This is a genomic window from Haemophilus sp. THUN1692 (genome assembly GCF_059704395.1).
In genome coordinates this window covers 1,546,047-1,603,717 of record NZ_AP046579.1, presented here as the reverse complement: position 1 = coordinate 1,603,717, position 57,671 = coordinate 1,546,047, and the positions used below count along the sequence as shown (strand labels likewise).

The window sequence follows — 57,671 nt, the reverse complement described above, 5'->3', positions numbered from 1 at the left end:
CATGCACTCTGTCGTTATAAAAAAGTATATGGAGTAAACACAAAGCGATAATTTACCCGCCCTCTTTTTAGTTGTTTACGCCTGTTTCTGCGGGTTGCTGTGTGTTTATTATTTTACCTGCTATTTTGTACAGTTCAAGTATAAAAAATCTTCGCTTTCCTTACCTGCCACCAGCATTTGAAATTTCATCTCTATTCTTCACTCTCCAATTAGCCTTATTTCTCTGTTTTTTGGTTAAAAAATAACTTTACTCATTTCATGTATCACTTTATCACTTGTTAATCACTTCTCTTTTTACTCTATTTTCTTCTTTAAAATCAAAAAGATATAAATAGTAGAAGTGAATAAGTGAATAAGTGATTAAGATTTATAAAAAAAATCACAAGGGGTATATAAAAAAATAGACAAAAAAATAACCGATAACGTTACTTGTTATCGGCTATCGGTGGTGGCTTAATCTACTATTTTTGCAGGTGCTTGGCTCTCTACAAAATCTGCCCAATCTTGCAACATCTGCGCCCTTTGCTGTAAATACTTCGCCTTATTGTAAGTCTGCCTAATTACATTTTTACCGCTATGCGATAAAGCCTTTTCTATCCAGTCTGCGTTATATTCTCGCTCATTCAATGCAGTGCTAAGTAAATGCCTTACTCCGTGCGTGGTTAGATTGCCCACTCCGTAAGATTTAACGATAGCTTGCCTTATTGCCTCTATTGTGAGGTGTCCGTCCTTAGCTTGTGCGCTAGGAAAAACAAAAGGCGTATTAAACCCTAACGCATCATTAATCATCTTCATTTTGTTAAGGATTGCGATAGCTTGACGAGAGAGTGTAACCGTATGTAATCGCCCCTCTGGTCGGTTCTTATTGCCTTTCTGTACTAAATAACTCCAAATACCTGTATCAAAATCAATATCGCTCCATTTGGCTTTTGCTATTTCGCTTGGTCGGCTGCCTGTGAGCAATGTCAGCATCACGGCATAAAAGGATATTGGCGAAAATCGCTTATTATCCCTTGCCTCATAAAACTTAACGAGAAAGCTCCGTAATTCTTCAGGTGGTATAGTGCTCATTCCTTTAGTGATAGGCTTATCAAATTCATTGCCAATATTTGCAAGGTTGTTAGTTTCAATCAGTCCACGATGCAAAGCGTAGCGCATTACAAAATTCACGTTATTGATGATTTTTCTAACCGTCTCTAACTTTCCCTCTCTCTCTAATGGCTTAAATGCGTTGATAGCTATTAAAGGCGTGATTCTGTCGATTGGATAAGCCCCTAACGCTTTCAAAATGTGGCGTTCAAATAAAGCCCACGTATCTTTCGCTGTGCGCTCGGTAAAGTTAGCTTTTAGTTTTCTATCCTCGAACCATAAATGAGCCATCTTTTCAAAAGTGCGGTTTAATTTGTCGTTAGCCTCTTGTTGTTGCTTGTCTGCATATTCCTTAGGGTCAATATCTTTAAGCAATAAGGCGCGATATTCCTCACGCTTAATGCGTGCCTCTGCAAGCCCCATTTCTTTTAAGTTGCCAATGCTAATGTTGGTGCGTTTTTTAGTGAAAGGTTTTTGATAGTTAAACCGCCATATCTTAGAGCCAGCATTTGTAAGTTCTAATGATAAGCCGTTACCATCTCTTAAGGGGAAATCGTCCGCTTTAGCAGTGCGAATCTTCGTATCGGTTAAGGGTTGAATTATGCGTGCCATAAATTTTAGTACCATCAAAAAACAGTGAATAGCTGTTATTTACCGATTTCTAAAACATTGATTTACTTAGGCGAATTTCTGTTTTTGTACTATCGTTTTTTGAAGATTTAAGCCAGATTTGGGAGTAAATCCAAAAAAAATAGTACTATCGCCAAAATATAGTACAAAAAATGTTACTAAAAATCGTTGCTGGTAGTTTACGTTCGATTACGCCAAATTACAATAAAGCCTTATTCTAACTGGGTTTTGCTGGTGGATTATTTACGTGGGTTTATGCAGGTTTATATGGATTGGCGGAGGGGAATGGGAGTTGAACCCACCCAAGAACGCTGGCGTCCTCAACAGGATTTGAAATCCTGCCACCTCACCGGAGATGACGCCCCTCCGTGGTTGAAATTGCAGTTACTTTAGCGTAAATTAATCGGCAATTCAACGTTATTTTAAACGGATTCAAAAATGACCGCACTTTTTCAACAACTACCTTCCGTTGACAAAATTCTTAAAGCACCCCAAGGCCTACAACTCATTACCGAATTTGGTCACTCTGCAGTCGTGGCAATGTGTCGAGAATTATTAACCCAAGCTCGTCAATTTATTCAAAAAAATAATCAACTTCCTGAATATTTTTCTAATTTTGACCGCACTTTTGTAGAAATTCATTCTCGCCTACAAAAACAAAACCAAGTACAAATCAAAGCGGTGCATAATCTAACTGGTACGGTGTTGCACACAAATCTTGGGCGGGCACTTTGGTCTGAAGCAGCACAACAGGCAGCCCTTTCTACGATGCAAAAAAATGTTTCGCTTGAATATGATTTAGATGAAGGTAAGCGTAGTCATCGCGATAATTACATCAGTGAATTATTATGCAAACTCACAGGTGCTGAAGCAGCCTGTATAGTGAATAACAACACCGCTGCGGTATTGTTAATGCTGGCGACCTTTGCTCAAGGTAAAGAAGTAATTATTTCTCGTGGCGAATTAATTGAAATCGGCGGCGCATTTCGTATTCCAGATATAATGGAACAAGCTGGATGCCATTTAGTGGAAGTGGGCACCACTAATCGTACCCATCTGAAAGATTATCGTAATGTTATCACTGAAAATACGGCTTTTTTAATGAAAGTGCATAGTAGCAATTATCAAATTTGTGGTTTCACCTCTTCAGTTTCAGAAGAAGAGCTTGCGGAACTAGGCCGAGAAATGAATGTGCCTGTAGTAACTGACTTAGGTAGCGGCGCATTAGTTGATTTAAGCCAATATGGCCTACCAAAAGAACCAACCGTACAAGAAAAAGTAGCACAATGTGTGGATTTGGTCTCTTTCTCTGGCGATAAATTACTTGGTGGTGTGCAAGCAGGCATTATTGTGGGTAAAAAAGAATGGATCGAACAATTACAATCCCATCCACTCAAGCGTGTATTACGTTGCGATAAAGTCATTTTAGCAGGCTTAGAAGCCACATTACGTTTATATTTAAATCCTGAAAAATTAACTGAAAAATTACCAACTCTGCGCTTACTCACGCAACCGTTAGAACAACTCAAAATAAATGCTATGCGTCTCAAAGAGCGGTTAGAATCTCGCTTAAATTCACAATTTGAAATTCAAATTGAAGATAGCCAAGCACAAATCGGTAGCGGCTCACAACCAATGGAAAGAATCCCTTCTGTGGCTGTCACTATTGCAGAAAAAACAAACATAAAACTTTCCGCACTTTCAGCTCGCTTTAAACAACTTTCTCAACCTATTATTGGCCGAATGGAAAACGGAAAAATTTGGCTAGATTTACGTAGCCTTGCAGATATTGAAACATTATTAAATACATTGGATGAACTATGATTATTGTTACTTCAGGTCACGTTGATCACGGCAAAACAGCATTATTAAAAGCATTAACTGGCACAAGCACTGCGCATTTACCAGAAGAAAAAAAACGCGGCATGACCATTGATTTGGGGTATGCCTATCTGCCTTTAGAAAACAAAGTACTTGGCTTTATTGATGTACCTGGGCATGAGAAATTCTTGTCAAATATGCTGGTGGGCTTAGGTGGCGTGCATTATGCAATGTTAATTGTCGCTGCGGATGAAGGTATTGCGGCGCAAACGAAAGAACATTTAGCAATCTTACGCCAACTGCAATTCCACGAAATTATTGTTGTCATCACAAAAGCAGATCGTACAAATTCAGAGCAAATAGAATCGTTAATCCAAACAATTAAACAAGATTACAATTTTTTACGCGATGCTAACTACTTCGTTACCTCTGCAGAAACGGGACAAGGAATTAATGAATTACGTCATTACTTAGCTAATCTACCTGAATTATCTGATACCCAGAAACCTTTCCGCTACGCAATAGACCGAGTATTCAGCGTAAAAGGGGCGGGTACCGTCGTAACAGGCACAGCCTTTTCAGGAACAGTGAAAGTAAACGATGAAATTTACCTTCCCACTGGACAGAAAGTTCGTGTAAAAGCGATTCACGCACAAAATACATCAAGCGAACAAGGTATTGCGGGGCAACGTTTAGCGTTAAATTTAAATGCTGACTTAGACCGCACACCAATGAAACGAGGCGATTGGTTATTGCAGGATGAACCTCTCTCACCAACAGATCGCATCAGTATACAAATTTTGGCTGAAGTACCATTAAATGAAAGCCAACCTGTGCATATTTATCACGGTGCGAGTCACACTACGGGTAAGCTCACCTTATTACAGGGAAAAAATGCCGCTAAAAATGACCGCACTTTGGCTGAAATCATATTAGATTCACCATTATTCTTGGCTTTCGGAGACAAACTTATTTTACGCAGTGGCGATACAAAAACCTTAATTGCTGGCGCACGAGTATTGGAAATTAACTCGCCAAAACGTCATAAACGTACTGAAGTGCGGTTAAATTTCCTAGCGAATTTAGCATTGGCAGAGAATGCTTCGCAACGCATTGCACTTACCCTTCTACATAATGCGACAACAGCACGTCAATTAATGTGGACGGAACAACTGACTTCCTTGCAATTAGATAAAGCACTCGCTGAGCGGGACGCCGTACGTTATCAAGATTGGTGTTTTAATACTAATTACGTACAAGAAAAAACGCAGCAAATTTTAACCGCGCTTAATACCTATCACGAGCAACATAATGATCAACTTGGTGTAAGCAAAGCCAGATTATATCGAATGGCGACATTGAATCAGCCAGAAAATCTAATTCATCATTTTATCGATGAAATGCTTGATGATGGACGATTACAACAAACGCGTGGCTGGATTCATCTACCAGAGCATAAAATTCAGTTTAATACTGAAGAAAAATCACGTTGGACAGATGTATTAAACGAGTTTGAAAAAGCAAGCGGTCAAGCAATTTGGGTACGAGATATGGCAAATGCGCTCGCTATTGAGGAATCTATTATGCGTAATTTTATGTATAAAGCGGGGAAACTTGGTTACCTCACGCCAATCGTGAAAGATAGATTTTTCTTAACTGAAACCATTTATGCTTATGCAAGACTCATCAAACAAATCGCAGAAGAAAAAGGAAAAGTATCCGTAAATGAAGTACGTGATAAATTGAATTTCGGGCGCAAACTTACCGTTCAACTGATGGAATATTTCGACCGAATGGGATTTTTGCGCCGCAAAGGCAATGACCATATTCTACGCGATAAGAATGTTTTTGATTTATGATTTAAAAAGGAAAAGAGTATGAAAAAAACACTCATTGCTGCATTAATTAGTTCTGTCATATTACTCACAGGCTGCCAAGATAAAGATACTGAAGCAAAAATAAAACAACTAAATCAAACAGTAGCACAACTCAGCGCTGAAAATACCAAATTAAAAGAACAAATAGAAAAAACAGTCCAGCAATTTTTGTGGAAAATGATGAAATATTTAATCAATCTGAAATTATTAAATATCCTAAATCGAAAGAATATTACCAGTCTGAAGAAACTAAAATTGAGTATTCAATTTCAACAATAAAAACCAATATTGATTGCTTAATGATCTATTGTGGAAAAAATTGACTGAAAACGAAGAAACAAAAAATATTTCTCGTGAACAATTTGTAGCACGTTATCAAACAGCTTTTGAGGAAGACAAAAAAGAAGTAAAAGAAACACCATCTTTTGGTATTTCTCATTCTATGTGGACAGATTTTGTTGGGCAAAAAGAAAAACTTGCAACCTTTGCTATTAGTTTTTATGACTATGAAGGTGGTGCTCATGGGATAAAAGGTAATCGCTATTTCACGATTGATCTAACTACACGCCATATTTTGACATTAAACGATTTATTTAATGAAAAAGATTTACCGAAAGTAAAAACGCTTTTATGGGAACAATATAATAATAGCAATAAGGAATATGAACCTGTTATTGGAGCCGATAGTTTTAATTTATCGAACAATATTTACTTAGATTCAAGAGGTGTACATTTTATTTATGATGTCTATGAAATTGCTCCTTACGCAGCAGGAGAGCAGGATTTGTTGCTCTATTTTGGGCAACTAGAAGAATTATTTAGACCTGAATTTAAGCGAAATAACTATGTAAAATTTCTTTAAGGAAACAAACAAAAAGTGCGGTGAAAATTCACCGCACTTTTTTTATTACCGTCTTGTTTTTAATAGTTTTTCAGTCAATTCATAAGCTCGAAGTTTTGCTAACTCTTTAGAAAGTTTCGCAACAAGTAAATCATGATCTACATCTGATGCATGAGATACAATGTTCTCTTCAGCTTTACGTTTTGCTTCGCGAATACGATCAGCATCTAATTCACTACCACGGATAGCAACATCTGCTAGTACCGTAACAATATTTGGTTGAACCTCTAAAAAACCACCGGAAACATAGATAACTTCTTCATTTCCATCTTGAAGGGTAAATTTAACAATACCTGGCTTAATTGCCGTTAGCAATGGTGTGTGTCCAGGGAGAATTCCTAATTCCCCCTCAACACCTGTTGCTTGAATTTGTTTTACTTCACCTTCAAAGATTTTTCGCTCTGCGCTTACTATTGTTAAATTAAATGTCGCCATTTTTGTTCTCCTTCAAATGACTTGAAGTGATTACATATTTTTGGCTTTTTCTAGCACTTCGTCGATTGAACCTACCATATAGAACGCTTGTTCTGGGATATGGTCGTAATCACCGCTTAAAATACCTTTAAAGCCGCGAATAGTTTCTTTTAATGGAACATATTTACCCGGAGTACCGTTAAATACTTCAGCAACGAAGAACGGTTGTGATAAGAAACGTTCAATTTTACGTGCACGTGCTACCACTAATTTATCTTCTTCAGATAATTCGTCCATACCAAGAATTGCGATAATATCTTTCAATTCTTTATAACGTTGTAAAATACCTTGTACACCACGAGCAATATCATAATGTTCTTGACCAACAACAAGTGGGTCTAACTGACGTGAAGTTGAATCTAATGGGTCAACCGCAGGGTAGATACCTAAAGATGCAATTTGACGACTTAATACAACGGTTGAGTCTAAGTGCGCAAAGGTTGTTGCCGGAGATGGGTCAGTTAAGTCATCTGCAGGTACGTATACCGCTTGTACAGAGGTAATAGAACCTGTTTTGGTTGAAGTGATACGTTCTTGTAACACACCCATTTCTTCTGCTAAGGTTGGTTGGTAACCTACCGCAGATGGCATACGACCTAATAACGCCGATACTTCAGTACCAGCAAGGGTATAACGATAGATATTATCCACGAAGAATAATACATCACGACCTTCATCACGGAATTTTTCTGCCATGGTTAAACCAGTTAACGCAACACGTAAACGGTTACCTGGTGGCTCATTCATCTGACCATAAACCAAAGATACTTTATCTAATACGTTAGAATCTTTCATTTCATGATAGAAGTCGTTACCTTCACGAGTACGTTCACCTACACCCGCAAATACAGAGTAACCAGAGTGCTCGATCGCGATGTTACGGATTAATTCCATCATGTTAACGGTTTTACCTACACCCGCACCACCGAATAGACCAACTTTACCACCTTTTGCGAATGGACAAATTAAGTCTATAACCTTGATACCAGTTTCTAATAATTCCGTACTGTTTGATTGTTCTTCATAGCTTGGTGCAGAACGGTGGATAGCCCAACGCTCTTCTTCACCGATTGGACCTTGTTCGTCAATTGGTTCGCCCAATACATTCATAATACGACCAAGGGTTTTTGTGCCTACCGGTACTTGAATCGGATCATTCGTGTTTTCTACTTTTAAACCACGTTTTAAACCGTCAGAAGCACCTAATGCGATACAACGTACCACACCGCCACCTAATTGTTGTTGCACCTCAAGTGTTAAACCTGATTCAACTTTTAATGCATCGTAAACTTTTGGCACTGCATCTTGTGGAAATTCAACGTCAATCACCGCACCGATGATTTGTACAATTTTTCCTGCTGACATTACCGTTCCTCTTTTCTTAAATCGCTGCCGCACCGGCTACGATTTCATTCAATTCATTTGTGATACTTGCTTGACGAGCTTTGTTATACACCAACCGCAGATCATTAATTAAATTACCTGCATTATCAGTTGCTGCTTTCATTGCTACCATTCGAGCCGCTTGTTCTGAAGCTAAATTATCTACAACCGCTTGATAAATTTGGGATTCTAAATAACGAACTAAAAGACTATCTAATAGTATTTTTGGTTCTGGCTCATAAAGATAATCCCAAGTCTGTTGTCTTTCATTTAAATGATCGTCTTTAGATTCTGGTAAAGGAACTAATTGTTGTACAACAGGTTTTTGCGACATCGTATTAACAAATTTATTGTATGCAATATAAACTGCATCAATTTCACCATTACGATAAGCATCAAACATTGTATTTGCAACACCAATTAATTCTTCTAGAGCAGGCGTATCGCCTAAACCAGAAAGTTGACCTTTGATATTAAATCCAAAGGAACGGAAAAAACTAATCCCTTTTGAACCTATTAAGCCCAAATCTGTAGAGATATTTTGTTCTTTCCAATTTTTGATTTGGTTAAGTGTGGTTTTGAATAAATTAACATTTAATCCACCACACATACCACGATCTGTTGAAATAACCAAGATACCGATTTTCTTCACTTCACGCTCAACTAAGAACGGATGTTTATAACCGATACTTGCTTTAGACACATGACTAATAACGTTACGGATAGTTTCAGAATACGGACGAGATGCAGCCATACGATCCTGCGTTTTACGCATTTTCGAGGTCGCCACCATTTCCATTGCCTTAGTAATTTTTTGTGTACTTTGTACACTGGCAATTTTGGTTTTTATCTCTTTTGCACCTGCCATCTTATCTCTCCGTTACTACCAAGCACTATTCGCTTTAAAACTATCTAAAATACCTTTTAATGTATCTTTGATTTCGTCATTATAGTTACCGGTTTTAGTAAGCTCTTGCATAAACTCAGCGTGATTACGGTTAGAATAATCTAAAAGTGCGGTCTCAAAACTTGCAATTTTTGATAATTCCACGTCATCCAAATAACCAAATTCAACAGCAAACAATACAACCGCTTGTTCTGCAACAGATAATGGAGCAAATTGTTTTTGTTTTAATAATTCAGTTACTTTTTCACCGTGAGAAAGTTGCTTACGAGTCGCATCATCTAGATCTGATGCAAACTGTGCAAACGCTGCTAATTCACGATATTGAGCTAGCGCGGTACGAATACCACCCGCTAATTTCTTAATAACTTTAGTTTGCGCTGAACCACCAACACGAGATACCGAAATACCTGGGTTTACCGCAGGACGAATACCTGAGTTAAACAAGTTAGATTCTAAGAAGATCTGACCATCAGTAATAGAAATTACGTTGGTTGGAACAAATGCAGATACGTCACCAGCTTGGGTTTCAATAATCGGAAGTGCGGTTAAAGAACCTGTTTTTCCTTTCACTTCACCTTTAGTGAATTTTTCTACGTAATCTTCGTTTACGCGAGAAGCACGTTCTAGTAAACGAGAATGTAAATAGAACACATCACCTGGGTAAGCTTCACGACCTGGTGGACGACGTAATAATAATGAAATTTGACGATAAGCTACGGCTTGTTTTGATAAATCATCATAAACAATCAATGCATCTTCACCGCGATCACGGAAATATTCACCCATCGCACAACCAGCATAAGGTGCTAAATATTGTAACGCTGCTGATTCAGACGCAGATGCGGCTACCACGATAGTATTTGCAAGCGCACCATGTTCTTCTAATTTACGCACAACATTTGCGATAGTAGAGGCTTTTTGACCAATCGCAACATAGATACATTTAATACCAGAATTACGTTGGTTAATAATAGCGTCAATTGCTAACGCAGTTTTACCCGTTTGGCGGTCACCGATGATTAATTCACGTTGACCACGGCCGATTGGCACCATTGAATCAACGGCTTTATAACCGGTTTGAACAGGTTGATCAACAGAACGACGATCAATAACGCCTGGCGCAATCACTTCTACTGGTGAGAAACCATCATTTTCAATTTCGCCTTTACCATCGATTGGTTGACCAAGCGTATTAACTACACGACCTAATAAACCACGACCAACTGGTACTTCAAGAATACGACCTGTACATTGAACTTCCATACCTTCCGCTAAATCTGCGTAAGGTCCCATAACTACAGCACCAACAGAATCGCGTTCAAGGTTAAGTGCCATCGCATAACGATTACCTGGTAAGGCGATCATTTCACCTTGCATCACATCGCTTAAACCGTGGATGCGAATAATACCATCGCTTACAGAAACAATTGTCCCTGTATTACGCGCTTCACTGACCACGTCGAATTGAGCGATGCGTTTTTTAATCAATTCACTAATTTCAGTTGAATTTAGTTGCATCTTGTATTCCTCTTATAATTGCAACTCGTTTGCGAGACGAGTAAGTTGCCCACGGCTACTTCCGTCAATCACAAAATCTTCAGTACGAACAATCACACCAGCAATAAGTGCGTTATCCACGTTGCAATTTAATTTCACTTTGCGAGCTAATCTTTTTTCCATTGCAGCTGCAATTTTTTCGATTTGTGTTGCATTCAATGGTTGCGCAGACGTTACTTCAACTTCTGCAATAGCTTGATGCTCCTCTACGTGATGTTTAAATTCTTCAAACACCGCAGGAATAGCACTCAAACGCTTATTTTCAGCCATTAACCGAATAAGATTTTGCCCATATTGATCCAATTGTTCGCCACAAATAGAAATAACTGTATCAGCTAATTTCTGTGCAGAAAGAGAACTACTTAAGTAAGCTTTTACCGTTTCATCTTCAGCTACGGCTGCAGCAAAACCTAACATTTCAGTCCATTTTTCGACCGCACTTTGTTCAATGGCAAAGTCGAATGCAGCTTTTGCATAAGGGCGAGCTATTGTAGTTAATTCTGACATAAGCTAAGCCTCTTATAACTCTGCAACTAATTTATCAATAATGTCATTGTTTGCCGCTTCATCAATAGAACGACCCACAATTTTCTCAGCACCAGCCACTGCTAATGAAGCCACTTTAAGACGTAATTCTTCTTGAACACGTTTACGTTCTGCTTCTACTTCTGCATAACCTTGAGCAATAATTTTTGCTTTTAGTTCTTCGGCTTCAGCTTTCACTTCGTCTAATACTTCATTGCGACGTTTATTCGCTGCATCTAAAATGTCTTGAGCTTGTACTTTTGCAGCTGAAAGTTCTTGTTCAACAAGATTTTTCGTATCTGCTTGCTCTTTTTTAGCTGCTTCAGCTGACGCTAAAGCGTTCGCAATTTGGCTTTGACGTGTTTCAATCGCATTAATAATTGGTGGCCAAACTAACTTCATGCAAAACCACACGAAAAGTGCGAATGCGATAAGTTGACCAATCAATGTTGCATTTAAATTCACAACGTCCTCCTTACTATGCTTGTTTTACGTTGATAAGCAAATAAGGTTATTAGTGTAATAAACCGATGAATGGGTTTGCGAAAATGAAAAGTAATGAAATACCAACAGCAATCATTGCAATCGCATCTAAAAGACCAGCTACGATAAACATTTTAGTTTGTAAGCTAGATGCTAATTCTGGTTGGCGAGCTGATGATTCTAAGAATTTACCACCTAGAATAGCAAAGCCAATTGCAGTACCTAATGCAGCAAATGCAAGAAGAATTGATGCACCGATGATTGTAGCTGTAATTACAGTTTCCATAATTTTCTCCAATAGAAGTTAAGTTTTAGCCCTAGAGCCAGTTAATAAAAAATGATTAATGATCTGCTTTGTTATAAGCAATACTTAAATAAACAACCGTCAACATCATAAAGATGAAAGCCTGCAAGGTAATAACCAAAATATGGAAAATAGCCCAAGCAAGATGTAACGGAATCCCTAATGCTGCAATGGCCATATTAGCGGAATACATTACAGCGATAAGAATAAAGATCAATTCCCCTGCATACATGTTACCAAACAAACGGAATGCGAGTGAAATTGGTTTAGCCAATAAAGTCACCGTTTCAAGAATAAAGTTAACAGGAATAAACGCCCAATGGTTGAATGGATGAAGCGTATATTCTTTAACTAACCCTTTGAATCCTTTAGATTTTACTGTGTAGAAAAGAATTAAAAAGAAAACGCAAATGGACATACCCAAAGTTGCACTAATATCTGCTGTCGGCACTGCACGAAGATAATGAATACCGAATAAACCTGCAAATTGAGGTAAGAAATCAACAGGAATTAAGTCGATAGCATTCATGATGAATACCCAACAGAAAATTGTTAATGCAAGTGGCGCAACTACGTTACGTGGACCATGAAAATTTTCTTTCACGATACCATTAACCCATTCCACAACAATTTCAACTAAGCATTGCATTTTTCCTGGAACGCCAGTTGTTGCTTTTTTCCCTACTCGAGAAAAAATAAATAGGAAAATAACCGCAGCAAGAATAGAAAAGAACAACGTATCTATATGAACATTCCAAAATCCATCCCCTGTTTTGAGAAAGGATAAATGGTGGCTAATGTATTCCGATGTTGTTTGTCCAGACATAATAAACCCTTAGTACAAGTATAAAAATCAAATTCGGCGAAGCAAAAATAGAACTAAATTATTCAACATTAATGCAATAAAGAAACCACTAAAAAAAATAATAAAATTTGTAACCGAAAAGTATTTAAATAAAATACTAATAAAAACAATGGTTAAAACAAACTTTATTGCTTCTCCTTTATAAAGTGCGGTTAATTTTGTGGCTAAATGTTGTTTTCTATAAAAAACCACATACACAAAAACACCGAAAGGAATTAATGCAGAAAGAAATCCGAATAAAAAATCAAGCGCACTTTTCATTTGCCATAAAGCAAAAAAACAAGCCAATAGCAGCATAATGACTATTTCAATAAAAATAGCTTTTTGATACTGAACTTTCGCTTGTTGTACAATTCTCGACATTTTTAAAACCTTAAAATGTTTTAATTATACATTTGATCAAATTAGATTCAACTTAAAAAGCACTGAAAAACGTTAACTAAATCACACTTTTAGAAAATTTTTTACAAAATTGTAACTATTTAACGCAAAACGATTAAATGTCGTTCACCTATAAGTTCTGGAACATGTAATTCAATCACTTCTTGAATAGTATATTTTTTATTCAATTCATTAATTTCATCTTCCTGATAAATACCTTTTAATGCATAAAAATATCCATTTTCTTTTGGTAAATGATGACACCAATCTGTCATATCTTTTAACGAAGCAAAAGCACGACTTAATACACCATCAAATTTATCTTCAGGTTGGTATTCTTCTACTCGACTTAAAATAGGGGTTACATTAGTTAGTCCAAGCTCACGTATAGCATTTCGAATAAAACTAATGCGCTTACCTAAACTATCAAGGAGGACAAATTGTTTGGAAGGATTAATAATTGCCAAAGGTAAACCAGGTAAGCCAGGGCCAGTACCGACATCAATAAAACGATCACTTTGTAAATAAGGACTTACTACAAGACTATCTAAAATATGTTTAACTAACATTTCTTGTGGATCACGAACTGACGTCAAATTATAAGCTTTATTCCATTTATTGAGTAAATTGACTAGATCAATAAGCTGCTGAATTTGTTGATCACTTATTTTTATATTTGTTTGCGCAAGTAAACTGACTAATTTGGCTTTCATATTTATTATCTCTTTGGAAAATTGCGCTATTTTACTTAAAAGTGCGGTAGATTTCCTTAATGTTTTTTTGTTGCAGCCAAAATTCCGTCAAGATTTGTTTCCAACCAATCCACCAACTCAAACATTTTATTGGACGCCTGCGAGCCGAATTCTGTTAAGGTGTAATCCACTTGTGGCGGCACTGTGTTATAGGATTTGCGAATTAACATGCCGTCCGCTTCCAGCTCCTGCAAGGTTTTTGTCAACATACGTTCACTCACGCCATCAATAGCTCGGCGAAGTTCACTAAAACGCTTGGTACCAGAATGCAAACTCACCAACACTAATGCCCCCCAACGACTGGTTAAATGCTGCAAAATTTGTCGGGAAGGACAGGCAGAAGCCAACACATTGCCACGCTCAACACTTTTTTTCATTTTTATTTCATTAAAAATCAATAGATTAAAAATTATTTTCAAAAAATTTCAAAACTTACGTTTATGTAAGTACTTCTCAAAAGTAAGTATTGAAATATAATACGTCACATCAAGCGAACAATCAAATGTTCAAATATAATTTCAACTTAGCAAGAAGGAAAACATCATGACAACTAAAACTATCGCAATTACTGGTGCAACAGGTCAATTTGGCGCAATTGCATTAGACTTATTAAAAGCAAAACAAGCAAACGTTATTGCTCTTGTGCGTAATCCTGCAAAAATTTCAGATGTAGAAGCCCGCCAATTTGATTATTCAAAAACTGAAGGAAAAGTAGAAGCATTACAAGGCGTGGATACGTTAATTTTAGTATCAAGCAGTGAAGTGGGACAGCGTATTCAACAACATAAAAATGTCATTGAAGCAGCAAAAAAAGCAGGCGTGAAACATATTATTTATACCAGCTTACTTGGTGCAACTAACGACAACACAGTGAAATCCCTTGCTGGTGAGCACGTTGAAACTAAATCTGCATTAAAATCTTCGGGCATTACTTACACCATTTTACGCAATGGTTGGTATACAGAAAACTACACTGAATCAGTTCCAGCAGCATTAGCAAACAATGCTTTCTATGGTTCAGCAAAAACAGGCAAAATTTCATCCGCACTTCGTGCAGAACTTGCGGAAGCAGCAGTCAATGTCGCGTTAGGTGAAGGCCATTAAAATCAAACTTACGAACTTGCCGGATCAACCAGCTGGACGTTAGCTGATCTTGCAGCAGAAATCAGCAAACAAACAGGTAAAGATATCCCTTACGTGGATATTCCTGCAGCAGATTATGCCGCAGCACTTGTACAAGCAGGATTAGATGAAGACTTTGCAGGCTTAATTGCACAATGGGATGTAGATGCGTCAAACGGTGCATTATTCTCAGAAGACAAAACCCTTGAGAAATTACTTGGCCGTCCAACAGTAGGATTGGATGTAGCAGTGAAACAGGCTATTGCCCATTAATTATATTTTTTTAAATTAGTCTATAAAAAATGCGGTGAAAATTCACCGCACTTTTACTTTCAAACACAGAAAATCTTATTCCCCACGTTTCAACATTCCTTGTTTTTTCAAATTCACCAGAATAATTGAAATTGCTGCAGGGGTGATACCTGAAATTCGGCTTGCTTGACCAATAGAAACCGGACGATGCTGTTCCAACTTCGCACGTACTTCATTAGATAAACCAGACACTTTGCTGTAATCAAAGTTAGCCGGAATAGCCGTATTTTCGTGGCGTTTTTGTTTTTCAATTTCTTCTTGTTGATGCTCAATATAACCTTGATACTTAATAGCAATTTCCACTTGTTCTACGGCTTCTCTATCTTCCATTGCCGGTTTATACGGCGTTAAAGAAGTCAAAATATCGTAGGTCATTTCCGGACGGCGTAATAAATCTTCACCGTTGGCTTCACGCACAAGTGGACTACCAAGTACTTTATTGGCTTCTTCTAAATATTCAGAACGCGGATGCAACCAAATGCTGCATAAGCGTTGGCGTTCCTGTTCAATATTTTCCATTTTTTGATTAAAGCGCGCCCAACGAGCATCATCAATCAAACCTAATTTATGGGCAATCGGCGTTAAACGAATATCTGCATTGTCTTCACGTAATAACAAACGATATTCCGCACGAGAAGTAAATACGCGATATGGTTCTTTGGTACCAAGCGTGCAAAGGTCGTCAACCAATACGCCAGTATAAGATTGATCACGGCGTGGATACCATGCATCTTTTTCTTGTACATAAAGACCAGCATTAATCCCCGCTAATAAGCCTTGAGCTGCCGCTTCTTCATAACCCGTTGTACCGTTAATTTGACCTGCGAAAAATAAACCCGAAATCGATTTAGTTTCTAACGTTGGTTTTAAGTCACGTGGATCAAAATAATCATACTCAATCGCATAACCTGGTTTAATGATGCGCGCTTTTTCCAAACCTTTCATGGAATTTACAATGCCCATTTGCACATCAAATGGTAAACTGGTAGAAATTCCATTTGGATACACTTCATTACTGGTTAATCCTTCTGGTTCCAAATAAATTTGATGTGAATTACGATCCGCAAAACGCATCACTTTATCTTCAATGGATGGGCAATAACGTGGACCAATTCCTTCAATCACACCGGTATACATTGGACTACGATCCAAGTTATTACGGATCACTTCATGAGTTTTTTCATTGGTATGGGTAATATAACAAGGAATTTGTTGAGGGTGATCAGAAACAGATCCCATAAAAGAAAACACAGGTAAAACAGCATCACCATGTTGTTTAGCTAAAATATCAAAATTGATCGTACGCGCATCAATACGTGGTGGTGTACCTGTTTTAAGGCGATCCACACGTAATCCGAGATCCCTTAATCGATGAGAAAGATTTACAGAAGCAGGATCTCCAGCACGACCACCTTCATAATTTTCCAAACCTATATGAATTTTACCAGCTAAGAAAGTACCTGCAGTTAATACCACTGATTTAGCACGAAAAGTTAATCCCATTTTTGTGCTAACGCCTGTAACTCGATCTTGCTCAATAAGAATATCTGTCGCTTCTTGTTGGAAAATATCTAAATTAGGTTGATTTTCTAATGTAGTACGAACAGCTTGGCGATATAAAACTCTGTCAGCTTGAGCACGAGTAGCACGCACTGCTGGGCCTTTACTGCTATTTAAAGTACGAAATTGAATTCCTGCTTTATCTGCAGCATGCGCCATTAAACCGCCCATCGCATCGATTTCTTTTACTAAATGACCTTTACCAATCCCACCAATTGCAGGGTTACAAGACATTTGCCCTAAAGTATCTACATTATGCGTTAATAAAAGGGTTTTTAATCCCATTCGAGCTGGTGCAAGCGCAGCTTCTGTACCCGCATGGCCACCACCGATCACAATCACATCATAAGTTTCAGTGTAAAACATATCTATCTCTATTTATTCGAATCAAAAAATTGGTGTTATTTTACAGAAATTTAAAACACCTGACAAAAAAGAATAGATCTATTGATCCTTTGAAAGATCACGTTTGTATTAGTAAATAAGATCTCTTTTTATATATAAAGATCTTATTATTGTTACTATTAAGATCCTTTGTGGTTGTTAGTAACCTTATTTGATCCTTATGGAAACAGGTGTTATAGGATCTAAAGATCTTGTGAAAATGCGATCATTTTCTTTAAAAATCTTGTGTGTAAAATGGAAAGTTATTAACAACTTTATTTTTTCTCAAAGTTACCAAGTGAGTAAAAACAGTTTTATGACAGATTATTTATGAGTTATCCACAGATAAAAATGAATTTTTATTGAAATCTCTATAATTTAGCTTTTTTTAAACAATTAATTTTATTAAATGTAAGTTTTATGATTTGACTTTGTAGTTACTACAGGTTTTATGCTTCCTTCAAATCAAATAGTTAAGGAAATAAAATGAAAGAAGTTTCTATACTAAAAAATCATACTCCTAAAGAATATCAGCTACATACATCTTGCCCTCATAGTCAAATTTTTAAAAATAGAATGGTATTGTGCATTAGTTTTACAATTATTACTTTTTATATGGTAGTTGAGTTTTTAGGGGGATATTGGTTTAACAGTCTTACCTTGACGGCTGATGCTGGACATATGGCAAATGATAGTTTATCTATTTTTTTAGCGTGGATTGGGTTATTTTTAAGCCTAAAGTGGCAAAAATGGTTTGCATTAATCAATGGAATTTCATTAATTTGGGTATCTATTTGGATTTTTATTGAGGCTGTAACACGTTGGCAGTCTCCGATAGAAATAGCCGCTTTGCCAATGTTAGGTGTAGCTTTACTAGGGTTTGGCATTAATTTATTGGTAGCTTGGATAATGTTAAAAAGTAATCACCATAATCTGAATATTAGAGCAGCGTATTTACATGTTTTAGTAGATTTATTTGGTTCGGTTGTTACTATTATTGCAGGGATAAGTGTCTGGTGGTTAAATTGGCAGTGGGTTGATGTAGTTGCTAGTGGTATCTTAAGTATTTTTGTATTACACAGCGGTATTTCTACAGTTTTTCAAGCTATTAAATCCTTATATAGCAGCGATGACAATTCATTGCCGAATGATCATTCTCATTAAAGTAAAAAATTGCTTGAGGAAATAATGAAAATTAATGAATTAAGTAAATCTACACATACTAATATTGAAACTATTCGCTACTATGAGAAACAAGGAGTATTACCTCCACCTAAGCGATTGGCTAATGGTTATCGATTTTATGATGAAGAGAGTATAGAGCAATTAAACTTTATAAAAAAATGTCGAATGTTGGGCTTCTCTTTAGAGAATATTCGGGAACTCAATCATATTAGATTTAGTACGAAAGATCATTATCAAGCAGATCAATTAGTACTTAATCAGCTTATTCAAGTAGAAAATAAAATATCTCAATTATTAGAAATTAAAGCTTTTTTGCAGTCTATTGTTACTGAAAATGAACATAATGAAGAAGAATGTAAAGCAATAGAAGGGTTGAAAAGCGAATGCAATTTGTAAAAGAAAGAAGATAGATTTATAAAAATACTTAAAAATTTGACCGCACTTTAGAAGAAAAATACCACCTAAATTTTGATATTCAGGCGGCATTTTATTTTTCTAATTATTATAGCCAGACAAAAGTCTGGCTATAATAACCATATGCTATGCGTATGGAGCCAAATAGCTTAAGCGATGAACAGAAAAAATCCTCGCTATATAATGAACAAGGCTGACAACCAAAATTCAACATATAGGAGGATTATCATGGTAAGTAAAACCAGTGACGATTCAAGTCTATCACACACAAAATGGAACTGTAAGTATCACATTGTATTTATCCCGAAGTATAGAAGAAAAGCAATTTATGGAAAGTTAAGAGCAGATATAGGTCAAATATTGAGGCAGTTATGTGACTATAAAAATGTGGAGATAATAGAAGCGCATGCAATGCCAGACCATATCCATATGCTCTTAAAAATCCCAGCTAAAATATCAGTATCAGGTTTTATGGGCTATCTGAAGGGGAAGTCAGCGCTGATGATTTTTGAAAGACACGCGAACTTAAAATATAGATATGGAAATAGGCATTTCTGGGCGAAAGGATTTTTTGTAAGCACAGTAGGGTTAAATACAAAAGTGGTAGAGGATTATATAAGAAACCAAGAAAAAGAAGATATGGTTCAAGATAATTTATCAACGAAAGAACATGTTGACCCCTTTAAGGGTTAATCAAGGAAATAATTAGACGCGGTTGTCAGTTCTCACAAGCCCCTTAAGTGGCTTGTGAAGTATAGGCTCTTATAGGGGAGCCTAAAAACCGCACGTTTTACGTGCGGATTGTTATTTAGATAAATCAATTTGATATACAGCAAATCCAACCTCATCTGTACCCACTTGTTTCATTGGATACTGTGCTTTTTCTTTGATGAATTGAGCTGCCTGTTCGCTTGGTGAGGTTTCAAAACGAACATCTAATTTATCGTTGCCTTTAATTGGCGTAAAGCGCCAGTTTTTATCCGCGCTAGGGTTTACAGAACCTTCTTTTTCACTGGTTACTTTAATGTAATCAGCTAAAATTTGACGGTTTTCATCTGGTGATGCGTAAACAATATGTTGATCGCCAGTGCCTGGGAATTTATTACCATAAGCACGATAGTTATTTGTTGCAATCAAGAATTCTGCTTTTGGATCAACCGGTTTGCCTTGATAAGTGAGGTTCACTACACGATGCGATTCTGGGTTAATTAATTTACATTCGCCATCATAACGAGTAGGTTTGGTTAGATCGTATTCATAATTGACACCATCAATCACATCAAAGTTGTAAGTGCGGAAACCTTCCCAGTCGATTAATGATTGTGGTTTATCACTTGTAGGGTCAATTTGTTTAAACATACCAGCACTACATTCTAACCATTCTTTTAATTGTTCGCCCGTGGCTTTAACAACTACTAATGTATTTGGATAGAGATATAAGTCCGCAGCATTACGGAAAGTTAATTCACCTTTATTTACTTCGGTATAACCTGTTGGGTCATTTTTACGACCACCTGCTTTAAATGGTGCGCCTGCACTTAAAATAGGTAAGCCAGCCATTGCTGCAACACTTGGTGCAACTTTTTCTACATAGGTTTTTTGTGCTTGGTTCACAATTTGAATGGTTGGATCATCTTGTACTAATGCAAGATAGCTGTACATATTATCTGTTGCTTTACCAATAGGTTGAGAAACAAATTTACGTGTTGCTTCGTGAACTGGTTTTAAAAGTGCGGTAATTTCTGGGTCATTTTCTGCAAGCGCTTTTTTATTTTCTGCATCATAGATTGGACGAAGAACCGCTTTTCCAGAGGTAACAATCCATTTGCCTTTGTGTTCTGTTAATCCTAAATCAACCACGCTGATATTATTTGCCCAGTAACCAGCCATACTTTCTGGTACGCCTTTTACTGTACCATTTACGATGTCTGCATTTGGTGATTTCGCAAATTCTTTATTTGGGAATAAACGGTGTGAGTGACCAAAAATAACCGCATCAATATGTGGAACATCAGCTAGATAGAATGCAGAGTTTTCAGCACCTTCTTGATAAGGTTCATCAGATGGGCCTGTGTGAGCTAATGCAACGACAATATCAGCCCCTTTTTTCTTCATTTCAGGTACATATTTTTGTGCTGTTTTTACAATATCACGGGTTTCAACTTTGCCTTGAAGGTTCGCTTTATCCCAAACCATAATTTGCGGTGGCACAAAACCTATGTAACCAATTTTTAATTTATGTGTTTTACCTTGATTATCCACCACAGATTTTTCTTGAATGACATAAGGTGTGAAATAAGGTTCTTCAGTTCTGACTTTTACTACGTTCGCATTCACAATTGGGAATTTAGCTTGTTTAATACAGTCAGCCAAATAATCTAAACCATAGTTAAACTCGTGGTTACCTAAAGTTCCTACTTCATAGTGCATAGCATTTAAGCAATCAACCGCAGGGTTAGATTTGCCTTCTTTATAGCCTTGTGCTGCTTGATAATCAGCAATAGGGTTACCTTGAATTAAATCCCCGTTATCAACCAATACGCTATTTTTTACTTCAGCACGTGCTTGACGAATAAGGCTTGCTGCACGAGTAAAACCGAATTTCTCGGTTGGGGCGTCTTTATAATAATCAAAGTCTGTTAAGAAACTGTGAACGTCAGTAGTAGCAACAATACGTAAATCTACATCATGTTTACCTTTTGCTGTCGCAAAACGGCTTGCACTTAATGCAAGAATACTGCTTGCACCGATTTGAATAAAATGACGTCTATTAATCATTGAGTTTTCCTTATAAGGTGGGTAGATATTGCCTTTATTCTAAGAAAAATAGAGGATTCTTAAAAGAAAGGAGTAAAAATATTTTTATTTAATTAAGCTAATAATCTTTGTATTAAAGAAGTATAAATATTAACCCCAGTAAGCAATTGATTTTCATCAAAATCAAATTCAGCTTCGTGATGACCTGCTGTGCGGTCTGCACCAAGAATAAAGTAAATGGCTTTACCCCCGTGTTCTTGTACACGTCTACCTAAGATAGTCGCATCTTCACTTGCATTGAAAGCATAATCTGAATTTACGTTATTTATTTGTGGTTGTTCAAGAGATATTTCTTCGATAAGTTTTATAAGTTCAACATCGTTATTCATATCCACGGCTTCACCTACGATTTCAGTTTCATATGCTACATCAAAACTTATGGAGATACCTTTGGCTATTTGCATGACTTGTTCAGTCATGTATTCATTAATTGCTTTATTTTCTCCCCGCACTTCCAATTGTAATTCAGCAGAAGATGGAATGACATTTCGTCCTTCACCCGCTTTTAGCACACCCACATTAATTCTTGTCATGCCTTCACCATGGCGTGCAATACCATGAAGTTGAGTGACTGTATGCGCTGCAGCTAATAAGGCATTACGACCTAAATGGGGCGCAGCACCTGCGTGAGCCGGTTTACCTTTGTAGCGAATATCAATTTTTGTAGTGGAAAGAAAATTTCTTGGATTAGCAATAACTGTGCCTGTATTCGCGCAAAAACTAATGTGTGAAGAAGCAAAATAATCTACATCATCAATTATGCCACTTTGTGCAATGGCTGCTGCACCACGAACACCTTCTTCTGCTGGTTGGAATACAATTTTTACTTTTCCAGTGAGTTTATCTTTGTTCTGAGCGATCCATAATGCAATACCTAAACCTATTGTAATATGTGAATCATGTCCACAAGCATGCATAAAACCATCGTTAATTGAGACAAAACCTTCTTTATTTGGAATATGCTCGGGTGAACGAGTTTCCGTTACATTCACACAGTCTATATCAAAACGTAATGCAATAGTTTTTCCTGGTTTACCTGAATCAAATAATGCCACACAACCAGTGTACCCTTCCATTTTTTCGAGCCATTTTTCATTTGCTCCATAGGCTTTTGCATTAGCTAAACCTTTATCTACTACGGCTTGTTTTCGTCCACGAACAAAGTCCAGATTTATAACTTGTTTGCCAAGAAAAATTTCAAAACAACCTAAGTCTTCCAAGTAATCCGCAATGCGAGAAGTTGTCCAAAATTCACTCCAACCAATTTCTGGAAAACGATGAAATTCACGCCGCCATTTAACAAGTTGATTTAAATCTAAGTTCATTTTTTTCTCCTTTAAAAGTCTATAAAAACAGACCGCATTTAAATAAAGTGCGGCCAATTTTTTACTATTTCTACAACATAAATAATGCTAAGAATAAAACAGCAAGTATCATGCCTGGTGCGGTACGTTTTACCATTTCTACTGGGCTTACCATCGCAAGGCCTGCACAAACAATGGTTACACCTGCAATTGGTGAAGCTGTACGACCAATTGCACCAGCAATAGCTGCTGCCATACCAAGATTTACATGAGTGTAGCCGAATTCTACCGCATGTGGCGTGACAGCACTGTTAAAGGCAATCGCTGCCGCATCGCCAGAACCTGTAATTAACCCCATTAAGAATGGTCCAATTGTTGCACCCCAACGTACAAATTCGTTGGATTCTTTTAAGAAAGAAATTGCAGCATCCACTGCGCCCGTAGATTTTAATCCTGCTACAAATACACTGGCTGCAATGATGATACCAAGCACGTTTGCATAAGAATTTCCCATACCATTGAAAAATTCTTCAGTGATTTTTACTGGAGAAATACGAGTTACGATAATGCCGTAAATTGCACCAATCAGCATCGCTTGAGGAACGCCCATTTTAGTCCATTCAAGACCCGGTACTTGTTGTAATGACGTTCCACCAATCACTAAAATAACTAATGGTATTAATGGTGCAAGGGCATAAAGTACATTGACGCCTTCAACAACTTTAATTTCATTTTCTTTTTGTTCTGCAAGATAAGCTTTACGATGTTGTTCACCATAATCTTTAAAAACAAGCGCAAGAATTGTTAAAACAACCGCACCTATAGCTCCTGCAATCATGTTATATGGTGCATGTGAAAGGTTTACTTGAGCGATAGTTAAGCCTGACATTTCACTAATCATTGCTGAGTGAGAAGAACCTGGGCTCATCATTGATCCAAAAGTCCCTGCTAAAATAGCTGCACCAGCAGTAGCTGGTCGAACACCCGCACTTTTTAAAACGGGAATTAATGTTGCGCCAACCGCAGCAGCACAACCAGCAGCAGAAGGAATAGCAATATTGATGAAAAAGGTGATGACTGTTGCAATCGGAATTAAGAAGAATTTTAATCCGCTTAATGGTTTAGTAAGTAAATGAACTAGATGAGTATCACATTGAGTGTATTTCATCACGTAAGCAAAACCCATACTAGAACAGATCGCCATAATTAATCCGCCCGATGTCATGCTTTTGGCAAAAGCATCTAATGCGCCCATTGGATTAAGCGTCAGAATGGACATAATTAAACCGACACCAATCAAAACGGTTCGGGTTTCGGCTTTTTTAATCAGAAAATAAATTGTGGCAATAATACCAATCACTGCAACGATGGATTTAAATAATTCCATTATATGTTCCCTTTAAGTTAATAAGAAAAAGTTGTATTGATATCAAATGTGCCACATTCCATATTTTCACTGAAACACAAAATAGGATTTTCGCCCAGCACAGTTGCCATTTCATTTTGTATATGAAGCGCAGAACCTTCAGGTAATGCATATACAAATGCATTTGGATTAACGAGTAAAAATTCTGCCAAACGTTCTTCTCGGCTTTCGCCATTGTGGCCTTGCATTTTACCTGAAATAAAGTGCGGATTAATTTGATGAGGAAAAAGTTGTAATGCTTGAAATGAAGGAGGATAAGTAATCGGCATATCATTAGTTGTCATAATAGATGCGCCCGCTACATTGGCGCCAGCACTCCAACCAAAATAAGGCGTACCGTTATTTACTTTTTCACGAATGATATCAATCAGATTGTGTTCATAAAGTTGTTTTAACAAACAAAATGTATTCCCGCCGCCAATAGCGATGACATCTGCTTGTTCAATAATATCTCGATGCTGTTTACCATGATGAACGGAAACAATATTCATCCCTAAATCAGAAAGTGCATTTTGCACAGTTTTTTCATATTCATCAAAAGTGCGGCGTACCCCAGCATAAGGCACAAAAGCAATTGTTTTACCACGATAATCAGCCAAGAAATTTTGTAACCAAGGTATGGTATGTTCAAGATAACCTGTGTTCTTGTATTTTGAGCTACTGAGCAGTAACATGTTTTTCATTTTCTACTCCTTTTTAGAGGCATTTAGTAATACCGATATTACGCTTAGAAAAGGTTAATTTTCAACGAAAAATTATTATTGTTTGACGAATATCAAAAAATAAACCGTATCAGGAGAAAACTATGTCAATTAATCTTAATCGTGTTCAAAATTTAATTGAAAAACTGGCTTTTATTTCATGTTATATCAGTGAAAATGAGACCATCCGTGCGATTTTAATCTTTATGTTGACCGCACTTTCCTTTGTCATGGTTAAACGTTACACCCGAAAACTCGGCCAACAAACAGAATTTCAGCCTATTTTGTTAAGAGTATTGTCCTAAATAAAAAGAACGGTTGAAAACAATTAAATTTTCAACCGCTCTTTTGTACTTAGCTTATTACTACTCGAAAGAGCCTACATTAAGATGTGGGCGTTTCTTTTTTAATTAGCTTGTGATTTTTTAAGATCAAATTTGTAAGAAACAAAACCATACAATGTCCAACCAATAAAGGTCACAATTGAACCATATAACATCGCTTGTTCACCGGCTGCATAAAGTGCATATATACTATAGAGTGAACCAATAAAGGCAACAAAAACGGTTGTTTTATATTTTTGTGGTGTAACATTCTCTGCTTTCAATAACACTGCAAGTGCAGCCATTGAGAGCAAGTATGGAATAACGTTTGTTACTACCGCTAAGTCCACCAACACATTGAATTGTTTATTTAATGATGGGCTGATTGTCATTAAAGAGAGTAAAGTTTGTAACGCAGTAATGGTAATCATACCAACAACAGGTGCATCTTTAGTGGTAACTTTTTTGAAGAATGCTGGGAAATAACCTTCTTCTGCTGAAGATTTGAATACTTGAGCAATAGTGAACTGCCAGCCTAATAATGAACCAAAGCAAGACATCACCATTAAGACCATGATAACTTTACCGACAATTTCATCAAACATATGAGCAAAGGCTAAACCGAATGGCGCTGTTGAATTAGCGAGTTCAAGGTTAGGTACAATACCTGCAATCACGTTAGTTGAAACAATATAAATTACCGCTGCCCCTAAAGTACCACCAAGTACTGCTATTGGTACGTTTTTCTCAGGGTTTTCAACTGCATCTGCGTTAGCACAAGCTGATTCTAACCCTAAGAACGCCCATAATGTCATTGAAATAGATACACCGATCGCTTCAAAAGTTGGTACATTATGTGGGTTCCAAGAGTTTACATACATTGAACCATCAAACCATTTCCAACCGATGATTGAAATACCTACCACAGGAATAATTACACCCCAAATGGTGAATGAACTGATATTACCGGTGATTCTTGCACCACCAAAGTTAAGAACGGTTGCAAGCCAAAGGGTGAAGATGGTCCATAATGCGATAGAAAGTGGAGAAAGGGTTGCGCCGAGAAGCTCTGAACCATAACCCACCGCAGAAATCGCGATTGCTGTATTCGCAATAACTAATGATACACCGTAAGTGTAGTTAGCCATGAAGTTACCGGCTTTACCGAAAGAGTATTCCGCATAACCGCCCATACCACCAGATTTTTTACTGAACATACCGCATTGTGCGAATGCGTAAGCTAAGGCTGTTGAACCAACGGCTGTTACAAGCCAAGAAACGATGGAAATAGTCCCAATTTCAGCTAATTTGGTAGGTAACATAATGATACCGGAACCCATCATATTAACCATGGTAAGAATGGTAAGTTGTACCACACCAATTTTATTACTTTTAGCGCTCATAATTTATACTCCTACAAGTGCGGTCAAAAAATCAGATGTTTTTAACCGCACTTTCTTTTGTTTGTGCTGAGAGGGTTATGAGGAAGATCCTCACAACCTCACTTTATTAATAGTCAGTTAAAACATAGCCATATGCACGAGTACGTCCATCAGGGTCTTTTTGTAAGTAAACCCCTTGGATTTCAGGTGCGAAACCAGGTAATGTGTTGATACCTTCTTCTAATGCAAGGAAGTATTTTTGTGCAGTTGGACTCCATCTTTCTCCAGGCACCACACATAACACACCTGGAGGATAAGGTAATGCACCTTCCGCAGCCACACGACCAACAATATCAGTCAATGGAACGAGTTCAACTTTGTTACGTACTAACTCAATATTTGCATCATGTGGATTTAATACATATTCTGGTAATGTCGCTTTGCGGAATAAATCTTTTTGAAGTTGTTTCACATTGTGGCTTACATAAAGATCATGCATTTCTTGGCATAATTGACGGATGGTGTAGCCTTTGTAACGGTCTTCATTGTTTTTATACACAGTTGGCAATACATCTTTTAATAAAGAGTCTTGTTTAATGTGTTTTTCAAACAAGGCGATTTGAGCGACCAAAGTTTGCATTTTGGTGAGGGTTTCTGCCGGAGTGAGCAAGAATAAGATTGAGTTCAAGTCACATTTTTCCGGAATAATACCGTTTTCACGTAAGTAGTTAGCAAGAATGGTTGCTGGTACACCAAATTTTTCATATTCGCCTGTTTCTAAGCTAATACCTGGCGTGGTAAGCAAGAATTTACATGGGTCAACGAAATATTGTTCGTCAGCATAGCCTTCAAATTTATGCCATGTATCTGTTGGGTGGAATTTGAAGAACTCGAGGTTAGTTGCGATTTCTTCTGTGTCATAATCTTGCCATTTTTTACCTTTAATTGTGGTTGGAATAAATGGACGAATTAATTCACAGTGATTTAATACTAATTTACGTGCTTCGATACCAACTTTCACACATTCATGCCATAAACGACGACCTGCTTCGCTACCTTGAATTTTTGCATTCACATCTAACGCCGCAAATAATGGATAGAACGGACTGGTTGACGCATGTAACATAAAGGCATTATTGAAACGTTTGTGGTTTACATAACGATCTTGACCTTTAATGTGTTTATCTTTTTTGTGAATTTGTGAAGTTTGTGAGAAACCTGCTTGTTGTTTATGAACAGATTGAGTCACTAAAATACCAGGGTCATTTTCATTTAATTCAAGCAATAATGGAGAGCAGTCTTTCATCATTGGAATGAATTGTTCATAACCTACCCATGCAGAGTCGAATAAGATGTAATCACAAAGATGACCAATTTTATCTACCACTTGACGTGCGTTATAAATTGTACCGTCATAAGTACCTAATTGAATAACAGCTAAACGGAATGGACGTTTTTGATTTAATTTTTCAGGCGCCACTTCTTTAATTAATGATTTTAAATAATCTTCTTCGAAGCAGTGACTATCGATACCACCAATGAAACCAAATGGGTTACGAGCAGTTTCTAAGTAAATTGGGGTTGCACCCGCTTGAATTAATGCACCATGGTGGTTTGATTTATGGTTATTACGGTCAAATAACACTAAATCGCCTGGAGCAAGTACAGCATTTAACGCAACTTTGTTTGAAGAAGATGTACCATTCAATACGAAGTAAGTTTTATCTGCATTGAATACTTGAGCCGCATATTTTTGTGCATCACAAGCTGCCCCTTCGTGAATTAACAAGTCACCTAATTTTACGTCCGCATTACAAATGTCCGAACGGAAAATGTTTTCACCGTAGAAGTCATAAAGGAAACGACCTGCTGGATGTTTACGATAGTATTGACCACCTTGATGTCCCGGACAGTCAAAAGCAATATTACCCATTTCTACATATTCACTTAACATTTTGAAGAATGGAGGTAACATTTTTTCTTCATAAAGTTTCGATGCAGTTTCGATTTGACGGCTATAAAGTTTGATGTCATAACCGTTTAAATCTTGAATATGGTAAATAGAATCATAGAATTTTGGATCCACTAGTTGTTCTTCTGTTTGAACAACGAATACAGGAACGCCGAATTTTGTTGCTTGAATTTTATCGAGGTATTCACCTACATCACTTGAACTTAATACGATGGCTGCAACATCTGTAAAGTCTGTTTTAGCAATCTCAACTAATTCTCTATTTGTAGAGAAATATTGTTCAACTTTTGGGCTATATGCAATTTTTAAGTTTAGCATAATGAACTCCTTTATTTATTTTTGACGTAAAGTTACCTAGCATTATTAATTTTAATAATGCAATAGATTTATTTAGAATAAAATAACCCTCTCTAGTTTTTTATTATAAAAACTAAAGTAAGAATATATTTATTTTAAATTAAATAAGATTAAGTTAATTCCTAAAGATATTTCTTACCTGTTCTAGGCAATACAAAAATATCCAGAAATTAATCTGTGGAGACTCTCTAAACAGAGAGAACAACTTTGTTTAGAGAGCCGTGTTGGATGGTTTGTTTTGAGAAGCAAATAAAGAGTATGAGAAACAAGAACGATAAGATGGCATCATAATATGACGAGTGCGACGAATATGAGCCATTAAAGAACGACCTTTTATCGGGTTAAACCGTAAAAGTCTTAATTCCTTTGTATGGACATATCTGTGTATATATGTACGAAATAGCATAGAAAAAATCCCTCTTTCTATCTAAACTAATCTTTGTTGGGTGCATTCTCTGCTTGTGTAAATATTATGTCAATAATATTTTTCAAAAAACGTGATCATTATCAAAAAATAAATTTAAATTTTACATAAAAATAAAACTACAAAAGTATGGAAATATTTTATCCTTAAAATGAGATGATAAATAAATATACCAATTTATCTAGATCCTTCCTAAGCTAAACTCGCAACCATGACTGCTTTAATTGTGTGCATACGGTTTTCTGCTTGTTCAAATGCAATGTTCATTGGCGATTCAAATACATCTTCAGTTACTTCAATACCATTCGCTAATTCAGGATATTTTTCAGCAATTTGACGACCAACTTTGGTTTCACTGTTATGGAAGGCAGGTAAGCAGTGCATAAATTTCACTTTTGGATTACCAGTGCATTTCATTAATTCAGGTGTGACTTGATAAGGAAGTAATAATTTAATGCGTTCGTCCCAAGTTTCTAATGGTTCACCCATTGAAACCCACACATCAGTATGGACAAAATCTACACCTTTCACAGCTTTGTCGATATCTTCAGTTACAGTAATACGAGCGCCACTTTCTTTCGCAAATTTTTCGCACATTTCCACAAGACTTGCTTCTGGTAATAATGCTTTAGGTCCACAAATACGAACATCCATACCTAATTTTGCACCAATTAATAAAAGTGAATTACCCATGTTATTGCGAGCATCCCCAATATATACATAGCTAATTTCGCTTAATGGCTTGTCGCAATGTTCAATCATGGTAAGTACGTCGGCAAGCATTTGTGTTGGGTGGAATTCATCGGTTAAACCATTGAATACCGGCACACCAGCATAATCAGCAAGTTCTTGAACGATACTTTGTTTAAAGCCACGATATTCAATGCCATCATACATTCTGCCTAATACGCGGGCGGTATCTTTCATACTTTCTTTGTGGCCAATTTGAGAGGAGTTCGGGTCGATGTAGGTAACTTGTGCACCTTGGTCATAAGCGGCGACTTCAAATGCACAGCGTGTGCGGGTGGAGGTTTTTTCAAAGATGAGCGCGATATTTTTACCTTTTAATTTTTGTTGTTCTGTGCCTGCATATTTGGCTCGTTTCAAATCTCGGGAGAGATCTAAGAGATATTTAATTTCACGTTCTGTGTGATGAACAAGACTGAGTAAATGTCTGTTTTTCATATTGAAAGCCATAATAATCTCCTTGTTTTTGACTATCTATTAGGGAATAAACATACATCATTCGAGATACTGCTTGTTGTTCGAACAGTTGCATTATAAGAGAGGTAAAATGAAATTTGTTATCGTATTTCAGCTAGTAATGTAAAGATATCGAATTTTATTGCGAGGTTTTTAGTGTTATTAGAATTTATGTTTTTCTAAACTAGAAAATCAATTCATTATTGGTATTAGCTTAATCTAGATCAAACAAGTTCTAATTAATTAAAATTTCCTTTTGTATCTAGTAGAAAAAAGGTTTTATCATTTTTCCATAAATCTGAGTGATTTTATCGGGTTTATAACGAAACTTTCTATTCTAACAAAAGGACTTAATTATGTACTGTGTACAATGTGAACAAACCATGCGCACACCTGTGGGTAACGGTTGTAGTTACTCTCAAGGAATGTGCGGTAAAACTGCGGAAACTTCTGATTTACAAGACCTTCTTGTTGCAACTGTGCAAAGCTTATCAGCTTGGGCTATTCAAGCGAGAGATTTAGCTATTGTCGATAATGAAATTGATGCTTTTACGGCACAGGCATTTTTCTCTACCTTGACTAATGTAAACTTTGATTCTCAACGTATTGTTGAATATGCGCAACAAGCCATAGCTTATCGCGATAATTTAATGAAACGCTGCCGTACACTAAATCCAAGTATTGATATAAACCATCCATTAGCTCACTTACAGCTTGAAGGCGCAACGATTTCTGATTTAACAAAACAAGCAGCGAATTTTGCCCTAAATTCTGACCGCACTTTAATTGGGGAAGAAGTACATGGCGTGCGTATGCTTTGTTTATACGGTTTAAAAGGTGCGGCTGCTTATATGGAACATGCCCATGTTTTAGGTAAATTTGATAATGAGGTATATCGTCAATTCCATGAGTTTATGGCGTGGCTAGGAACGAATCCAAGTGATCTAAATGAATTGTTAGAAAAGGCTCTTGGCATCGGTAATATGAATTTTCAAGTAATGAGTTTATTAGATGCGGGTGAAACAGAAGCATTTGGTCATCCTGTTCCAGCAATGGTAAATGTGAAGCCTGTAGCAGGAAAATGTATTTTAATTTCTGGCCATGATTTAAAAGATTTAAAAGCACTTTTAGAACAAACGGAAGGAACAGGGATAAATATTTATACTCATGGTGAAATGTTGCCTGCGCATGGTTACCCAGAATTGAAAAAATACAACCATTTGGTTGGTAACTATGGAAGTGGTTGGCAAAATCAGCAGAAAGAATTTGCTAAATTCCCTGGTCCTGTAATTATGACCTCTAACTGTATTATTGATCCTAATGTTGGTAATTATGCAGATCGTATTTATACTCGTAGTATTGTGGGCTGGCCAGGTGTAACGCACATTGAAGATCGTGATTTCAGTCAAGTTATCGCGAAAGCGCAAGAAATGACAGGATTCCCTTATGATGAATTAGAACACAAAATTACCGTTGGGTTTGGTCGACAAACTTTATTAGATGCTTCAGATGCAGTGATTAATCTTGTTGCTGCTGGAAAATTACGTCATGTTTTCTTAGTGGGCGGTTGTGATGGCAGCAAAGGTGAGCGTAGCTATTACACAGATTTCGCTCGTCAAGTACCAGAAGATTGTGCGATTTTAACTTTAGGTTGTGGTAAATATCGTTTTAATAAATTAGATTTTGGCTCTATTGATGGGTTACCTCGATTGTTAGATGTTGGGCAATGTAATGATGCGTATTCTGCAATAATGCTTGCTGTAAATCTTTCTCAAAAACTGGGTATTGGCGTTAACGAATTGCCATTAACACTTGTGCTTTCTTGGTTTGAGCAAAAAGCTATTGTTATTTTGCTTACCTTATTAGCGTTAGGTGTAAAAAATATCTATACAGGACCGACTGCGCCAGCATTTTTAAATGATAATGTGATGGCATTATTAAATGAAAAATTCGGTTTGCGCGGTTTGACTACTCCAGAACAAGATATGGCAGAAGCTTTAGATAAATAACATTTCATAGAAAAGTGCGGTCGATTTTTTAATTTGTAGTATTAGTTTTATAAACATTTTAAAAATTCACCGCACTTTTTTCTATCTTCAAAGAGAAAATTCTATGTCAAATAATCAGAATCCGTTGTGTTATAACGAAATGCAGGTACATGCTATTCATCAGGAAACTGATGATGTCTATACAATTGAATTAATAGCACAAGATTTTTACCTTTATGAGCCTGGTCAGTATGCTTTAGTAAGTATTCGTAATACACCAAATATTGTACGAGCTTATACGCTATCGTCTACACCAGGAATGAGCCGTTTTGTTACTTTAACCGTTCGTCGTATTAAAAACGGAGTAGGTTCTAATTGGATTACATCCGAAATTAAAGAAGGTGATCAAATTTGGCTATCCGATCCAATGGGTAAATTTACCTGTACTCGCATTGTAAGTGATCGATATTTGCTTGTGGCTGGTGGATGTGGTGTTACGCCAATCATGTCTATGACTCGCTGGTTATTAAAAAATAAACCGGGTGTAGATGTGGTTGTATTCTATAGTGTCCATTCGCCGAAAGATGTTATTTTTAAACGAGAATGGGCATTACTGAAAGAACAATTTCCACAGTTAAAATTGTTTATTAATGCTTCTGTTGATGCGGATGATGGCTTTATAGATGGACGTTTAAATAGTCAAATGTTATCTGACCTTGTACCCAATATAGCTGATTATACGGTGCTTACTTGTGGCCCAGAAAGTTATATGAGTGATTTACGTGTGATGACAGAATCCCTTGGTATCCCATCCGAGCGTTTCTTTTTAGAGCAATTTCATTCTTCAGCAGAAAATTGTATGTTAGATAATAGTAAACAAGTGACGCTTTCCATTACTAATCCAGTACCTCAAACTTTTTCTGTACCTGTTGGAAAAACATTATTAGCTGCTTTGGAAGAACATAAAGCACCGATTATTGCCGCCTGTAGAGAAGGTATTTGTGGTTCTTGTAAAACTTTAGTGGTGAGTGGTGATTATGAAGTGAGCTCAAACGGACCGCTGACAGAAGATGAAATTAAACAAGGTTATGTTTTAGCGTGCTGCTGTCAAATGAAAGGAAATATGTCAGTTGATTTAATGCCTTAATCCTTAATAAAGTGCGGTTATTTTTATTACGGTTTTTATACATTGATCTTAGACAAGGGCAATTTGTATATTTAGTGATATGATAACCGCAAATTATTTTTTGAGGTTTTTATGAATTTACCTTTTCGAGCAATGGTGTCTGATTTAGATGGCACCCTTTTAACTCCTGAACATTTAGTCGGTGATCTTACCATTGATACGCTGAGAGCATTAGAGCAAAACGGTGTGGATATCATTTTGGCAACGGGGCGTAACCATACTGATGTGTCATCCATTCTTGGAAAAATTGGTGCGGAACGTGCAGTTATGATTACATCAAATGGTGCTCGTGTACGGGATTTACAGGGTAATTTGCTTTATAGCAACAGCTTGCCTGAAGAATTAGTTCTCGAGCTTTACAAAACTCCATTTGATACTTCCAAAGTATGCATGAATAGCTATCAAGATGAAGGTTGGTTTACTAATAAAGATATTCCTGCAATGCGTCAGTTCCATAAAGAATCTGGATTTGATTATAACGTAGTTGATTTTTCCAAACATCATGGACGTGGGACAGAAAAAGTCTTTTTTATTGGTAAAACTCCTGAGGATTTAGTTGAAGTAGAAACTTATTTACGAGATAAGTTTGGTGACGTAACGACAATTGTTTATTCAGCATTAGCTTGTTTGGAAGTAATGAATAAGAATGTTTCAAAAGGCGACGCATTAAAACATTTACTTGAATCACGCGAGTATGAGTTAAAAGACTGTATTGCTTTTGGTGATGGAATGAATGATGTAGAAATGCTTTCTTGGTCTGGTAAAGGCTGTGTCATGCAAGATGCAGATATTCGTTTAAAAAAAGCTTGTCCAGAGTTAGAAGTTATTGGCTCAAATAAAGAAGAATCAGTCGCTCGTTATTTGCGAACCCAATTTGGATTAGATTATTAATGCAGGCATTATTATTCATAAGTTGTGGTGCAATATTAGGTGCGTCATTACGTTGGGCTATAGGATTGTTATTTAATCCTTTATTTTCTTCGTTTGCTTTTGGGACTTTAATCGCTAATTTGCTTGGTTGTTTAATTATTGGTGTATTACTTGGGCTTTTTTGGCAATTCCCACAAATTAGTTCTGAATGGCGGTTATTTTTAATTACTGGTTTTTTAGGATCGCTAACCACATTTTCTTCTTTTTCTTCCGAAGTTGTGGAATTATTTTTTAATGATAAATGGTTAAATGGATTTAGTGTACTGGCTATGCATTTATTCGGATGTTTAGCTATGACAACATTTGGCATTTGGATATATAAAATTTGTTCTCAACTTTTACATTAATCCCATTCACTTTGGTTTTTCCCAATTAAATCAGCAAATTCATCGCTACGAAATCCGTGTGATAGCATATATTGCCAAATTTTTTGTTTCATTTTAGTCGTTTGCTGTTCGTTGTAATTTGGGAATTTTTTACGTAACAAGTTCTCTGCCATTTCATACCAATCAATTTCTGATTCCATTAAAACTTCATCAATAATATCAGAAGACACACCTTTTAATTGGAGTAATTCTTGTCTAATTCTTCCTACACCATAACCTTTTTGTGCGCGTGAATTTAGATAATTTTCTGAAAAACGACGATCACTTTGCCAATTTTTTGCCTGGCATAAAGATAATGCATGATCAATTTCTTCTTCCGAAAAGTTCTTTTCCTGCATTTTATTGCGGAGCTCAAATTCACTATATTCTCTGCGAGAAAGAAGATTAACTATGTAATTAAAAGCAAGAGATGACAAGGAATGATTCCTTTATTTTTATTGAGTTGATATAAAGTGCGGTTAAAAATGACCGCACTTTTGGCGTTGATGATTTGATTTATTCAAAATCACTTTCTGATTCTGAACTATTTTCAGATTGTTCAATGTCAGCCATTAAAGCTTGTTCTGGATTAGCTACTAATTCTGCGCGTAAACGAGCTTCTAATTCATCTGCCTTTTCTGGATTTTCATTGAGCCATTTCATTGAGTTAGTTTTACCTTGGCCAATTTTTTCTCCATTATAGGCATACCATGCACCTGATTTCTCTACAAGCTTGTGTTTTACACCAAGTTCTAATAATTCCCCTGTTTTTGAAATACCTTCGCCATAAAGAATTTGGAAATCTACTTGACGGAATGGTGCTGCTAATTTGTTTTTCACTACTTTTACGCGGGTTTCATTCCCAATGATATTTTCACCATCTTTTACAGAACCTGTTCGACGAATATCTAAGCGAACAGAAGAATAGAATTTTAATGCATTACCGCCTGTGGTGGTTTCAGGGTTACCAAACATCACACCTATTTTCATTCGGATTTGGTTAATAAATACGACTAAACAGTTTGCATTTTTAATTTGGCCAGTAAGTTTACGCAAAGCTTGTGACATTAAACGAGCCTGTAGCCCCATATGGGAATCACCCATATCCCCTTCAATTTCAGCTTTTGGTGTCAGTGCGGCAACGGAATCCACAATAATTACATCAATTGCGCCAGAGCGAACTAATGCATCACAGATTTCAAGTGCTTGTTCACCATTATCTGGTTGGGAAACAAAAAGTTCTTTTACATCCACCCCAAGTTTTGCTGCATAAATAGGATCTAGTGCGTGTTCCGCGTCAATAAATGCGCAGGTTTTTCCAGCTTTTTGCGCTTGGGCAATGACGGAAAGAGTTAATGTTGTTTTACCAGATGATTCGGGTCCGAAAATTTCTACAATTCGTCCCATAGGTAAACCACCGATTCCTAGTGCAACATCTAAGCCAAGTGATCCGGTAGAAATAGATTCTACATCCAACGTTTTGGTATCACCTAACTTCATAATTGAGCCTTTACCAAATTGTTTTTCGATTTGTCCTAATGCTGCAGCTAGTGCTTTTTGTTTTTCTTCTTTAGTTACCATAAGTGAATTCCTGTTTGAATGTTCAAGTTTTTTGTGATTATACCTGTATTGATGTACAGGTCAAGAAAAATATTCATATTTGGAAAAATATGGGATACGTATTCCAAAAAAAGAAGATCTAAACCTTAAAATGAGGTGGTTATGATAAAAGCTTGTTAATTGAATTTTTAGGTTAATTTATATACAAAGTATAATGGTGAGAAAATTTTTAAATATAGTATATTTATATAGAAACCAATTGTTTACATAAAAATAAATTTCAAATTTACGATCAGCTTCACAAATCTGAAATTTATTCTTAGTCAGATTAAAAACTTCATGATATAAACCAAATCAGAAGTACTTCTACTGACCATCTTTAAAATTGTTATTCATAGGAGATTTATATGAATATAAAAGACGAGCATATAGATAATGTTTGCTCTATATTAGATCAGTTAGTAGGAAATGTAACCTTTAAAAATCTTTTTACAGGTTACGGTGTGTTTCACAAGGAAGAGACAATGTTTGCCATTTGGCAGAATAAAAAACTTTATCTACGTGGCGAGGATGAACTTGCAATTCAATTAAGTAAATTAGGTTGTGAACCATTTACAACAAATGAGTTGAATAAGAGATTTGTACTTTCTCAATATTATGCACTTTCAGATCAGGTGATGCGTAATAATATGTTGTGTAGAAAGTTGATTATTCTTTCTATTCAGCAAATTCGCAATCAGAAGTTAGATCGTACTTTAAGAAAGCTAAATAGATTAAAGGATTTACCCAATTTAACTATCAAGCATGAAAGGGCGCTAATAAAAGTTGGCATTACAGATGTTGCTATGCTAAGAGAAATTGGTGCAGAAAATGCATTGGTGGAATTAAAGAAAAGCGGCAGTGGAGCAACTTTAGATTTTTATTGGAAGTTAGTATGTGCTTTGCAAAATAAAAATAGCCAATTTTTAAGTCAATCTGAAAAAGAGCGTTTATTAAAGAAATTAAACGAAATTTTGAGAAAGAATGGCTTGAAAGGCTATAGAAAATTAGATGACGAATAAAATTTGTTCATCCAAATAATTTTTTTCAAAAAGATCTTGCAAAGGCGTCTGAAATCCCTATAATGCACCGCACACAACGACGCACTGTTGTGAAGTATTTAAGTTTACAAGTGCGTCGTTGTTTTTTGCTCTTTAACAATGTATCAGACAATCTGTGTGGGCACTTGTTGATTGACTTGTTTTAAAAATATTTTTTAATTTTGAAGTCTTAATAGGTGCTTAACTGAAAATTCATAATTACTTTTTAAGTAGTATTTTTATTTATAGCTAAGCAATATATTGAGCGATTGAACTTGAATTGAAGAGTTTGATCATGGCTCAGATTGAACGCTGGCGGCAGGCTTAACACATGCAAGTCGAACGGTAGCAGGAGGAAGCTTGCTTTCTTGCTGACGAGTGGCGGACGGGTGAGTAATGCTTGGGAATCTGGCTTATGGAGGGGGATAACTACGGGAAACTGTAGCTAATACCGCGTAATATCGAAAGATTAAAGTGTGGGACCTTCGGGCCACATGCCATAAGATGAGCCCAAGTGGGATTAGGTAGTTGGTGAGGTAAAGGCTCACCAAGCCTGCGATCTCTAGCTGGTCTGAGAGGATGGCCAGCCACACTGGAACTGAGACACGGTCCAGACTCCTACGGGAGGCAGCAGTGGGGAATATTGCGCAATGGGGGGAACCCTGACGCAGCCATGCCGCGTGAATGAAGAAGGCCTTCGGGTTGTAAAGTTCTTTCGGTATTGAGGAAGGGATGTGTGCTAATAGTACACGTCATTGACGTTAAATACAGAAGAAGCACCGGCTAACTCCGTGCCAGCAGCCGCGGTAATACGGAGGGTGCGAGCGTTAATCGGAATAACTGGGCGTAAAGGGCACGCAGGCGGTTATTTAAGTGAGGTGTGAAAGCCCTGGGCTTAACCTGGGAATTGCATTTCAGACTGGGTAACTAGAGTACTTTAGGGAGGGGTAGAATTCCACGTGTAGCGGTGAAATGCGTAGAGATGTGGAGGAATACCGAAGGCGAAGGCAGCCCCTTGGGAATGTACTGACGCTCATGTGCGAAAGCGTGGGGAGCAAACAGGATTAGATACCCTGGTAGTCCACGCTGTAAACGCTGTCGATTTGGGGATTGGGCTTAGAGCTTGGTGCCCGTAGCTAACGTGATAAATCGACCGCCTGGGGAGTACGGCCGCAAGGTTAAAACTCAAATGAATTGACGGGGGCCCGCACAAGCGGTGGAGCATGTGGTTTAATTCGATGCAACGCGAAGAACCTTACCTACTCTTGACATCCATGGAATCCTGTAGAGATACGGGAGTGCCTTCGGGAACCATGAGACAGGTGCTGCATGGCTGTCGTCAGCTCGTGTTGTGAAATGTTGGGTTAAGTCCCGCAACGAGCGCAACCCTTATCCTTTGTTGCCAGCGATTCGGTCGGGAACTCAAAGGAGACTGCCAGTGATAAACTGGAGGAAGGTGGGGATGACGTCAAGTCATCATGGCCCTTACGAGTAGGGCTACACACGTGCTACAATGGCGTATACAGAGGGTGGCGAAACTGCGAGGTGGAGCGAATCTCAGAAAGTACGTCTAAGTCCGGATTGGAGTCTGCAACTCGACTCCATGAAGTCGGAATCGCTAGTAATCGCGAATCAGAATGTCGCGGTGAATACGTTCCCGGGCCTTGTACACACCGCCCGTCACACCATGGGAGTGGGTTGTACCAGAAGTAGATAGCTTAACCTTCGGGAGGGCGTTTACCACGGTATGATTCATGACTGGGGTGAAGTCGTAACAAGGTAACCGTAGGGGAACCTGCGGTTGGATCACCTCCTTACCCAAGACGAGAGACAGCGAGTGCTCACACAGATTGGCTGATAGTTATAGACAAGATTTGAAACGAAGCGAAAGCAACGTTGAAAGATAAGAAATATGATAGAGTATCTTTAATTGATGTCCCCATCGTCTAGAGGCCTAGGACATCGCCCTTTCACGGCGGTAACCGGGGTTCGAATCCCCGTGGGGACGCCAATTAAAGATAACTTTGTTAGATTATCTTACTGTTCTTTAAAAAATTGGAAACAAGCTGAAAACAAGAGATTTTCGAGAGAAAGTCTGAGTAGGCAAGGCAGTAAACAGTAAACTGAAAAGAAAACTGAAATAAAACTGTTTTGCATAAAATCTTGATTGAACAAAAGCAATCAAGTGTTTAGTTGAATGAAAATACGCATCAAATTGACCGCACTTTCAAGTGAAAACTTAAAGTGGTTGAAAGCATTTGAGGTTGTATAGTTAAGTGACTAAGCGTACAAGGTGGATGCCTTGGCAATCAGAGGCGAAGAAGGACGTGCTAATCTGCGAAAAGCTTGGATGAGTCGATAAGAGGCGTTTAATCCAAGATATCCGAATGGGGAAACCCAGTAGATGAAGAATCTACTATCACTAACTGAATCCATAGGTAAGTGAGGCAAACCGGGAGAACTGAAACATCTAAGTACCCCGAGGAAAAGAAATCAACCGAGATTTCGTCAGTAGCGGCGAGCGAAAGCGAAAGAGCCAGTTAATGATAGCAGCAGAGATAGAGGAATAAGCTGGGAAGCTTAGCGACACAGGGTGATAGCCCCGTACTCGACATCCAGGCTGTGGTACTAAGTTAACGAGAAGTAGGGCGGGACACGTGATATCCTGTTTGAAGATGGGGGGACCATCCTCCAAGGCTAAATACTCCTGATTGACCGATAGTGAACCAGTACTGTGAAGGAAAGGCGAAAAGAACCCCGGTGAGGGGAGTGAAATAGAACCTGAAACCTTGTACGTACAAGCAGTGGGAGCCTGAAAGGGTGACTGCGTACCTTTTGTATAATGGGTCAGCGACTTATATTTTGTAGCGAGGTTAACCGAATAGGGGAGCCGAAGGGAAACCGAGTCTTAACTGGGCGTCTAGTTGCAAGGTATAGACCCGAAACCCGGTGATCTAGCCATGGGCAGGTTGAAGGTTGGGTAACACTAACTGGAGGACCGAACCGACTAATGTTGAAAAATTAGCGGATGACTTGTGGCTGGGGGTGAAAGGCCAATCAAACCGGGAGATAGCTGGTTCTCCCCGAAATCTATTTAGGTAGAGCCTTGAGCGGACACCTTTGGGGGTAGAGCACTGTTTCGGCTAGGGGTCCATCCCGGATTACCAACCCGATGCAAACTACGAATACCAAAGAGTGATACTCAGGAGACACACGGCGGGTGCTAACGTCCGTCGTGGAGAGGGAAACAACCCAGACCGCCAGCTAAGGTCCCAAAGTCTATATTAAGTGGGAAACGAAGTGGGAAGGCTTAGACAGCTAGGATGTTGGCTTAGAAGCAGCCATCATTTAAAGAAAGCGTAATAGCTCACTAGTCGAGTCGGCCTGCGCGGAAGATGTAACGGGGCTGAAATATAGCACCGAAGCTGCGGCATCAGACGAAAGTCTGTTGGGTAGGGGAGCGTTGTGTAAGCGGAAGAAGGTGTGTTGAGAAGCATGCTGGACGTATCACAAGTGCGAATGCTGACATAAGTAACGATAAAACGGGTGAAAAACCCGTTCGCCGGAAGACCAAGGGTTCCTGTCCAACGTTAATCGGGGCAGGGTGAGTCGGCCCCTAAGGCGAGGCTGAAGAGCGTAGTCGATGGGAAACAGGTTAATATTCCTGTACTTGGTAAAGCTGCGATGTGGGGACGGAGTAGGTTAGGTTATCGCACTGTTGGATATGTGCGTTTAAGTTGGTAGGTGGGAAGTTTAGGCAAATCCGGACTTCCTTAACACTGAGAGATGATGACGAGGCTCTACGGAGCTGAAGTAACTGATACCACACTTCCAGGAAAAGCCACTAAGCGAAAGGCTTTACTAAACCGTACTGAAAACCGACACAGGTGGTCAGGTAGAGAATACTCAGGCGCTTGAGAGAACTCGGGTGAAGGAACTAGGCAAAATAGCACCGTAACTTCGGGAGAAGGTGCGCCGGCGTAGATTGTAGTCCCTCGCGGGCGAAGGTTGAACCGGTCGAAGATACCAGCTGGCTGCAACTGTTTATTAAAAACACAGCACTCTGCAAACACGAAAGTGGACGTATAGGGTGTGATGCCTGCCCGGTGCTGGAAGGTTAATTGATGGTGTAATCGAAAGAGAAGCTCCTGATCGAAGCCCCAGTAAACGGCGGCCGTAACTATAACGGTCCTAAGGTAGCGAAATTCCTTGTCGGGTAAGTTCCGACCTGCACGAATGGCATAATGATGGCCAGGCTGTCTCCACCCGAGACTCAGTGAAATTGAAATCGCCGTGAAGATGCGGTGTACCCGCGGCTAGACGGAAAGACCCCGTGAACCTTTACTATAGCTTGACACTGAACATTGAATTTTGATGTGTAGGATAGGTGGGAGCCTTTGAAGCAGTCACGCCAGTGATTGTGGAGGCGTCCTTGAAATACCACCCTTTAACGTTTGATGTTCTAACGAAGATTACGAAACGTGGTCTCGGACAGTGTCTGGTGGGTAGTTTGACTGGGGCGGTCTCCTCCCAAAGAGTAACGGAGGAGCACGAAGGTTTGCTAATCACGGTCGGACATCGTGAGGTTAGTGCAATGATATAAGCAAGCTTAACTGCGAGACAGACAAGTCGAGCAGGTACGAAAGTAGGTCATAGTGATCCGGTGGTTCTGAATGGAAGGGCCATCGCTCAACGGATAAAAGGTACTCCGGGGATAACAGGCTGATACCGCCCAAGAGTTCATATCGACGGCGGTGTTTGGCACCTCGATGTCGGCTCATCACATCCTGGGGCTGAAGTAGGTCCCAAGGGTATGGCTGTTCGCCATTTAAAGTGGTACGCGAGCTGGGTTTAGAACGTCGTGAGACAGTTCGGTCCCTATCTGCCGTGGGCGTAGGAGAATTGGTTGGGGCTGCTCCTAGTACGAGAGGACCGGAGTGGACGCACCACTGGTGTTCCGGTTGTGTCGCCAGACGCATTGCCGGGTAGCTAAGTGCGGAAGAGATAAGTGCTGAAAGCATCTAAGCACGAAACTTGCCAAGAGATGAGTTCTCCCAGATTATAAATCTGTAAGGGTTGTTTAAGACTAAGACGTAGATAGGCAGGGTGTGTAAGTGATGTGAGTCATTGAGCTAACCTGTACTAATTGCCCGAGGGACTTAACTATACAACGCTCAAGTGTTTTTGGAAAAGAGCGAAAAAGAGAAGACTAGACAAACAAATTAAATATAGAAGACGTAATAGAAAGAAAATTGAGTTCAGCTTGTGGCCAATAAGAACGAGTGAAAGGTAGAGTAAGAGCTGAGTAGCGAAAGATAAAAGAGAAAAGACGAGTTATCAAAGGATTATCCTGGCGGCGATAGTGCGGTGGAACCACCTGACACCATACCGAACTCAGAAGTGAAACGCTGTAATGCCGATGGTAGTGTGGGGCTTCCCCATGTGAGAGTAGGACACCGCCAGGTTACCAAATACATAAATAGAATAAAGCAGAGTAGAATAAAAGATAAGAACCCCGTGTCGAAAGATATGGGGTTTTTGTTCTTTTGGAATTTACTCATTATTTCATGAAAAGGATTAAAAAAGTTTATGTTTGTTAGTGAGAAAAATACGCACTAGTGATACAATCCGCAAAATTTTTAGAAGGATACCTTATGGCTCGTAAGAAAAAAACACGTCGAATTACCGATATTATGCCAATTCGAAAAGCAGATAAAAAAATAGATATAACAAAAGCACGTCCAGGTAAAAAGCTTACACGCTATGAATTGGATGCTAAAGCTCGTGAAGATAAGAAAAAACGTAAGCATAAAGGTTTAGCTTCAGGATCTCGTCATCGCGCGGTTGAAGAAAAAGCGAATAAACTTCAAAATGAAATTAAAGATCCAAAAATCGGTAGTAAGAAAAAGGTTCCGTTGGTTGTAGAATTTATTAATAAACCTGAAAAAGGTCAATTAATTCCAGTAATAAAACAGGTGAAAAAACGAGATCCAATGAAAGAGCTTGAAAATCTGGAAAATAACGAAATTCTTAATGAATTATTGGATGCTTTAGATGAAGGTAAAACTATTAGTAAAGCAGATCAACAATTTGTAGATGAATGCTTAGATAGAATTTCTGAATTAATGGAAGAACTTGGCATTGAAGACGAAGATGAAAGTGAAGATGATTTATACCGAACTTTCGAGCGTATCGATATTAACCAATTTAGATAAGTTATGATTTGGCTATTTATTGTAGTTGTATTTTTCTTGGTGATTGGATTGAGTTTATATGCAATATATTTATTAAAACAGTTAAAAATCCAAAAGGAATTGATTACTAAAGCCAAGCATGAGCGCACTATACGATTAAAAGAAAGCATTGATGTTATTGCTCGAGCAATGCAATCTGGAGAATGTAATACTTCAGAGGGAGTGATCCGTCTTACAATGCTATTAATGCCTTTTGGTAAGAGTTTATCTACTTATCCTGCGATGGTCAATTTATATGAAGTTGTGCGTGATATGCCTACACATGATGCTCGTAAATTACTTGATAAAAGAGAAAGAATGCGTCTAGATTTAGATCGAGAAAGTGCAGAAATACAATTTGAACAAGATATTAAAAAAGAATTGTATATATTATTAGAAGATATTAAATCTATTGAATTAATGTAAATAGTGTGACTGTAAAGAAAAATGCGCTAAGTTTATCCTAGCGCATTTTTTTATGATTATTTTTTTAACGATTTTGTTCAAAAAATAATACCGTTGCGGCAACGCGAGAATGTACATTTAATTTGCGCAATAAATTACGGATATGTACTTTCACGGTTTCTTCTGAAATAAACAGTTGTGCTGCAATTTGTTTATTTGATAGACCTGTCGCAATTTGACGAAGTACGCCCATTTCACGATCTGTTAGGCTGTCTAATGGATTTTCTTCATGAGTGCGTTCTAACAATAAATTTTTAATAGAATCACTCAGAATAACTTCACCTTGTGCAATGCGCTTTATTTGGTCTAGCAACGTACCTGGTTCTGTATCTTTTAGCAAGTAACCATCTGCACCTGCATCAATCAGAGTATAAATATCATTTTTTGCATCAGACACTGTTAAAATTAAGATTCGTGCATCAACGCCTTCTGCGCGTAATCCTTTGAGCGTATCTAACCCAGAAAGTCCTTTCATGTTGAGATCTAAAATAATCACATCAGGTGATGTTTGTAATGCTACGGAAATCCCTTCCGTGCCGCTGCCTACGTCAGCCACCACTTCAAAGTTATCGTCTAATTCTACAAGTTGTTTAATGCCACGACGCATTAACGGATGGTCGTCAATCAATAAAACCTTTAGTTTTTCTTGCATAATTTCCCCTTTAGTGGCAAAAGCCCACTTTAAAAAACATAGTATTCTATAAAGAATTCAATTCTATGCCAATCTAGAATAGAAAAAAATTTGATTTATCTCACAAACTTACTGTTTGAGGTAGGCTGATTTATGGACAGAAAAAGAGCAGTAGAAAAATAGATAATTTTTTACCGCTCTTTTAAGATAAGAAAGATTAAATGGTCGACTCTAATGCCCAAAGTTCCTTTAAGGTTTCTCGACGACGAATTAAATAGGATTGATCGCCATCTACTAAAACTTCTGCAGTACGGGGTCTTGAGTTATAGTTTGATGACATGCTTGCTCCATAAGCGCCTGCTGAGCATTGAGCTATATAATCACCTTCAGCAATAGAAAGTTCTCGTTGTTTGCCTAAGAAATCAGAGGTTTCGCAGACAGGCCCCACAACATCATAAATGGCTTTTTCTCTTGCTAAAGTGCGGTCAATTTCTACGATGTTCATATAAGCCTCATACAATGCAGGGCGGATCATATCGTTCATTCCTGTGTCGGTAATCGCGAAATTATGACTTTCATTATTTTTTAGGTATTGTACTTTTGCTACTAAAATTCCCGCATTTGCAGAAATTGCTCTGCCTGGTTCAAGAATAATTTCAAGTTCAGGATAATCTTTTAGTTTTTCTAATAATGCATTTGCGTAATCGCTTGGATGCGGAGGCGTTTCGTCTGTATAAGTCACGCCTAAACCACCGCCCAGATCGAGATGTTTTAATGTAATTCCATCCTCTTTTAATTGTTCCATTAGGACAATTAAGCGATCTGTGGTATCTAAAAATGGTTGTAATTCAGTGAGCTGTGAGCCTATGTGGCAATCCATCCCTGTTATTTTTATGTTTGGCAGCGTTGAGGCTAATTTATATACCTCTCGAGCTTCATTTACGCTTACACCAAATTTATTTTCTTTTAATCCTGTTGAGATATAAGGGTGTGTATGCGCATCAACATCTGGATTCACTCGTAAAGATATTGGCGCTATTTTCCCCATCTTGCCTGCGAGCTGGTTAATGTGTTTGAGTTCAGAAACTGATTCTACATTAAAACAACGAATCTCGACTTCTAATGCGCGCATAATTTCTTCTCGGGATTTAGCTACGCCCGAAAAAACTACTTTTGATGCATCGCCACCCGCTGCAAGTACACGCTCAAGTTCGCCTTGTGAGACAATATCGAAACCTGAACCTAGTTTTGCCATGATATTTAATACGCCGATATTCGAGCAAGATTTTACGGCAAAGCAAATTAAGTGAGGGCGCTTACCGAAGGCTGAGTCAAAAGCATGCCAATGGCGTTCAAGTGTCGCTCGAGAATATACATAAAGAGGTGTACCGAATTGTTCAGCAAGTTGTTGAACCGGAATATCTTCAGCATAAAGCTTATTATTTTTATATTGGAAGAAATTCATGTTGTGTTCCTGTTTTTTTGGGGGATTGTAATTGGATAATCGCTTATTTGGTTTGTTGTGCTTGTTCTTTTTCTGGGAAATATAAAGGACCTTTTACGCCGCATCCTGTTGCCACAATGCAAACTGCACTAAGCACTAAAATTGATAGTAGTTTTTTCATTTTTCTCTCTCTTACTTATTGGTAAATCCGCCTTTCACAAGCTTAAGAAAGGCTTTATAATTTGCCGCATTCTATCAGATTTAAACAGGAACATTTTATGAATATTGCAGAATTTCACCAAAATATTGAACAAGTTTGGCAAAAAATTGAAGAAGAATTAGAAGAGCAAGGTGCGGATGTAGATTGTGAAACGCAAGGTTCAGTATTTACAATCACCTTTGATAATCGCACACAAATAGTGATTAACAAGCAAGAGCCATTACTTGAGCTTTGGATTGCGAGTAAATTAGGCGGTTTTCATTTTGCTTTTAAAAATGGCGACTGGGTTTCTAATGACGGAAAACGTTTTTGGGATTGTTTAGTCGAAGCTTGTGCTGCACATGGCGAGAACGTTCAGTTCTAAGATGCTTGATTCTCATTTATCACCAAAAATAATAGAAAAACCGACCGCACTTTCTGTTTTGAAATCGGTTTTCGGTTATCAATCTTTCCGTAAAGGGCAGGAAGAAGTTATCAATGCCGCGTTAAACGGACAAGATGCTTTGGTGGTAATGGCAACGGGGAATGGCAAATCACTTTGTTACCAAGTTCCCGCACTTTGTTTTGAGGGTTTAACTTTAGTGATTTCTCCGCTGATTTCCTTGATGAAAGATCAAGTGGATCAGCTTCAAGCTAATGGAATTGAGGCGGATTTTCTTAATTCTAGTCAGACTTTAGAACAGCAGCAACGAGTACAAAATAAGCTTATTTCTGGGCAACTTAAACTGCTTTATGTGTCGCCAGAAAAAGTGATGACGAACAGTTTCTTTCAACTTATTTCTTATAGTAAAGTCAGCTTTATTGCAATTGATGAAGCACACTGCATTTCTCAATGGGGGCATGATTTTCGCCCTGAGTATACCCAGCTTGGCGGTTTAAAAGCTAGTTTCCCTCACGCGCCAATTATGGCGCTCACCGCAACAGCCGATCATGCGACCCGCCAAGATATTTTGACTCACCTCAATCTAGAAAATCCACATAGATATATCGGTAGTTTTGATCGACCAAACATTCGTTATACCTTGGAAGAAAAATATAAACCAATGGAGCAACTGACGCGTTTTGTGTTAGCTCAAAAGGGCAAGAGTGGGATTATTTATTGCAACAGCAGAAATAAGGTTGAGAGAATTGCGGAAAGTTTACGCAATAAAGGCGTCTCTGCTGCTGCTTACCACGCTGGAATGGAAACGGCACTTCGTGAGCGTGTGCAACAGGATTTTCAGCGTGATAATGTTCAAGTGGTAGTCGCAACCATTGCTTTTGGAATGGGGATTAATAAATCCAATGTGCGGTTTATTGCCCATTTTGATTTACCTCGCAGCATTGAATCTTACTATCAGGAAACAGGGCGAGCTGGACGTGATGATTTACCAGCTGAGGCCGTTTTGTTTTATGAGCCGGCGGATTATGCTTGGTTACAAAAAATTCTTTTAGAAAAACCAGAAACATCACAGCGTCAGATTGAGCAGCATAAATTAGAAGCTATTGGTGAATTTGCAGAAAGCCAGACTTGTCGCCGTTTAGTTCTTCTCAATTATTTTGGTGAGCATCGACAAACACCATGTAATAACTGTGATATTTGCCTTGATCCTCCTAAAAAATATGATGGATTAGTCGATGCGCAAAAAGTAATGTCTACTATTTATCGAGTGGGGCAATGTTTCGGTGCACATTATGTGATTGCGGTGTTGCGTGGCATGCACAATCAGAAAATTATTGAACGCCAACATGATAAACTTTCAGTGTATGGTATCGGAAAAGATAAAAGCAAAGAGCATTGGCAGTCTGTTATTCGTCAGCTTATTCATTTGGGTTTTGTGAAACAGGTTATTAGTGAATTAAATCCAACGTTGCAACTTACAGAAAGTGCGAAAGCGATTCTGAAAGGTGAAGAACCATTAGAACTGGCAATGCCTCGTATTTCTGCAATCAGTAAGATTGCCCATAATCCACAACGCCAAAGTGTTGCAAATTACGATAAGGATTTATTTGCACGCTTGCGTTTCTTACGCAAACAAATTGCCGATAAAGAAAATATTCCGCCGTACATTGTCTTTAATGATGCGACGTTGCAAGAAATGGCACAATATATGCCAACAAGCAATATTGAAATGTTGCAAATTAATGGCGTGGGCTCAATCAAATTAGAGCGGTTTGGTCAGCCTTTTATGGCATTGATTCAGGAACATAAAGCAATTTTGGCGAAAGCGCAAAATAATGAGTAAGTATCGAAAGTGCGGTTAAAAATCACCGTACTTTTTGTTATACTTGCGCCAATTTTTTCAGTTCTTAGAATCTAAGGTTAAACAATGCGTACAAGTCAATATTTATTCTCCACCCTTAAAGAAACGCCAAATGATGCTCAGGTCGTGAGCCACCAATTAATGTTGCGTGCAGGTATGATTCGCCCAATGGCATCAGGTTTATATAACTGGTTGCCGACGGGGATTCGCGTATTGAAAAAAGTAGAAAAGATTATTCGCGAAGAGATGAACAAGGGGGGGGCAATTGAGGTATTAATGCCTGTTGTGCAACCTGCGGAATTATGGGAAGAGTCTGGCCGTTGGGATCAATATGGCCCTGAGCTCCTTCGTTTTGAAGACCGCGGAAACCGTAACTTTGTACTTGGGCCAACTCATGAAGAAGTAATCACCGATTTAGTGCGTCGTGAAGTTTCTTCATATAAACAGCTTCCACTGAACTTATATCAAATTCAAACGAAATTCCGTGATGAAGTGCGTCCTCGTTTTGGCGTGATGCGTTCGCGTGAATTTATTATGAAAGATGCGTACTCATTTCACACGACACAAGAAAGTTTGCAAGAAACCTATGATGTGATGTATCAAGTGTACAGTAACATTTTTAACCGTTTAGGCTTAGATTTCCGTGCGGTACAAGCGGACACTGGGTCTATTGGAGGTTCTGCTTCTCATGAGTTCCAAGTGTTAGCTTCAAGTGGTGAAGATGACGTGGTGTTTTCGACAGAATCGGATTTTGCCGCGAATATTGAGCTTGCTGAAGCGGTAGCTATCGGTGAGCGTCAAGCACCAACTGCAGAAATGACATTGGTTGATACGCCAAATGCGAAAACTATTAATGAACTTGTAGAACAATTTAATCAACCAATCACTAAAACTGTGAAAACGTTGATTGTAAAAAGTGCTGATGAAAATCAACCGCTTGTTGCTTTAATTATTCGGGGCGACCACGAATTAAACGAGATCAAAGCACAAAAACATCCATTAGTGGCAGATCCGCTTGAGTTTGCTGACGAAGCAGAAATCAAAGCAAAAATTGGTGCGGGCGTGGGTTCATTAGGTCCTGTGAATTTAAATATTCCAGTGATTATTGACCGCACTGTGGCGTTAATGTCTGATTTTAGTTGTGGCGCGAATATCGATGGAAAACATTATTTCAATGTGAACTGGGAACGCGATGTAGCAATGCCTGAAGTATTTGATTTACGTAATGTAGTGGAAGGTGATCCAAGTCCAGATGGTAAAGGCACGCTTCAAATTAAACGTGGTATTGAAGTGGGACATATTTTCCAACTGGGTAAAAAATACTCTGAAGCAATGAAAGCGACTGTTCAAGGCGAAGATGGTAAACCACTTGTAATGACAATGGGCTGCTACGGCATCGGCGTAACTCGTGTGGTAGCTTCAGCGATTGAACAGCATCATGATGATCGCGGTATTATTTGGCCTTCAGATGAAATTGCTCCATTCACTGTGGCGATTGTGCCAATGAACATGCACAAATCTGAAGCCGTGCAAAAATACGCTGAAGAACTTTACCGCACTTTACAATCACAAGGTGTAGATGTGATTTTTGATGATCGTAAAGAGCGCCCAGGTGTGATGTTTGCAGACATGGAACTTATTGGTGTACCGCATATGGTTGTAATCGGTGAGAAAAACCTAGAGAACGGTGAAATTGAATATAAGAACCGCCGCACTGGTGAAAAACAGATGATTGCGAAAGAGCAGTTGTTAGCGTTTTTGAAAGAAAATGTGAAGGCGTAATATATTTAACGGCTAGGCTTTGCCTAGTCGTTTTTTTATTATAGCCAGCCAAAAGTCTGGCTATAAAAACCATACGCTATGCGTATGGAGCCAAATAGCTTAAGCGATGAACAGAAAAAATCCTCGCTATATAATGAACAAAGCTGACAACCAAAATTCAACATATAGGAGGATTATCATGGTAAGTAAAACCAGTGACGATTCAAGTCTATCACACACAAAATGGAACTGTAAGTATCACATTGTATTTATCCCGAAGTATAGAAGAAAAGCAATTTATGGAAAGTTAAGAGCAGATATAGGTCAAATATTGAGGCAGTTATGTGACTATAAAAATGTGGAGATAATAGAAGCGCATGCAATGCCAGACCATATCCATATGCTCTTAAAAATCCCAGCTAAAATATCAGTATCAGGTTTTATGGGCTATCTGAAGGGGAAGTCAGCGCTGATGATTTTTGAAAGACACGCGAACTTAAAATATAGATATGGAAATAGGCATTTCTGGGCGAAAGGATTTTTTGTAAGCACAGTAGGGTTAAATACAAAAGTGGTAGAGGATTATATAAGAAACCAAGAAAAAGAAGATATGGTTCAAGATAATTTATCAACGAAAGAACATGTTGACCCCTTTAAGGGGTAATCAAGGAAATAATTAGACGCGGTTGTCAGTTCTCACAAGCCCCTTGAGGGGCTTGTGAAGTATAGGCTCTTATAGGGGAGCCTAAAAACCGCACGTTTTACGTGCGGATTGTTATTCAAAGAAGGGAGATATATGAAAAATAGATGGAAAACACTGATACTTGCAATACTGCTTACAGGATGTGCAACAAAAGAAATCATCAATCCTCAAGAATATGACGCAACAAAACATGCCCGTATCCGAATCTTTAATATAGGAAAGGATGGCGAAATCAATGTAAAAATCATGGATTGTGAAAAAGATAAGAAAGGAATACATCTTCGTCCTACCGGATGGTTTAACGGCGGTGGGCAACATCGAATAGGTATGACTCAAACCGAGGACTCAGATATCGCCCAGAAGGAAAATTATACGTTTAGAGAATACGTCATTCCTACGGATAAAATAATCAATCTCACCCCATCGCATTAAATCAGTAAAGCTGTTTGCCGCGTTGCGGGAAAGCCTTGCCAGACCGAAACAACACAATTATGTCAGTACGGTCCAATTGCGGGCTATGATACTATTCGAAAATTTCTGATAAAAACCATTACGTTGGATACCACCGATGGAGGAGAACGCCGAGATGATCGTGCATCATTTATCCCTAAAGCTGGGCATCAATATGAAATTAAGCCAATGGGGTGCTCAGTTGTTTTGAAAGATATTACTGAGGAAAACATCACAAACGTTTCACTTTCCCCATACTACAAATGTCCCACAAAATAACAATGAAAAAACTTTATCTTATTTTAATTTGCTTGCTCACGAGTTGCGTTATCCATATTAACAAGCCCATAAAAACCACAGAAAAAATTTATGCCTTTATGATTGAAAAAAATAAAATTTATCTGATAGGAGAGCAGTCGGACTATCTTTTACAAAATCAAGATGTTGAAGCAATGCAACATTTCTTGACTAGCCCTTATGCAAAACAAACACTCTTTTTTACAATGAAATTAGATAGCCTTGATAATGAGGTCACTGGCGAATACACCGTTTATTTAGACGAAAGCAAATATAGTAAAGAGGAAAAAGAGCAGTTGCAAAAGCAATATTGGTTTAATCCTATTAGCTATATTCATTCGGATTTCTTATCAGCAGTAAAACTTAGAAATCCGAACTGGACAGCTAATCAACCAGCATTAAAACGGCAATACCGAGCATTTGGAAAGCGAATTCGCTTTAATAATAGAGATGAAATAATCAGTAAATTTTCAATGCCTGAACCAATCGAAATTTCTTTAGTGCGAAGAACATCACATAAAGAAGTTATAGCCGATGATATCGCTTTAGAACTGACAACTATAACGTTATTTACGCCTGTTTATGTAGCTTATACAACATTAACTACTGCATTTGTTGCACCCATTGCAGTAACACAAGGTATTATTTATATTTTAAATAAACAATCTAAGAAGTAACCTACAAAAAAACGACCAATCGACCAGTTTTCTTTTTAATTTTGCAATTATGCAAACACTACTTCAACGTCAATTAGGAAGGTAATGTGGCAATGTCAGTAATGTTCGACTTACTCAACATAGAGGGGCATTTTTGAAAAAGAGTGTGAAGGAGTAATATTTCTTTGAATGTAAAAACAATGGATAGGTAACCCCTAGCCATTGTTCAGAGCGCTGAAAATCTCTAGACATAGCCCTAAATGTTTGATCGAATAGGCATATCGAAAAAAAGGAAATGCCTATACTTAAAAATCCTCTCCTCCGCAATATGAACTCGAGATGATAAGTCTTGATAGCCAGTTCCCCAAGATCACTTTGTTCGCAAGGTCGCGTATCTTCATTGTCGAGATAACGGTCGTCCAGCAGTTGACCTTGTTCGATTATTTAAAATTATGCTGTTAGGCTATTTCTTCGGTATTAAAATCCACAAAACTGACGGCTTGAGTGGCTATTTAAAGTGAAATATAAGAGAAATAGATAAAACGGCAAGAAATAAACCCACCTTGGGCATATGCTCTTAAAGGTGGGTTTGTCAGTGGTCTGAGAGCTGCTAAAAATAGCCGCTCTTTTTGTTGATTTAACGTTTATATTGAACCATGTTTAATCCAAACTAAATACTCGAATATAAGGTAGCTTTCCTTTTTCTAACATCTCTTGAATACCGCTTTGATGGTCATTGGTGCCTAAACCTCTTAATTTTAAGGTTACGCCAATGCTATTATCGTAAACGACCTCATTATGCTTTTGATTTTGGTGGCTTGTGACATAGCGGCTAGCACCGACACCAACCGCCCAACAACAGCTGTTATATTGGACGCCAATATATTGTTCTACAGGTTTTTGTAACGCGAGATCTTGATAGTAGCGTCCTACTACAGCCCAATTATTTGCAATTTCCCAGCCTATAACTAAGCCCACTTGTTGGATATCTTGTTGATATGCGTTAGCCGATTTACCCAAGTTTTGGTCAATATATTCTTGGTTCGCATATCGATAATTTAACTGAATTAAATTATTTTTTTCAGGATTATATTCTAGTGATGTATTTGCTAATGATGTTGAATTGGTATGAGTATCAAATTGATAGCTACCACGCCAATGCCATTTATCACTCATTTTCCAATTAGATTCTAAGGCCCAAGCTGATGATGAAGTTGGTGTTTTATTTGCTGGGTTTTCATCAATACGAGAATTACTTAAGTAATAAATTTGACCTGCAGATAAATTAAAGCGTTCTTCGCCACCAATATCATAAAAACGCGTTGTGCCACCCAAGGTAACTTGATTTGCCGATGAAATTCGGTCTAAACCACTATAACGGCGATCACGGAATAGCGAATAGTAATCTTGCTGTACTAAGGCTGAATCGTAACCAAATCCTAAATATTCATTATTAAGTTTTGAACCAATATTGCTTTGATTTCGGTAAGGACGATATAAATACTGCACGTGTGGTTCGAAAGTTTGTGTATAGTCTTTTAAGAACGTTGTATCGCGTGCTAATACGCTTTGTAAATCAACTTTAAATTGTGGAATAAGTCGATTTACCGTTTTTTGCACGTCCTCTGTATTTTTTCCTGAACCTTTTTTCTGATCGTAGCGAGTAGCATAAAGTTTAGTTTCAATATTCAAACTGCCGTATTTATTTGACATTAAAGAATTTAGGCTAGGCTCTGCATGGAAACGCCATGCAGTTGGCATTAATTCACTGTCATTATCAAAACGAACAGCTTGTGAATGCAATTTGAAATTTAACCATCCATTAGCCAAATCATGTTTGTAATAATTGAAATCTAATTGTGGCATTGCACGATAAGGGCCGATGTCCACCTCATCGAAAATCTGGAACTGTCGTGCAGAAAGAGAAAAATTATAATTTGGTTGATAATAAGCTATGCGAGCATATTGGTTTGCGTAGCCGTCAGTACTGCGACCATAAACAGACTCAAAATCGCTGAAATAACGTTTATCGCTTACTCGGGTATAATCAATATTTAAGCGCCAATTTTGCAAAAAGCTAGAATTGTGATTCCAATAGAACAAATGACGTTTTCGATTATCACTAGAATATTCAGAGTAACGATCGTTACCTAAATATTCTCCTGCCACTTTACCTTCGCCAATAGGGGTTAAATAGCGAAATTCGCCATTTGCTTGCCAACCACGGCGAGACATATATTTTGGGGTAAAAGTAAGATCGTAATTAGGTACGATATTCCAATAAATTGGTTGTGCATACCAAAGACCATCTCGGCTAGATGTTCCCGCACTTGGAATCAATAATCCAGAACGACGACGATCTCCAATGGGTAATTGTAAGTAAGGGGTATAAAAGACGGGAACGCCATGCACTTTGAAACGAGCATGCCACATTTCAGCATATTCTTCTTTCACGTATTGACGAATTTCTGACGCATCTACAGCCCAAGCATTATCACCTTGCAAACATGAAGTAAAGGTGGCGTTTTTCATGACGCGATAATTATTACTTAATGTTATATCATCGGCCTTACCACGACCTTGACGACCGACAAATTCATATTCTGAATTTGTTAAATTACCATCGTGACTATCTAAATTAAACTCCGCATCTTTACCTAACATATTGATCTGATTATCTTTATAATCAAATCCATCGTGGACATAAGCCATGCGTAAAGGTGTTAATTGGTTTCCTGATTGTTTGACCTGCACAGATTGTGCTAACAAATGACGATTGCCTTGTTTCAAATCCACATTACCTTGATAGGTCGCGTCATTTGGCTGATTAATTTCTGCATTATCCGCTTCAATATATACAGGCAGAGAATTCACATCACCCGTCACGACTTCACCGCTAAATTTTGGCACGCCCATTAAACATTGTTCATGCAAATCTGCCAAACTTTGTTGGCTATAAAGTGCGGTCAAAATAGCAAGTGAAATTAAAGTGTGTTTTTTATTCATCGTCTTATTTTAATTTGTCAGAAAATTGGTCAGATTATACTGGAAAAAGGGCAAGGCTAGTAATATTTTTCAATAAACTGTTGATCGGATGTATCTAAGGTTTTCTATAATTTTTCTTACATAAAATTAAAAAACTCAGCAAAAGCTGAGTTTTTATTTTTTATTATTTTACAACGTTAAAGGTCAAAGGATCGTAGACGATATCTCCAAGTTGAACTTGAATTGAGTATTGACCGACAGGATCTTTCTCATCAAAACGCCAGCAATTTACAACAAATTTACCCTGATTTAATGGTTCTCTAGTCATTGCAATTGTGTGCGTTTTTCCATCTTTAGATGTTTTAACAGAGCCAAGATTTTTCGGGATAGAAAAAGTCATTTTCTTAGGAGATTTAAAAATTTCGATTATGGAAATTTGTTTATTAAACTCACCATTTGCTGTCCAACACAGTTGTTGTTTTGGTATAGAGCGAGAAATCTCTTTTTTACCTAAATCCATAGGAACTTGACCTGACATATCATATACTGAAAGAGAAAGTATAGGTTGAGATTCTTGTGGTGTATCAGAAGTAGCAAATACAACAGATGACGCAGCACATATAGAAAGTGCGGCTAATGTTAATGATTTTTTCATTACGATTTCCTCTTTAAATAAAGTATGAATGATTAAAATTCATGGTGTTTTGGGATAGTTAACGCTATTGTACCATCAGTACGCCAATGCATCCCATATCTTCTAGCATTAAATTCGATACCCCAAATAAGAATGGGTAGTTGCCAGAAGATACTTGATCAAATTTCACTAAAATTTGAGTTTTGTTTTTTACCCAAACTGTATCTTTCCAAGCTAATTCTTCAGCTTGGAATTGATGTTCTCCTTGGCTTTCCACCACAAATTTGGCACCTTGAATAGTAAATCCTACAGGTAAACTTGCATTTAAAATCCAGCGTTCAATTGTTCCTTTTCGGGCTATTACATCAACTTTGCGTGGGTCAAAACGTCTTTGGTTAATTAAACTGTTTGTGACATCAATATTAAATTCTCGAGTTTGTGCAACGGCTTGTTGTAACATTGCTGGTGCATCCGTTTCGAAAGTGAGATTCGGTTGTTTATTAAATGCTGACATTTCTCCCTTGGCACGCAATTCAAGGACGGTGTTATCAGCGAGTTCATCGCTTGAGATCAACATATTTTTCATTTTGTCGTACAAGCCACGTTTACTTCCGCTAATGAGAGATACGTTGTCAATTTCATTCATATTAACGAGTATTTCTGCACGTTCTCCTGGCGAGAGAGCCAAAGATTTGACCGATTTAACTTTTGGTAAGAAACCTAAATCTTGTGCAATAAGCAGCATTTCTTGATCATTATCCAAGCGTAAATCATAAGCACGCGCTAATGAGGCATTGAGCAAACGTAAACGAATCCAACCCCGTGCAACATCTAAATATGGTGCTTCAATACCATTTACTAATAAGCGATTGCCTACAAAGTGCGGTTGATTTTGTTTGAATAATTGGAGACCATCATTGTTAAATTCCATATCTTGTAAAATCAATGGAATGTCATCTACGCCGTATTTATTGGGAAGATTCGCTTTTAGGCTTTGGTCATCTTC

At 37.9% G+C, this 57,671-nt stretch carries 48 protein-coding genes, 2 tRNA genes, 3 rRNA genes and 4 pseudogenes (2 of these 57 cut by a window edge); 26 read left to right on the top strand and 31 right to left on the bottom strand.

The window, feature by feature from the left end; translation table 11 throughout:
* The 3 genes from AC6H0A_RS08100 to AC6H0A_RS08090 form a co-directional block, all read right to left on the bottom strand.
* Positions 1-3 carry the 5' portion of a hypothetical protein gene (locus AC6H0A_RS08100; RefSeq protein ID WP_179230901.1) on the bottom strand. Its footprint begins 675 nt before the window's first position, so the window shows 3 of its 678 coding nt (coding positions 1-3); the start codon lies at positions 1-3; its stop codon lies beyond the left edge, outside the window.
* A gap of 450 nt (positions 4-453) precedes the next feature.
* Entirely contained in the window at positions 454-1,701 is a 1,248-nt protein-coding gene (locus AC6H0A_RS08095) for a tyrosine-type recombinase/integrase (protein ID WP_179231023.1), read from the bottom strand.
* 291 nt (positions 1,702-1,992) lie between these two features.
* A tRNA-Sec gene (locus AC6H0A_RS08090) sits at positions 1,993-2,087 on the bottom strand.
* A 70-nt stretch (positions 2,088-2,157) separates the two neighbouring features.
* Here AC6H0A_RS08090 and selA point away from each other — a divergent pair.
* From selA to AC6H0A_RS08075, 3 genes and pseudogenes are all read left to right on the top strand, one after another.
* Positions 2,158-3,543 carry an L-seryl-tRNA(Sec) selenium transferase gene (gene selA / locus AC6H0A_RS08085; protein ID WP_179231022.1) on the top strand — a complete coding sequence of 462 codons (1,386 nt, stop codon included), beginning with the start codon at positions 2,158-2,160 and terminating at the stop codon, positions 3,541-3,543.
* Entirely contained in the window at positions 3,540-5,399 is a 1,860-nt protein-coding gene (gene selB / locus AC6H0A_RS08080) for a selenocysteine-specific translation elongation factor (protein ID WP_005642572.1), read from the top strand. The genes selA and selB overlap by 4 nt, the downstream gene beginning before the upstream one ends.
* 18 nt (positions 5,400-5,417) lie before the next feature.
* A pseudogene (locus tag AC6H0A_RS08075) lies at positions 5,418-6,279 on the top strand (DUF3298 domain-containing protein).
* Positions 6,280-6,324: 45 nt separating this feature from the next.
* On the opposite strand, the gene AC6H0A_RS08070 reads toward AC6H0A_RS08075, so the two are convergent.
* The 11 genes from AC6H0A_RS08070 to AC6H0A_RS08020 all read right to left on the bottom strand — a co-directional run bounded on the left by AC6H0A_RS08070 (position 6,325) and on the right by AC6H0A_RS08020 (position 14,326).
* Positions 6,325-6,753, bottom strand: coding sequence for a F0F1 ATP synthase subunit epsilon (locus AC6H0A_RS08070; RefSeq protein ID WP_005629232.1), 429 nt, complete (start codon positions 6,751-6,753; stop codon positions 6,325-6,327).
* Positions 6,754-6,783: 30 nt separating this feature from the next.
* A complete protein-coding gene (atpD, locus tag AC6H0A_RS08065; RefSeq protein ID WP_005642567.1) occupies positions 6,784-8,157 on the bottom strand; it encodes a F0F1 ATP synthase subunit beta in 1,374 nt (457 codons plus the stop codon).
* Positions 8,158-8,173: 16 nt separating this feature from the next.
* A complete protein-coding gene (gene atpG, locus AC6H0A_RS08060) occupies positions 8,174-9,043 on the bottom strand; it encodes a F0F1 ATP synthase subunit gamma (RefSeq protein WP_005642565.1) in 870 nt (289 codons plus the stop codon).
* A gap of 15 nt (positions 9,044-9,058) precedes the next feature.
* Positions 9,059-10,600, bottom strand: coding sequence for a F0F1 ATP synthase subunit alpha (atpA, locus tag AC6H0A_RS08055; RefSeq protein WP_005629241.1), 1,542 nt, complete (start codon positions 10,598-10,600; stop codon positions 9,059-9,061).
* A 12-nt stretch (positions 10,601-10,612) separates the two neighbouring features.
* Entirely contained in the window at positions 10,613-11,146 is a 534-nt protein-coding gene (gene atpH, locus AC6H0A_RS08050) for a F0F1 ATP synthase subunit delta (protein WP_005642563.1), read from the bottom strand.
* Positions 11,147-11,158: 12 nt separating this feature from the next.
* The gene (gene atpF / locus AC6H0A_RS08045) at positions 11,159-11,629 is read right to left on the bottom strand and encodes a F0F1 ATP synthase subunit B (RefSeq protein ID WP_005642561.1); all 471 of its coding nucleotides are present in this window, start codon (positions 11,627-11,629) and stop codon (positions 11,159-11,161) included.
* Positions 11,630-11,678: 49 nt separating this feature from the next.
* Positions 11,679-11,933 (bottom strand): F0F1 ATP synthase subunit C, encoded by a 255-nt coding sequence (atpE, locus tag AC6H0A_RS08040; RefSeq protein ID WP_005629249.1) that lies wholly within the window; start codon positions 11,931-11,933, stop codon positions 11,679-11,681.
* A gap of 55 nt (positions 11,934-11,988) precedes the next feature.
* Positions 11,989-12,777 (bottom strand): F0F1 ATP synthase subunit A, encoded by a 789-nt coding sequence (gene atpB, locus AC6H0A_RS08035; RefSeq protein ID WP_005642558.1) that lies wholly within the window; start codon positions 12,775-12,777, stop codon positions 11,989-11,991.
* Between the two features lie 27 nt (positions 12,778-12,804).
* Positions 12,805-13,179, bottom strand: a complete 375-nt coding sequence (locus AC6H0A_RS08030) for an ATP synthase subunit I (protein WP_070047044.1) — start codon at positions 13,177-13,179, stop codon at positions 12,805-12,807.
* Between the two features lie 119 nt (positions 13,180-13,298).
* Complete coding sequence (gene rsmG / locus AC6H0A_RS08025; protein ID WP_005642554.1) at positions 13,299-13,910, bottom strand: 16S rRNA (guanine(527)-N(7))-methyltransferase RsmG; 612 nt, start codon at positions 13,908-13,910, stop codon at positions 13,299-13,301.
* A 56-nt stretch (positions 13,911-13,966) separates the two neighbouring features.
* The gene (locus tag AC6H0A_RS08020; protein WP_005642552.1) at positions 13,967-14,326 is read right to left on the bottom strand and encodes a winged helix-turn-helix transcriptional regulator; all 360 of its coding nucleotides are present in this window, start codon (positions 14,324-14,326) and stop codon (positions 13,967-13,969) included.
* Positions 14,327-14,492: 166 nt separating this feature from the next.
* Here AC6H0A_RS08020 and AC6H0A_RS08015 point away from each other — a divergent pair.
* A pseudogene (locus tag AC6H0A_RS08015) lies at positions 14,493-15,344 on the top strand (SDR family oxidoreductase).
* A 75-nt stretch (positions 15,345-15,419) separates the two neighbouring features.
* Here AC6H0A_RS08015 and mnmG read toward each other — a convergent pair.
* Positions 15,420-17,309, bottom strand: coding sequence for a tRNA uridine-5-carboxymethylaminomethyl(34) synthesis enzyme MnmG (gene mnmG / locus AC6H0A_RS08010; protein WP_179231020.1), 1,890 nt, complete (start codon positions 17,307-17,309; stop codon positions 15,420-15,422).
* 504 nt (positions 17,310-17,813) lie between these two features.
* Between mnmG and AC6H0A_RS08005 the strand changes: the two genes are divergently transcribed.
* From AC6H0A_RS08005 to tnpA (AC6H0A_RS07995), 3 genes are all read left to right on the top strand, one after another.
* On the top strand, positions 17,814-18,491 hold the full coding sequence (locus AC6H0A_RS08005; protein WP_005642546.1) for a cation diffusion facilitator family transporter: 678 nt from the start codon (positions 17,814-17,816) through the stop codon (positions 18,489-18,491).
* A 24-nt stretch (positions 18,492-18,515) separates the two neighbouring features.
* Positions 18,516-18,908 carry a MerR family transcriptional regulator gene (locus tag AC6H0A_RS08000; protein WP_005642544.1) on the top strand — a complete coding sequence of 131 codons (393 nt, stop codon included), beginning with the start codon at positions 18,516-18,518 and terminating at the stop codon, positions 18,906-18,908.
* Positions 18,909-19,154: 246 nt separating this feature from the next.
* The gene (tnpA, locus tag AC6H0A_RS07995; RefSeq protein ID WP_005639541.1) at positions 19,155-19,619 is read left to right on the top strand and encodes an IS200/IS605 family transposase; all 465 of its coding nucleotides are present in this window, start codon (positions 19,155-19,157) and stop codon (positions 19,617-19,619) included.
* 111 nt (positions 19,620-19,730) lie between these two features.
* Here tnpA (AC6H0A_RS07995) and cpdB read toward each other — a convergent pair whose 3' ends face one another.
* The 4 genes from cpdB to pepE all read right to left on the bottom strand — a co-directional run bounded on the left by cpdB (position 19,731) and on the right by pepE (position 25,156).
* Positions 19,731-21,704, bottom strand: a complete 1,974-nt coding sequence (gene cpdB / locus AC6H0A_RS07990) for a 2',3'-cyclic-nucleotide 2'-phosphodiesterase (RefSeq protein WP_005642647.1) — start codon at positions 21,702-21,704, stop codon at positions 19,731-19,733.
* Between the two features lie 92 nt (positions 21,705-21,796).
* The gene (locus tag AC6H0A_RS07985; RefSeq protein ID WP_497512618.1) at positions 21,797-23,068 is read right to left on the bottom strand and encodes a M20 family metallo-hydrolase; all 1,272 of its coding nucleotides are present in this window, start codon (positions 23,066-23,068) and stop codon (positions 21,797-21,799) included.
* 70 nt (positions 23,069-23,138) lie between these two features.
* On the bottom strand, positions 23,139-24,434 hold the full coding sequence (gene dcuC, locus AC6H0A_RS07980) for a C4-dicarboxylate transporter DcuC (RefSeq protein ID WP_179231015.1): 1,296 nt from the start codon (positions 24,432-24,434) through the stop codon (positions 23,139-23,141).
* Between the two features lie 17 nt (positions 24,435-24,451).
* Positions 24,452-25,156, bottom strand: coding sequence for a dipeptidase PepE (pepE, locus tag AC6H0A_RS07975; RefSeq protein WP_005640825.1), 705 nt, complete (start codon positions 25,154-25,156; stop codon positions 24,452-24,454).
* Between the two features lie 176 nt (positions 25,157-25,332).
* On the opposite strand from pepE, the pseudogene AC6H0A_RS07970 reads away from it, so the two are divergent.
* A pseudogene (locus AC6H0A_RS07970) lies at positions 25,333-25,479 on the top strand (SoxR reducing system RseC family protein); the annotation flags it as partial.
* Positions 25,480-25,580: 101 nt separating this feature from the next.
* On the opposite strand, the gene potE reads toward AC6H0A_RS07970, so the two are convergent.
* The 4 genes from potE to AC6H0A_RS07950 all read right to left on the bottom strand — a co-directional run bounded on the left by potE (position 25,581) and on the right by AC6H0A_RS07950 (position 30,829).
* Positions 25,581-26,900, bottom strand: a complete 1,320-nt coding sequence (gene potE, locus AC6H0A_RS07965; protein ID WP_005640821.1) for a putrescine-ornithine antiporter — start codon at positions 26,898-26,900, stop codon at positions 25,581-25,583.
* A 106-nt stretch (positions 26,901-27,006) separates the two neighbouring features.
* Positions 27,007-29,169, bottom strand: coding sequence for an ornithine decarboxylase SpeF (gene speF / locus AC6H0A_RS07960; RefSeq protein ID WP_497512617.1), 2,163 nt, complete (start codon positions 29,167-29,169; stop codon positions 27,007-27,009).
* Positions 29,170-29,419: 250 nt separating this feature from the next.
* Positions 29,420-29,614 (bottom strand): leader peptide SpeFL, encoded by a 195-nt coding sequence (gene speFL / locus AC6H0A_RS07955; RefSeq protein WP_005640817.1) that lies wholly within the window; start codon positions 29,612-29,614, stop codon positions 29,420-29,422.
* Positions 29,615-29,824: 210 nt separating this feature from the next.
* Positions 29,825-30,829, bottom strand: coding sequence for an ornithine carbamoyltransferase (locus AC6H0A_RS07950; protein ID WP_497512616.1), 1,005 nt, complete (start codon positions 30,827-30,829; stop codon positions 29,825-29,827).
* Between the two features lie 362 nt (positions 30,830-31,191).
* Between AC6H0A_RS07950 and hcp the strand changes: the two genes are divergently transcribed.
* From hcp to crcB, 4 genes are all read left to right on the top strand, one after another.
* A complete protein-coding gene (gene hcp / locus AC6H0A_RS07945; protein WP_005640813.1) occupies positions 31,192-32,844 on the top strand; it encodes a hydroxylamine reductase in 1,653 nt (550 codons plus the stop codon).
* A 103-nt stretch (positions 32,845-32,947) separates the two neighbouring features.
* Positions 32,948-33,970 carry an NADH oxidoreductase gene (gene hcr, locus AC6H0A_RS07940; RefSeq protein ID WP_497512615.1) on the top strand — a complete coding sequence of 341 codons (1,023 nt, stop codon included), beginning with the start codon at positions 32,948-32,950 and terminating at the stop codon, positions 33,968-33,970.
* A gap of 111 nt (positions 33,971-34,081) precedes the next feature.
* Entirely contained in the window at positions 34,082-34,900 is an 819-nt protein-coding gene (locus tag AC6H0A_RS07935) for a Cof-type HAD-IIB family hydrolase (RefSeq protein ID WP_005640808.1), read from the top strand.
* On the top strand, positions 34,900-35,286 hold the full coding sequence (crcB, locus tag AC6H0A_RS07930; protein WP_497512614.1) for a fluoride efflux transporter CrcB: 387 nt from the start codon (positions 34,900-34,902) through the stop codon (positions 35,284-35,286). Before AC6H0A_RS07935 ends, crcB begins: the two co-directional genes overlap by 1 nt.
* On the opposite strand, the gene recX is transcribed toward crcB, so the two are convergent.
* Positions 35,283-35,741, bottom strand: a complete 459-nt coding sequence (gene recX / locus AC6H0A_RS07925) for a recombination regulator RecX (protein WP_005640804.1) — start codon at positions 35,739-35,741, stop codon at positions 35,283-35,285. The two genes, crcB and recX, sit on opposite strands and share 4 nt — an antisense overlap.
* Before the next feature lie 79 nt (positions 35,742-35,820).
* Positions 35,821-36,885 (bottom strand): recombinase RecA, encoded by a 1,065-nt coding sequence (gene recA, locus AC6H0A_RS07920; protein WP_005640802.1) that lies wholly within the window; start codon positions 36,883-36,885, stop codon positions 35,821-35,823.
* A gap of 386 nt (positions 36,886-37,271) precedes the next feature.
* Here recA and tfoX point away from each other — a divergent pair, with 386 nt between their 5' ends.
* From tfoX to AC6H0A_RS07885, 7 genes are all read left to right on the top strand, one after another.
* Positions 37,272-37,925 carry a DNA transformation protein TfoX gene (tfoX, locus tag AC6H0A_RS07915; RefSeq protein WP_005640800.1) on the top strand — a complete coding sequence of 218 codons (654 nt, stop codon included), beginning with the start codon at positions 37,272-37,274 and terminating at the stop codon, positions 37,923-37,925.
* A gap of 295 nt (positions 37,926-38,220) precedes the next feature.
* Positions 38,221-39,760 (top strand): 16S ribosomal RNA (locus AC6H0A_RS07910).
* A gap of 118 nt (positions 39,761-39,878) precedes the next feature.
* Positions 39,879-39,954 (top strand) — tRNA-Glu (locus tag AC6H0A_RS07905).
* A gap of 259 nt (positions 39,955-40,213) precedes the next feature.
* Positions 40,214-43,110: ribosomal RNA gene (locus tag AC6H0A_RS07900) — 23S ribosomal RNA — on the top strand.
* A gap of 182 nt (positions 43,111-43,292) precedes the next feature.
* A 5S ribosomal RNA gene (gene rrf, locus AC6H0A_RS07895) occupies positions 43,293-43,408 on the top strand.
* Together the 16S, 23S and 5S rRNA genes with 1 tRNA gene alongside form the textbook arrangement of a ribosomal RNA operon.
* A gap of 189 nt (positions 43,409-43,597) precedes the next feature.
* Positions 43,598-44,158 carry a Der GTPase-activating protein YihI gene (yihI, locus tag AC6H0A_RS07890; protein WP_005643215.1) on the top strand — a complete coding sequence of 187 codons (561 nt, stop codon included), beginning with the start codon at positions 43,598-43,600 and terminating at the stop codon, positions 44,156-44,158.
* Positions 44,159-44,161: 3 nt separating this feature from the next.
* Positions 44,162-44,602: a DUF2489 domain-containing protein gene (locus tag AC6H0A_RS07885; RefSeq protein WP_179231041.1), complete on the top strand. Its 441-nt coding sequence runs from the start codon at positions 44,162-44,164 to the stop codon at positions 44,600-44,602.
* A 64-nt stretch (positions 44,603-44,666) separates the two neighbouring features.
* Here the strand turns inward: AC6H0A_RS07885 and AC6H0A_RS07880 are convergent, their stop codons facing one another.
* The 3 genes from AC6H0A_RS07880 to lptM form a co-directional block, all read right to left on the bottom strand.
* Positions 44,667-45,293 (bottom strand): response regulator, encoded by a 627-nt coding sequence (locus tag AC6H0A_RS07880; RefSeq protein WP_005643212.1) that lies wholly within the window; start codon positions 45,291-45,293, stop codon positions 44,667-44,669.
* Positions 45,294-45,489: 196 nt separating this feature from the next.
* Positions 45,490-46,737 (bottom strand): diaminopimelate decarboxylase, encoded by a 1,248-nt coding sequence (lysA, locus tag AC6H0A_RS07875; RefSeq protein ID WP_005643210.1) that lies wholly within the window; start codon positions 46,735-46,737, stop codon positions 45,490-45,492.
* Positions 46,738-46,780: 43 nt separating this feature from the next.
* Positions 46,781-46,897 (bottom strand): LPS translocon maturation chaperone LptM, encoded by a 117-nt coding sequence (lptM, locus tag AC6H0A_RS07870; protein ID WP_005643208.1) that lies wholly within the window; start codon positions 46,895-46,897, stop codon positions 46,781-46,783.
* Positions 46,898-46,994: 97 nt separating this feature from the next.
* Here lptM and cyaY point away from each other — a divergent pair, with 97 nt between their 5' ends.
* From cyaY to AC6H0A_RS07835, 7 genes and pseudogenes are all read left to right on the top strand, one after another.
* On the top strand, positions 46,995-47,300 hold the full coding sequence (cyaY, locus tag AC6H0A_RS07865) for an iron donor protein CyaY (protein WP_005643206.1): 306 nt from the start codon (positions 46,995-46,997) through the stop codon (positions 47,298-47,300).
* A gap of 1 nt (position 47,301) precedes the next feature.
* Entirely contained in the window at positions 47,302-49,161 is a 1,860-nt protein-coding gene (gene recQ, locus AC6H0A_RS07860) for a DNA helicase RecQ (RefSeq protein ID WP_044233271.1), read from the top strand.
* Positions 49,162-49,245: 84 nt separating this feature from the next.
* A complete protein-coding gene (gene proS, locus AC6H0A_RS07855; protein WP_005643202.1) occupies positions 49,246-50,961 on the top strand; it encodes a proline--tRNA ligase in 1,716 nt (571 codons plus the stop codon).
* A 178-nt stretch (positions 50,962-51,139) separates the two neighbouring features.
* Positions 51,140-51,604, top strand: coding sequence for an IS200/IS605 family transposase (gene tnpA, locus AC6H0A_RS07850; RefSeq protein ID WP_005639541.1), 465 nt, complete (start codon positions 51,140-51,142; stop codon positions 51,602-51,604).
* A gap of 132 nt (positions 51,605-51,736) precedes the next feature.
* Positions 51,737-52,075 carry a hypothetical protein gene (locus tag AC6H0A_RS07845; RefSeq protein WP_005641002.1) on the top strand — a complete coding sequence of 113 codons (339 nt, stop codon included), beginning with the start codon at positions 51,737-51,739 and terminating at the stop codon, positions 52,073-52,075.
* A 299-nt stretch (positions 52,076-52,374) separates the two neighbouring features.
* The gene (locus AC6H0A_RS07840) at positions 52,375-53,067 is read left to right on the top strand and encodes a hypothetical protein (protein ID WP_253181212.1); all 693 of its coding nucleotides are present in this window, start codon (positions 52,375-52,377) and stop codon (positions 53,065-53,067) included.
* Between the two features lie 318 nt (positions 53,068-53,385).
* Positions 53,386-53,528: pseudogene (locus AC6H0A_RS07835) on the top strand (transposase); the annotation flags it as partial.
* A gap of 178 nt (positions 53,529-53,706) precedes the next feature.
* Here AC6H0A_RS07835 and lptD read toward each other — a convergent pair.
* The 3 genes from lptD to AC6H0A_RS07820 all read right to left on the bottom strand — a co-directional run.
* Positions 53,707-56,052 carry an LPS assembly protein LptD gene (lptD, locus tag AC6H0A_RS07830; protein ID WP_005641007.1) on the bottom strand — a complete coding sequence of 782 codons (2,346 nt, stop codon included), beginning with the start codon at positions 56,050-56,052 and terminating at the stop codon, positions 53,707-53,709.
* 163 nt (positions 56,053-56,215) lie between these two features.
* Entirely contained in the window at positions 56,216-56,686 is a 471-nt protein-coding gene (locus AC6H0A_RS07825; RefSeq protein WP_005641009.1) for a PM0630 family protein, read from the bottom strand.
* 64 nt (positions 56,687-56,750) lie between these two features.
* Positions 56,751-57,671 carry the 3' portion of a multicopper oxidase domain-containing protein gene (locus AC6H0A_RS07820; RefSeq protein WP_005641011.1) on the bottom strand. It continues 489 nt past the right edge of the window, so only the last 921 of its 1,410 coding nucleotides appear in the window; its start codon lies off the right edge, out of view — the gene reads right to left on this strand; it ends in the stop codon at positions 56,751-56,753.

Bases quoted from the DNA above. Each gene is read 5' to 3' on its own strand.
- tnpA (WP_005639541.1), top strand. From the start codon at position 19,155: ATGGTAAGTAAAACCAGTGACGATTCAAGTCTATCACACACAAAATGG.
- lysA (WP_005643210.1), bottom strand. From the start codon at position 46,737: ATGAATTTCTTCCAATATAAAAATAATAAGCTTTATGCTGAAGATATT.
- speFL (WP_005640817.1), bottom strand. From the start codon at position 29,614: ATGCTATTTCGTACATATATACACAGATATGTCCATACAAAGGAATTA.
- AC6H0A_RS08000 (WP_005642544.1), top strand. From the start codon at position 18,516: ATGAAAATTAATGAATTAAGTAAATCTACACATACTAATATTGAAACT.
- recA (WP_005640802.1), bottom strand. From the start codon at position 36,885: ATGGTAACTAAAGAAGAAAAACAAAAAGCACTAGCTGCAGCATTAGGA.
- potE (WP_005640821.1), bottom strand. From the start codon at position 26,900: ATGAGCGCTAAAAGTAATAAAATTGGTGTGGTACAACTTACCATTCTT.
- AC6H0A_RS07935 (WP_005640808.1), top strand. From the start codon at position 34,082: ATGAATTTACCTTTTCGAGCAATGGTGTCTGATTTAGATGGCACCCTT.
- AC6H0A_RS07845 (WP_005641002.1), top strand. From the start codon at position 51,737: ATGAAAAATAGATGGAAAACACTGATACTTGCAATACTGCTTACAGGA.
- atpD (WP_005642567.1), bottom strand. From the start codon at position 8,157: ATGTCAGCAGGAAAAATTGTACAAATCATCGGTGCGGTGATTGACGTT.
- atpA (WP_005629241.1), bottom strand. From the start codon at position 10,600: ATGCAACTAAATTCAACTGAAATTAGTGAATTGATTAAAAAACGCATC.
- AC6H0A_RS08070 (WP_005629232.1), bottom strand. From the start codon at position 6,753: ATGGCGACATTTAATTTAACAATAGTAAGCGCAGAGCGAAAAATCTTT.
- tnpA (WP_005639541.1), top strand. From the start codon at position 51,140: ATGGTAAGTAAAACCAGTGACGATTCAAGTCTATCACACACAAAATGG.
- mnmG (WP_179231020.1), bottom strand. From the start codon at position 17,309: ATGTTTTACACTGAAACTTATGATGTGATTGTGATCGGTGGTGGCCAT.
- AC6H0A_RS08095 (WP_179231023.1), bottom strand. From the start codon at position 1,701: ATGGCACGCATAATTCAACCCTTAACCGATACGAAGATTCGCACTGCT.
- proS (WP_005643202.1), top strand. From the start codon at position 49,246: ATGCGTACAAGTCAATATTTATTCTCCACCCTTAAAGAAACGCCAAAT.
- crcB (WP_497512614.1), top strand. From the start codon at position 34,900: ATGCAGGCATTATTATTCATAAGTTGTGGTGCAATATTAGGTGCGTCA.
- AC6H0A_RS07880 (WP_005643212.1), bottom strand. From the start codon at position 45,293: ATGCAAGAAAAACTAAAGGTTTTATTGATTGACGACCATCCGTTAATG.
- pepE (WP_005640825.1), bottom strand. From the start codon at position 25,156: ATGAAAAACATGTTACTGCTCAGTAGCTCAAAATACAAGAACACAGGT.
- atpH (WP_005642563.1), bottom strand. From the start codon at position 11,146: ATGTCAGAATTAACTACAATAGCTCGCCCTTATGCAAAAGCTGCATTC.
- AC6H0A_RS07825 (WP_005641009.1), bottom strand. From the start codon at position 56,686: ATGAAAAAATCATTAACATTAGCCGCACTTTCTATATGTGCTGCGTCA.
- AC6H0A_RS07950 (WP_497512616.1), bottom strand. From the start codon at position 30,829: ATGGCTTTCAATATGAAAAACAGACATTTACTCAGTCTTGTTCATCAC.
- lptM (WP_005643208.1), bottom strand. From the start codon at position 46,897: ATGAAAAAACTACTATCAATTTTAGTGCTTAGTGCAGTTTGCATTGTG.
- hcr (WP_497512615.1), top strand. From the start codon at position 32,948: ATGTCAAATAATCAGAATCCGTTGTGTTATAACGAAATGCAGGTACAT.
- yihI (WP_005643215.1), top strand. From the start codon at position 43,598: ATGGCTCGTAAGAAAAAAACACGTCGAATTACCGATATTATGCCAATT.
- lptD (WP_005641007.1), bottom strand. From the start codon at position 56,052: ATGAATAAAAAACACACTTTAATTTCACTTGCTATTTTGACCGCACTT.
- selA (WP_179231022.1), top strand. From the start codon at position 2,158: ATGACCGCACTTTTTCAACAACTACCTTCCGTTGACAAAATTCTTAAA.
- AC6H0A_RS08005 (WP_005642546.1), top strand. From the start codon at position 17,814: ATGAAAGAAGTTTCTATACTAAAAAATCATACTCCTAAAGAATATCAG.
- AC6H0A_RS08020 (WP_005642552.1), bottom strand. From the start codon at position 14,326: ATGAAAAAAAGTGTTGAGCGTGGCAATGTGTTGGCTTCTGCCTGTCCT.
- dcuC (WP_179231015.1), bottom strand. From the start codon at position 24,434: ATGGAATTATTTAAATCCATCGTTGCAGTGATTGGTATTATTGCCACA.
- cpdB (WP_005642647.1), bottom strand. From the start codon at position 21,704: ATGATTAATAGACGTCATTTTATTCAAATCGGTGCAAGCAGTATTCTT.
- selB (WP_005642572.1), top strand. From the start codon at position 3,540: ATGATTATTGTTACTTCAGGTCACGTTGATCACGGCAAAACAGCATTA.
- hcp (WP_005640813.1), top strand. From the start codon at position 31,192: ATGTACTGTGTACAATGTGAACAAACCATGCGCACACCTGTGGGTAAC.
- speF (WP_497512617.1), bottom strand. From the start codon at position 29,169: ATGCTAAACTTAAAAATTGCATATAGCCCAAAAGTTGAACAATATTTC.
- AC6H0A_RS07840 (WP_253181212.1), top strand. From the start codon at position 52,375: ATGAAAAAACTTTATCTTATTTTAATTTGCTTGCTCACGAGTTGCGTT.
- atpB (WP_005642558.1), bottom strand. From the start codon at position 12,777: ATGTCTGGACAAACAACATCGGAATACATTAGCCACCATTTATCCTTT.
- tfoX (WP_005640800.1), top strand. From the start codon at position 37,272: ATGAATATAAAAGACGAGCATATAGATAATGTTTGCTCTATATTAGAT.
- recQ (WP_044233271.1), top strand. From the start codon at position 47,302: ATGCTTGATTCTCATTTATCACCAAAAATAATAGAAAAACCGACCGCA.
- atpG (WP_005642565.1), bottom strand. From the start codon at position 9,043: ATGGCAGGTGCAAAAGAGATAAAAACCAAAATTGCCAGTGTACAAAGT.
- AC6H0A_RS07985 (WP_497512618.1), bottom strand. From the start codon at position 23,068: ATGAACTTAGATTTAAATCAACTTGTTAAATGGCGGCGTGAATTTCAT.
- atpE (WP_005629249.1), bottom strand. From the start codon at position 11,933: ATGGAAACTGTAATTACAGCTACAATCATCGGTGCATCAATTCTTCTT.
- cyaY (WP_005643206.1), top strand. From the start codon at position 46,995: ATGAATATTGCAGAATTTCACCAAAATATTGAACAAGTTTGGCAAAAA.
- rsmG (WP_005642554.1), bottom strand. From the start codon at position 13,910: ATGAAAGCCAAATTAGTCAGTTTACTTGCGCAAACAAATATAAAAATA.
- AC6H0A_RS08030 (WP_070047044.1), bottom strand. From the start codon at position 13,179: ATGTCGAGAATTGTACAACAAGCGAAAGTTCAGTATCAAAAAGCTATT.
- AC6H0A_RS07885 (WP_179231041.1), top strand. From the start codon at position 44,162: ATGATTTGGCTATTTATTGTAGTTGTATTTTTCTTGGTGATTGGATTG.